The organism is Paenibacillus sp. J22P143, assembly GCF_059692035.1.
The window spans coordinates 1-40,795 of record NZ_JCAUAQ010000035.1 but is presented as its reverse complement, the minus strand read 5'-3'; the positions used below and the strand labels follow the sequence as shown (position 1 = coordinate 40,795).

General features: G+C 37.4%; 41 protein-coding genes and 1 riboswitch. Of the genes, 9 read left to right on the top strand and 32 right to left on the bottom strand.

The genetic code is table 11. From position 1 onward, the window contains the following. Positions 1-688 precede the first annotated feature (688 nt). The 10 genes from AC58PQ_RS27150 to AC58PQ_RS27105 form a co-directional block, all read right to left on the bottom strand. Positions 689-1,045, bottom strand: coding sequence for a VOC family protein (locus AC58PQ_RS27150; RefSeq protein ID WP_497247112.1), 357 nt, complete (start codon positions 1,043-1,045; stop codon positions 689-691). A 14-nt stretch (positions 1,046-1,059) separates the two neighbouring features. Further along, positions 1,060-1,848, bottom strand: a complete 789-nt coding sequence (locus tag AC58PQ_RS27145; RefSeq protein ID WP_497247110.1) for a DUF2705 family protein — start codon at positions 1,846-1,848, stop codon at positions 1,060-1,062. A gap of 25 nt (positions 1,849-1,873) precedes the next feature. Next, complete coding sequence (locus tag AC58PQ_RS27140; RefSeq protein WP_497247108.1) at positions 1,874-2,671, bottom strand: ABC transporter permease subunit; 798 nt, start codon at positions 2,669-2,671, stop codon at positions 1,874-1,876. A 5-nt stretch (positions 2,672-2,676) separates the two neighbouring features. Further along, positions 2,677-3,561: an ABC transporter ATP-binding protein gene (locus tag AC58PQ_RS27135; RefSeq protein ID WP_497247106.1), complete on the bottom strand. Its 885-nt coding sequence runs from the start codon at positions 3,559-3,561 to the stop codon at positions 2,677-2,679. A gap of 113 nt (positions 3,562-3,674) precedes the next feature. Further along, a riboswitch (cyclic di-AMP (ydaO/yuaA leader) is annotated at positions 3,675-3,839 on the bottom strand. A gap of 146 nt (positions 3,840-3,985) precedes the next feature. Next, the gene (locus AC58PQ_RS27130; RefSeq protein WP_497247118.1) at positions 3,986-4,690 is read right to left on the bottom strand and encodes an AraC family transcriptional regulator; all 705 of its coding nucleotides are present in this window, start codon (positions 4,688-4,690) and stop codon (positions 3,986-3,988) included. A gap of 446 nt (positions 4,691-5,136) precedes the next feature. Continuing rightward, positions 5,137-6,231: a GerAB/ArcD/ProY family transporter gene (locus AC58PQ_RS27125; RefSeq protein WP_497247104.1), complete on the bottom strand. Its 1,095-nt coding sequence runs from the start codon at positions 6,229-6,231 to the stop codon at positions 5,137-5,139. 29 nt (positions 6,232-6,260) lie between these two features. Then, the gene (locus AC58PQ_RS27120) at positions 6,261-6,476 is read right to left on the bottom strand and encodes a hypothetical protein (protein WP_497247102.1); all 216 of its coding nucleotides are present in this window, start codon (positions 6,474-6,476) and stop codon (positions 6,261-6,263) included. A gap of 11 nt (positions 6,477-6,487) precedes the next feature. Then, on the bottom strand, positions 6,488-7,657 hold the full coding sequence (locus tag AC58PQ_RS27115) for a Ger(x)C family spore germination protein (RefSeq protein ID WP_497247100.1): 1,170 nt from the start codon (positions 7,655-7,657) through the stop codon (positions 6,488-6,490). Positions 7,658-7,691: 34 nt separating this feature from the next. Continuing rightward, positions 7,692-9,164, bottom strand: coding sequence for a spore germination protein (locus AC58PQ_RS27110; RefSeq protein ID WP_497247098.1), 1,473 nt, complete (start codon positions 9,162-9,164; stop codon positions 7,692-7,694). A gap of 351 nt (positions 9,165-9,515) precedes the next feature. After that, positions 9,516-9,998, bottom strand: a complete 483-nt coding sequence (locus AC58PQ_RS27105; protein WP_497247096.1) for a hypothetical protein — start codon at positions 9,996-9,998, stop codon at positions 9,516-9,518. A gap of 243 nt (positions 9,999-10,241) precedes the next feature. Here AC58PQ_RS27105 and AC58PQ_RS27100 point away from each other — a divergent pair, with 243 nt between their 5' ends. After that, positions 10,242-10,568, top strand: a complete 327-nt coding sequence (locus AC58PQ_RS27100; RefSeq protein WP_497247094.1) for a PadR family transcriptional regulator — start codon at positions 10,242-10,244, stop codon at positions 10,566-10,568. Next, positions 10,565-11,302: a VanZ family protein gene (locus AC58PQ_RS27095; protein ID WP_497247092.1), complete on the top strand. Its 738-nt coding sequence runs from the start codon at positions 10,565-10,567 to the stop codon at positions 11,300-11,302. The genes AC58PQ_RS27100 and AC58PQ_RS27095 overlap by 4 nt, the downstream gene beginning before the upstream one ends. An 83-nt stretch (positions 11,303-11,385) precedes the next feature. On the opposite strand, the gene AC58PQ_RS27090 is transcribed toward AC58PQ_RS27095, so the two are convergent. The 5 genes from AC58PQ_RS27090 to AC58PQ_RS27070 form a co-directional block, all read right to left on the bottom strand. After that, positions 11,386-11,595 (bottom strand): hypothetical protein, encoded by a 210-nt coding sequence (locus AC58PQ_RS27090; protein WP_497247090.1) that lies wholly within the window; start codon positions 11,593-11,595, stop codon positions 11,386-11,388. A 202-nt stretch (positions 11,596-11,797) separates the two neighbouring features. Then, a complete protein-coding gene (locus tag AC58PQ_RS27085) occupies positions 11,798-13,102 on the bottom strand; it encodes a LysM peptidoglycan-binding domain-containing protein (protein ID WP_497247088.1) in 1,305 nt (434 codons plus the stop codon). Between the two features lie 27 nt (positions 13,103-13,129). Then, positions 13,130-13,984: a LysM peptidoglycan-binding domain-containing protein gene (locus AC58PQ_RS27080; RefSeq protein WP_497247086.1), complete on the bottom strand. Its 855-nt coding sequence runs from the start codon at positions 13,982-13,984 to the stop codon at positions 13,130-13,132. Between the two features lie 304 nt (positions 13,985-14,288). After that, complete coding sequence (locus AC58PQ_RS27075) at positions 14,289-14,789, bottom strand: hypothetical protein (RefSeq protein WP_497247084.1); 501 nt, start codon at positions 14,787-14,789, stop codon at positions 14,289-14,291. A gap of 383 nt (positions 14,790-15,172) precedes the next feature. After that, positions 15,173-15,898 (bottom strand): polysaccharide deacetylase family protein, encoded by a 726-nt coding sequence (locus AC58PQ_RS27070; protein ID WP_497247082.1) that lies wholly within the window; start codon positions 15,896-15,898, stop codon positions 15,173-15,175. Positions 15,899-16,084: 186 nt separating this feature from the next. Between AC58PQ_RS27070 and AC58PQ_RS27065 the strand changes: the two genes are divergently transcribed. Together AC58PQ_RS27065 and AC58PQ_RS27060 are read left to right on the top strand one after the other, a co-directional pair. Next, positions 16,085-16,255, top strand: a complete 171-nt coding sequence (locus AC58PQ_RS27065; RefSeq protein WP_497247080.1) for a hypothetical protein — start codon at positions 16,085-16,087, stop codon at positions 16,253-16,255. 209 nt (positions 16,256-16,464) lie between these two features. Then, positions 16,465-16,719 (top strand): transporter, encoded by a 255-nt coding sequence (locus AC58PQ_RS27060; protein WP_497247078.1) that lies wholly within the window; start codon positions 16,465-16,467, stop codon positions 16,717-16,719. 123 nt (positions 16,720-16,842) lie between these two features. Here the strand turns inward: AC58PQ_RS27060 and AC58PQ_RS27055 are convergent, their stop codons facing one another. Further along, positions 16,843-17,292, bottom strand: a complete 450-nt coding sequence (locus tag AC58PQ_RS27055) for a tellurite resistance TerB family protein (RefSeq protein ID WP_497247076.1) — start codon at positions 17,290-17,292, stop codon at positions 16,843-16,845. A 378-nt stretch (positions 17,293-17,670) separates the two neighbouring features. Here AC58PQ_RS27055 and AC58PQ_RS27050 point away from each other — a divergent pair, with 378 nt between their 5' ends. The 3 genes from AC58PQ_RS27050 to AC58PQ_RS27040 are packed head-to-tail and all read left to right on the top strand — an operon-like array spanning position 17,671 to position 19,111. Continuing rightward, positions 17,671-18,309: a GOLPH3/VPS74 family protein gene (locus tag AC58PQ_RS27050; RefSeq protein ID WP_497247074.1), complete on the top strand. Its 639-nt coding sequence runs from the start codon at positions 17,671-17,673 to the stop codon at positions 18,307-18,309. 34 nt (positions 18,310-18,343) lie between these two features. Continuing rightward, positions 18,344-18,601 carry a MerR family transcriptional regulator gene (locus AC58PQ_RS27045; protein ID WP_497247072.1) on the top strand — a complete coding sequence of 86 codons (258 nt, stop codon included), beginning with the start codon at positions 18,344-18,346 and terminating at the stop codon, positions 18,599-18,601. 30 nt (positions 18,602-18,631) lie between these two features. Continuing rightward, entirely contained in the window at positions 18,632-19,111 is a 480-nt protein-coding gene (locus tag AC58PQ_RS27040) for a small multi-drug export protein (RefSeq protein ID WP_497247070.1), read from the top strand. Positions 19,112-19,398: 287 nt separating this feature from the next. Here AC58PQ_RS27040 and AC58PQ_RS27035 read toward each other — a convergent pair whose 3' ends face one another. The 8 genes from AC58PQ_RS27035 to AC58PQ_RS27000 form a co-directional block, all read right to left on the bottom strand. Further along, entirely contained in the window at positions 19,399-20,064 is a 666-nt protein-coding gene (locus tag AC58PQ_RS27035) for an alpha-L-rhamnosidase-related protein (protein ID WP_497247116.1), read from the bottom strand. A gap of 1,106 nt (positions 20,065-21,170) precedes the next feature. Then, positions 21,171-22,166 carry a S8 family serine peptidase gene (locus AC58PQ_RS27030; RefSeq protein ID WP_497247068.1) on the bottom strand — a complete coding sequence of 332 codons (996 nt, stop codon included), beginning with the start codon at positions 22,164-22,166 and terminating at the stop codon, positions 21,171-21,173. After that, positions 22,132-23,970 carry a hypothetical protein gene (locus AC58PQ_RS27025; protein WP_497247066.1) on the bottom strand — a complete coding sequence of 613 codons (1,839 nt, stop codon included), beginning with the start codon at positions 23,968-23,970 and terminating at the stop codon, positions 22,132-22,134. The genes AC58PQ_RS27030 and AC58PQ_RS27025 overlap by 35 nt, the downstream gene beginning before the upstream one ends. Before the next feature lie 52 nt (positions 23,971-24,022). After that, on the bottom strand, positions 24,023-24,742 hold the full coding sequence (locus tag AC58PQ_RS27020; protein WP_497247064.1) for a hypothetical protein: 720 nt from the start codon (positions 24,740-24,742) through the stop codon (positions 24,023-24,025). Between the two features lie 484 nt (positions 24,743-25,226). Beyond that, positions 25,227-25,508 carry a hypothetical protein gene (locus AC58PQ_RS27015; protein ID WP_497247062.1) on the bottom strand — a complete coding sequence of 94 codons (282 nt, stop codon included), beginning with the start codon at positions 25,506-25,508 and terminating at the stop codon, positions 25,227-25,229. Positions 25,509-25,931: 423 nt separating this feature from the next. Further along, complete coding sequence (locus AC58PQ_RS27010; RefSeq protein WP_497247060.1) at positions 25,932-26,666, bottom strand: DNA cytosine methyltransferase; 735 nt, start codon at positions 26,664-26,666, stop codon at positions 25,932-25,934. A 234-nt stretch (positions 26,667-26,900) separates the two neighbouring features. Further along, the gene (locus tag AC58PQ_RS27005) at positions 26,901-27,209 is read right to left on the bottom strand and encodes a zeta toxin family protein (protein WP_497247058.1); all 309 of its coding nucleotides are present in this window, start codon (positions 27,207-27,209) and stop codon (positions 26,901-26,903) included. Beyond that, complete coding sequence (locus AC58PQ_RS27000; RefSeq protein ID WP_497247056.1) at positions 27,163-27,366, bottom strand: hypothetical protein; 204 nt, start codon at positions 27,364-27,366, stop codon at positions 27,163-27,165. The genes AC58PQ_RS27005 and AC58PQ_RS27000 overlap by 47 nt, the downstream gene beginning before the upstream one ends. A gap of 251 nt (positions 27,367-27,617) precedes the next feature. Here AC58PQ_RS27000 and AC58PQ_RS26995 point away from each other — a divergent pair, with 251 nt between their 5' ends. Continuing rightward, the gene (locus AC58PQ_RS26995; protein ID WP_497247054.1) at positions 27,618-27,905 is read left to right on the top strand and encodes a transposase; all 288 of its coding nucleotides are present in this window, start codon (positions 27,618-27,620) and stop codon (positions 27,903-27,905) included. Between the two features lie 89 nt (positions 27,906-27,994). Here the strand turns inward: AC58PQ_RS26995 and AC58PQ_RS26990 are convergent, their stop codons facing one another. Further along, positions 27,995-31,147, bottom strand: coding sequence for a metallophosphoesterase (locus AC58PQ_RS26990; protein ID WP_497247052.1), 3,153 nt, complete (start codon positions 31,145-31,147; stop codon positions 27,995-27,997). Between the two features lie 464 nt (positions 31,148-31,611). On the opposite strand from AC58PQ_RS26990, the gene AC58PQ_RS26985 reads away from it, so the two are divergent. After that, positions 31,612-32,082 carry a toxin-antitoxin system YwqK family antitoxin gene (locus AC58PQ_RS26985; protein WP_497247050.1) on the top strand — a complete coding sequence of 157 codons (471 nt, stop codon included), beginning with the start codon at positions 31,612-31,614 and terminating at the stop codon, positions 32,080-32,082. A 361-nt stretch (positions 32,083-32,443) separates the two neighbouring features. On the opposite strand, the gene AC58PQ_RS26980 is transcribed toward AC58PQ_RS26985, so the two are convergent. The 7 genes from AC58PQ_RS26980 to AC58PQ_RS26950 form a co-directional block, all read right to left on the bottom strand. Continuing rightward, positions 32,444-32,566 (bottom strand): PC4/YdbC family ssDNA-binding protein, encoded by a 123-nt coding sequence (locus tag AC58PQ_RS26980; RefSeq protein WP_497247114.1) that lies wholly within the window; start codon positions 32,564-32,566, stop codon positions 32,444-32,446. A 111-nt stretch (positions 32,567-32,677) separates the two neighbouring features. After that, positions 32,678-35,776 (bottom strand): type I restriction endonuclease subunit R, encoded by a 3,099-nt coding sequence (locus tag AC58PQ_RS26975; RefSeq protein WP_497247048.1) that lies wholly within the window; start codon positions 35,774-35,776, stop codon positions 32,678-32,680. Positions 35,777-35,778: 2 nt separating this feature from the next. Next, positions 35,779-36,891, bottom strand: a complete 1,113-nt coding sequence (locus tag AC58PQ_RS26970; protein WP_497247046.1) for an AAA family ATPase — start codon at positions 36,889-36,891, stop codon at positions 35,779-35,781. 1 nt (position 36,892) lies between these two features. Further along, the gene (locus AC58PQ_RS26965) at positions 36,893-38,083 is read right to left on the bottom strand and encodes a restriction endonuclease subunit S (protein WP_497247044.1); all 1,191 of its coding nucleotides are present in this window, start codon (positions 38,081-38,083) and stop codon (positions 36,893-36,895) included. Then, positions 38,080-39,627: a type I restriction-modification system subunit M gene (locus tag AC58PQ_RS26960; RefSeq protein WP_497247042.1), complete on the bottom strand. Its 1,548-nt coding sequence runs from the start codon at positions 39,625-39,627 to the stop codon at positions 38,080-38,082. The genes AC58PQ_RS26965 and AC58PQ_RS26960 overlap by 4 nt, the downstream gene beginning before the upstream one ends. Positions 39,628-40,085: 458 nt before the next feature. Then, positions 40,086-40,229: a GmrSD restriction endonuclease domain-containing protein gene (locus AC58PQ_RS26955; protein ID WP_497247040.1), complete on the bottom strand. Its 144-nt coding sequence runs from the start codon at positions 40,227-40,229 to the stop codon at positions 40,086-40,088. 215 nt (positions 40,230-40,444) lie between these two features. Next, entirely contained in the window at positions 40,445-40,573 is a 129-nt protein-coding gene (locus AC58PQ_RS26950) for a hypothetical protein (RefSeq protein WP_497247038.1), read from the bottom strand. Between the last annotated feature and the right edge of the window lie 222 nt (positions 40,574-40,795).

The following is a 40,795-nucleotide window of genomic DNA, read 5'->3' as shown; positions in this document are numbered from 1 at the left end:
TAATTGTTTGTTAGAAGGTAACATGAAATTTCGGCACCGCTTTTCCTTTTCTTCCAGTATACAACAAACCCAGTACCTATGCGGCACTGGGTCTGTTTTTACAAATTCTGCTTGCGTTTTGCAGTGCTCTCCATTAGGGTGCTTTTTCTCTTTCTTTTATAAGTTTCTAGTACCATAAGCCACCACGCGTTTAGCTGATCTAGCACGCTGTAGCTGGATTTTCCAGCTTCAATGCCGCGCGTTTAGCTGATCTAACACGCTGTAGCTGGATTTTCCAGCTTCAATGCCGCGCGTTTAGCTGATCTAACACGCTGTAGCTGGATTTTCCAGCTTTAATGCCGCGCGTTTTGCTGATCTGGCACGCTGTAGCTGGATTTTCCAGCTTCAATGCCGCGCGTTTTGCTGATCTGGCACGCTGTAGCTGGACTTTCCAGCTTCAATGCCGCGCGTTTAGCTGATCTGGCACGCTGTAGCTGGATTTTCCAGCTTCAATGCCGAGCGTTTAGCTGATCAGACGCGCTGTAGCTGGATTTTCCAGCTTCAATGCCCCGTGGCTAGCTGATCTGGCACGCTGTAGCTGGATTTTCCAGCTTCAATGCCGAGCGTTTAGCTTATCTGGCACACTGTAGCTGGATTTTCCAGCTTCAATGCCGCGCGTTTAGCTGATCTGGCACGCTGTAGCTGGGTTCTAACACTTACAAATCATCAACATATTTCCATCCGGATCTTTGAAATTAAACCAATGGCCATGCTCGATATCGGTAACGAGCTCAACATTACGGTCTTTCATGAATTGGTAAGCTTTATGTATATCGTCCGTATTAAAATGGAAGGCAGGCTTTCTAAAATAGGAATCACCATCGTAAATTTTGCTGTCTAACACGAGATTTAATCCGTTATTATCCAATGGTAGGCAACAAAGATGCCCATGAATAATCTCAAACGTAGGTTCCAGCCCAAGAATGGAGCAATACCATTGCCTTGCTTCTCTAATATCACTTACGGGAATAAAAATGCCGCCTACTTTACTTAATATCACACTCACGTTGGGACACTCCTTCACAAATCTCGTTTTTTATATGAAACATACGTGACAACCGTTAGCAGGGCGATAACGACTGCCGAAATGAGGACATACACGGCATCAAATCCACCGCCATACATGATATTTTTCGCTTCATAATATTTAAACGGGGTCACATATTTCAAGAATTCCAGCTTTTCGTTAAAGTCGATCGCAATCGATAAAATGAACGTAAAGAGCATGATGCCTGTTGCAAGCGAGGCTGCCTTTTTGGCGTTTTTATAAACGGCTGCAATGGATGTGCCAATGACCAGAAAGAGCAGCTGTAAAATAAACATACCCAGCATGACGATTGTGATATCCCCATTCACGGCCTCACCTTTGCTGTAAGCCCCAACAATGAACATACTCGAAATCCATGACACGAGGTTAAAAATAAGAATGTTCACTAAAGCGCTTAGCAGCTTCCAAGTGATGATTCTATGTCTGGACAAAGGCTTCACGAATAAAAACTCCGCCGTCTTGTCCCGCTCCTCTTTCGCAATGATATTAGCACCAAGCATAGTCGCATGTATCGTTGCCATCAAAAGGAAATATAGCACTAGGATACCGAAATAGCCGCTAGCCTTCGATAAATCCAAAGCGCCTGCACCCATAATCACTTGAAGCGATTTCGGCATTTCCGCCATCAGATCATTAATCTGTCCATTCGCTGCCGTTGCTTGATACTTGTTCATGCCGCTTGTTACTAGAAAAATGAGCCCTAAGCTCCAAAAAATCATCGATTTCCGAAATGTTTTCATTTCTCTCCAAAAAATATTCAATGGCTGTTCCTCCTCTCACCCGCATTCAAACGGCATGAACATCCTTTTTCGTGTAGATGAAATAGCCGGCCGCAATCGAAACCACGATCATCGCGATAGCTGCAATGACATAAGGTGCCTCATAGCTGGCATGCTCAAGCATGTATGTCCCGTTAAAGTATTTAAATGGCGAGAAATAACGCTTAGCTCCCTCCCCATCTACGGCAACGACCATTCCGATCACGAAAAAGGCAAACACCGTACCCAGACTGACGGATAAGACGGCTTTTATTTTAGAAAAAACGACGGAAATGATGAACCCTATGGCTAGAAACATGAGCTGGATGAACAGTAACGTGAATGAAATCAATAGAAATATGTTCACATCGAAATCAACCGTTTTTACTTGAAGCGCCATCAAATAGGCTGCAACGATATAGATCACACACGTAATCACTAATGAAGCAATAGCCGCTAATAGCTTGGATGTCAATATTTTAGTACGTGTTACGGGCTTCGTAAGAAGAAAGTCTGCTGTTTTCTCACGAACTTCCTTCGAGACGATCGACGTTCCCAAAACCATGGCTTGAATGGCTCCGCAAAGCGTAATGTACATAAAGATATACATATAGAATCCAAGTAGGGTACCAAAGGTCTCGATTTCAATACCAAGCGCTTTCCTGACCCCTTCTGGATACCCTTCTAATACGGAATAAAATTCAGAAAAATCCTTAGAGACCGAAGGAAAAAGGGATAAGAATAGGACGATGACAGCAATTAAGGAGCACGTCCACGTGATCGTGGATTTCCGATAAGCTCTCAATTCATGAAGGAAAATATTCATTCCTTTTAAGCCTCCTTCTCGTAGTAGTGCATAAAAATCTCCTCTAAATCAGGCTCTTCGATCCACAGATTATCGATTTCAATTTCAGCAATTTTTCTCATTACTTGATTGATGTTACCTTTAAATAAGAAGCTCGTTGTCCGGCCATGGACATCTATGTTATTGACCCCGGTCATCTTGAAAAAATGAGGGTCGAGCGCTTGCGCTGTGTCAATTTTAAATCTTTTGAAATTGTTTTCTTTTAACGTACTGATCTTCTCAACCGTCACAATCCTACCTTCCTTAATAATCGCAACTCGATCGCACAGTCTCTGAACTTCACTCAATATGTGAGAGGAAAAAAGAATCGTAGCTCCCCTTTTATTCTGTTGTTCGAGTAATTCGAAAAACTTCATCTGCATGAGCGGATCCAGTCCACTTGTCGGTTCATCCAGGATAATGAGCTTAGGATCGTGCAGTAGCCCTTGAACGATGCCCACTTTCTTTTTATTTCCCAGAGATAGATCATCGATTTTCTTCGTAACATCCAGATCCATCATTTCAGCAAGTTCTTTTATTCTCTTGGTACAATCCTTCTTGTAAAAGCTGGCTGAATACTTGAGTAGGTCAATGACCTTCATGTTGTCATAATAAAATACCTCGGAAGGTAAATAGCCGATGTCTTTCTTAATTTCAGGCGCAAACTGGATGCAGTCTTTCCCGAAAATTTTGGCGCTGCCACTGGTTGGAAAAATCAGAGACAGCAGCGTTCGAATCGTGGTTGATTTTCCTGCACCATTCGGCCCAATAAAACCAAAAATCTCTCCTTCTTCGATCGAAAAACTAACATCTGTAATGCCTCGTGAATTCCCATAGGTTTTGGTCAGATTATTAATTTCAATGGCATGCATGGTGTAGCCTCCTTATGAATTCCCTGTGATTTATTGAGTTTAGCAAGCAAAAAGAAGCCCTAAGCATAGAGAATCTCTACGCTCGGGCTTCTTCACAGAAGAAGGCGAGTGTGCGGTTCTCTCTCAAAGCACTACGAGGTTAGCTGTCGGATTCGGACTTGAGAGCGTCCTACCTAATGCTTGCGCGCATCAGGATTCACCCCATGAAGCCATGTGTTGCTTGTACGGCTTCGATTGGTTCCCCCGTTTCCCTACTGGGAATTAAGTGGTATATTTTAGAAAAAAAACAACTTGTCGTAATGAATCTTACGCCGTTCTCTATAGAATGTAAAACTTAGATTCGCCTTTAATTATTGCTTATTTGACTTTGGCAACTCATGAAAGCGTATTCATTCGTAGGTGACGTTGATTATCCCCTGCTTTGCTACATTTTAGTACTCCTTGCGTTATACAACCGCCGGTACTCCTGCGGAGTCTGTCCAGTGTGCTCCCGAAAGCGCGCGATGAAGTAACTGCTCTGCGAAAACCCTGTGTTCTCTGCCACTTGCTTGATCGTCCATTCTGTCGACATGAGCAGTTGCTTCGCTACGACGAGACGACATTCAAACAGCCCTTCCATCGGGGGCCGCCCCTTCACTTCGTGAAACATTCGACTAAAATAATACGTGCTGAAGCCTGCCTGCTCGGCCATCTGCAGCAGTGTCAACGGCTCCGTACAATGGGCCCGAATATATTCCGCAACCTCTCTCATCCGCGCACGCTTATCCAGCATGGTTGCTGTTCCAAGCGTCTCCGCACTTACGGCAAGCTCAGCAAGCAGTTCATAGAGCTTTACGGCCAATTGCACCTCGTTCCGATCATTAGGGGAAGCTAATTCAAGTAAGCCCCCTGCCCGTTGTTTGAGCTTCGGCACATCACTGGAGGTAAACAACCATACGGATGAAGTTCCTTGACCGTTCAATAACCTGCTTAGTCCCTCGCCCGCTAGGTGGACCCAGAATACCTCCCAAGGCTCCTTCGGATCGGTTCGATACTCCTGCTCGAGACCAGGCCCGTAATAAAAACCCTGCCCTGCTTCCAAGCAGATTTCCTTTCCGTTTGCTTTCACATAGCCTTTACCGCTTAACACGATATGCAAATTGGCTTGCTACAGCTGTTCCGATTCTATAATTGAGGCCTAAAGGGCGAATGACGTACATATTAAATGGATAAGAGAGCATCTTGCAGTGAAGGGATCGACTGAAAGTACTTACAGGATGGAAAAGAGGCGGCCAGCTCCGCCCCTTGCTTATGTTGGGTTTCCGGTTCTATCCTAGAACCGAGTCGATAAATCGATAGTGCTTCTCTCTGTTAAATCCCTACTGTTGATTTTGACATTGAACTAGCGAAAAACGCGTTACTAAAATAGGGATCGCCGGCTGCAGCGCAGTTTGCGATCCCTATTTCTGCAGACTAAAGAGCAGAATAATTTGATTAGAGGAAATTTCCAAAAAAATATATTAATGATGGGTTATTTGGAATAATAAGGGATTAATCGTAAAAAGGATTTCAAAAATCCTTGGTAGCGATTTATTACTATCCCCACCATTTCCATTTTTTCCTGCGAAAACCGGCCACGATAAGGAGAAGCAGCGGAATAATCAGCATATTTATCGTTATATCGAATGGCGCTACCAATCTTGAATGACTTCCTATACTAAAATAATTCGGAAACCCCCACAAACTAAATACAACAACCAGCAATCCAACCGGAAATACGATTGGCCGATAATCCGAAAGATTCAAACATAGTGCGATCGTAAGGGTGCTCGCATAATAATACACTGCAATTTTCAAGAAATTTCCAGCTACCCACATAGCCAGGAGCAAGGACTCTAAATTTTCGAAGAAATTGGCAAAGCTGATATAACGAAAAGCAATCAATACCGGATAGACTTTATTGTCCACATCCGGCCCTAACAAAAGTAAGATAATCAGGTTGATAAATACCATACTAAAAACGACAGTACTTAGTGAAATTAACAACTTTTTCTTTCCTTTTTGTGGATCTGTTAAGCAGGGCAGAAAAAAAGACATCAAAAAAACTTGAGTTACCCACGCCTGTATTCCTATCGCTCCTTTGATTACAGGGGTAATTCCATGGCTTAGGATGGGAAATATATATTTTATGTGCATTTCAGGGATAAGTAAAAGCAGAATGAATAGTGGCAAAATAAAGAAGGGAGTAAAAATCATTGCGCTCCTTACAATCATCTCCGCTCCGCCCCGGACGGCAAGCCCCGCGAGCAATACCATCAAGGCGACGATTAACTGCGGGGGAGTCTCGAACAGAAAGTTGCTCTTTACAAACTCAGCATATTGCCTAGAGATAATACCTATTGAAGGTAGCAGATGAAAAATCATTACAATCGTTATAAGTTTTCCAGGAATTTTCCCAAGTATTTGCTCACTGTACTCAGCGAAGGATTGTTTTGGATACAGTTCATGTAACCGAATTAGTGTATAAACTGTTAAATAGCCGGATAGAAGGGTAAATAGTCCCGTCATCCAATTATCATTTTTGGCATAATGTGCCGAAAAGGATGGCAAAAGTATAAAGCCAGTAGCTAGTATGGTCGGATACAGTAATACCGCTAATTGGAATGATGATATTTTTCCTTTATCCAGCAACAGTCTTCCCCCTCCCAGTTACAATTGTTCTATTTCAGCAGTGCCGAAAGCGGTTTATATATGGTCTTAAGCAAGTCTGTGGGACCAGCAATGTGAGGCAGATCGAAAAATAACATAATCCAACCCGCAAGAAGCAGCGATATGAATGCAGCTTTATCCCGAATTGGTTTTTGTTTCAATTTCGGCCATTCTAAATATGAGATCAGAATCACTGCTGCAGTAGCCGCCCAAAAAGTCCAATTCATTTATCTCTCCTCTATTCATTGGGTTCTTCCACCGAGAAATTAGTAAGGCCAGGTTTCGATATTGATGCTTCAACTTCAATACGAACTTCAACCTCTGGAAACACATCTTCCCATTGGTTCTTCACTTTTTCCCATTCCTCAGGATATTTCTTCCGAAATTCCATGGCGAAGTCAAATATGTCCACCTTAATCTTGTGCTGCACTTCTTGTAGTGCAAGCTGAATTCGTTGCCTGACATCATTCGCGAATGCCTGTTCTAGCATGTTTAATGATTCTGGTTTCATAATATCCAGCGGGGTACTGTTTTGAACGATGTTTCCTTCTGTCTTCACTCTCATGTTTATTATCCAATGATTCCCTTCAATTTTGGGAATCAGCTTTACGCTTGCTTTAATCGGATTTAAAGACACCGTTCCCTTTACTTCATCAAGTTCAAAGGTACTTGTGTAATCCTCAACTTCATTCTTGATCCACATAACACCCCGGGTCACTTTCATCGAGATTTTCGCAACCATTTTATCTTCCTTTAAAATGGCGGTTCCGTTTATATAAGGAATCGTTTTGGTTTCAACTGACTTCGTCGTTTCTTCTGGCGGTAGAATTTCGATCATCGGAATGACGGCTGAGTTGGAAACTCCACGTAACATAATACTTAATTGCTCCATCGTCACACCAAACGCTTTCTTATTTTGGGCTAATTCTCTCAGCGAATCAGCCGAGTTGCGTTCAAGAGTAGGAACTACCATCAGTGCATCTGATGCATTTCCTTTACTGACAAACATAAAGGCACGTTCTCTTGGTTGGGGGTGGCGAAGTAAAAAGTCGAATTGTTCCCGGATACCTTTCTCTGCGAGGGTTTCTCCGAATATGAATACCTTGCATTGTCCCCAAAATAATTTCCGAGAAATTTTCCCTTGAAGTTTAGACAGAGCATCCGCCGTATTTTCTCCAACTTGCATACGTGTGAATGTTTGCGCTCCACCGCCACCACTACCAGAGGAAGCAGATTTACTACTCTTTGGAATAAAGATTTGTGCAGTTATTCGAATTTGATTATTTTCCGTATTATCGAATGCGATCGCTGACACTAAAGCCAAATCGTTAAGTTCCGTTCGGTCCCAGCAACCGCTAATCAAAAAACAAGTGAGGAGTAAAATAATTAAGTTCAGAATTGTTTTCATTAGATCTGTCTTCCTTTTTTTTGCTTTTCACCATTCAGTGTCCCTTATCTTCCCTTCTTGGTTTCGGCTTTTGGTTGGGATCCTGACGATAATTATTATCCCCCCCCGTGAGATGAGGACGTTCATCCATCATCCACAAAGGAGACCTAATAATGACGTCTCTCAGTTCCCGCATTCTAGGGGCATTCATCGAGGAGAGATAAGGAACGCCGAAGGAGTGTATGTGGCATAGATGAAGAACAATGGCGATCACACCCATCATTATACCAATCAGCCCTAGCGATCCCGCGAGCAATATCATAGGAAACCGCAGAATCCGTATGGCAATCCCGATGTTATATCTAGGAATCATTAAGGATGAGATGCCTCCAAGTGCAACCACGATCACAATCGGCGCTGATATGAGACCAGCCTGTACGGCCGATTCTCCGATTACGAGCGCACCAACAATGCTGACGGCAGCGCCAATTTGTTTCGGTAATCGTACTCCTGCCTCACGAAGTGCTTCAAAGAAAACCTCCATGATTAATACTTCAATCATAGCCGGAAAGGGTATGTCCTCCCTTGAACTTGCCATACTGAAGAGCAGAGAACCCGGGAGCATTTCTTGATGAAAAGTTAGAATCGCAACATACAGCGACGGAAGCAAAAGAGAGATAGCGGTAAAAATGTATCGCAGCCAACGCGTGAAAGTAGAGATCAAAAAACCCTGATAATAATCCTCTTGACTCTGCATTAAGGATGCAAAGGTAATAGGAACTATTAATACGAAAGGAGTACCCTCCGTTAGGATAGCTATCCTTCCTTCCAACAAATTGCCGCATGTTACATCAGGACGTTCTGTGTTAAGTACTAGCGGAAAAGGAGTAAAGGGGAATTGCACAATCATTTCCTCAATATATCCGCTCTCCAGAATTCCATCTATTTTTATGTTCTGAAGCCGATTCTTTATTTGTTCTACCAAGTTTATATCCACGATCCCGTCGATATAAGCAATCGCTATATTTGTTTGAGTATATTCCCCGATAACGATTGTTTCTATTTTCAAATGGGGACTCTTGATGATACGACGTAGTTGGGATGTATTGATTCGAAGGGTTTCAGTAAATCCTTCTCGCGGCCCTCTAATCCCCGATTCTGCTGAAGGTTCTTCGATAGCACGTTTCTCCCATTTGGTTAACCCTAATGCAAGGCCCCTCGCCTCATTATCCAGCAAAAGGATTGGATAGCCGTTTGAAAGATACTCGATACCTTTTAAAAAGGTGTTAAATTGTTTCACTTGAGTGACTGTTAGCTTATTCTCAATGTTACTTAGAATATCGCAGCTTTCGACTACTCCCTCCCGTAAGAGAGGAGAATACACATACTTCTCAATTCCTTCCGAATCGGATAACCCTTCTATATATATGAAAAGTGCTTTCGTTCTCTCCCCAATGACAAAAGAACGGAATATTACATCCGAACAATTGGCATAAATTGAGTGAAATACGTTCAGATTTTGCTCCAAATTTGGATACATCTCTTGTTGAAATGGATTATTGCTATGTGGCTGCTGTCCGAGATTTTCAGTTAGTTTCGTTTTTTTTTTAGTAGGTGACTGATAAGATCGAATTTTGACACTAGGGTAAATCTCCTTCAGAGAAATATTCTTAAACTAATTATTTCCAGTTTTGATAGTAATCAAACCTGACTTTCACTTTCATGGTAATAGGGTTACTTTAAATGAAAAAATCACCTATCATATTGAATAGGTGATTTTTTTCGTCATGAATCACTCAGCAATCTCTTGTTTCGGAAGTTTCTTGTATTTTTCCAAAATCTCATTTTTTTCAGATTTAAACTTCTCAATGTTTAAACCTTATCTGTCATTTGTAAAATCAGATGAATTACCTTTATCTTTAAATTTCCCTTGAATCATTCCTGTTAACACATAGTAATTATCATTTCCATCTGCTACATCAGAATCATCCCTACTTAAAAATAGCACTGTTTTTTCTCCCTTAGTAAAATCAGGATCAGCATCTGAAATTACCTTTGTTTCATCAATTGTTCCTTTATCTATACGAACACGTATATGATTGGAATCGTAAGGAACGCCTTTTATGGTGTCTTCTATTTTTATAACAACATCAGATTGTATGATATTCCGCGCATCTTTACCTTTAATACCGTTTGGATTACTCCATTTAGAAGGCAGTTGTTCTTCCACGATGCCAACCACAATTAAATCAGATTCACCTGTTAGTTGTGTAAGTTTTTTCTCAGGTATAATGCTGTGTATTTCCATTTTACTTTGGTTAGAATTGTAGTAAGTAGTTCCAGCTACTCCTATTAATAACAACGTTGCAAATGCTACTGTTAATAAAATTTTTATATTGTAGTCCTCCTACTATGATAATGCTACTACAACAACCATCTCCCATAATTTTCAATACAATCATCAGACACCTATAAGCTTTAAAAAGTTGCTCATGCGCGTATCGAATTGACTGTAGCAGGAAAACAACGGGATAGTTTAACACTGTACCTTGCAATACGATGTACCATGCAATACAATTAAACCGACTAACTGGAGGTGAGTGCCATGGACAAGGAAATGATGAAAGGCAGTATTGATATTTTGCTGTTAGCAGAATTAAACAGAGGCGATTCTTATGGATACGAAATCGTTAAAAATTTAAAACAAAGAAGCAACAACTTTTATGATATGAGCGAAGGAACGTTATACCCCGCTTTAAGGCGTTTGGAGAATAAGGCTTTTGTGGAATCGTATTGGGGAGAATCAAATGATGGGGGCAGAAGAAAGTATTACCGCATTGCGGAAAGCGGCAAAACCGAACTTGCTCGGAAGCTAAGACAATGGAATGCGCTTCATATGATGATATTAAATGTTACGGAGGGAGCACTATGAGTCATATCCAACGTTATTTACAACAACTATCTTCCAATCTTGATTGTAATACAAGGACAAAAGAAGAACTTATTGAAGAGTTTCAAGACCATTTGATGCTATTAAAGAAAGAATACATAGAGAAAGGAATGCCAGCGGATATTTCTGAAAAATGTGCTGTTTTTGACTTTGGAGAGTACAAATTATTACACAAAAATTTAGATCAAGCATTAAATCCTTTTAAAAAAATCATGAAGGTAACGCAATGGTTATTTTTTGTTATCTACGTATGGTTCGTATCCATGGCTCTATTTATAGGCAAATTCGATAATTTATCGTATATCAACAATGCAGATAGAGGAGTTACTTTAAGGCTTGATTGGGGGATTTATTCAGGATATAACGTGATACCGTTTAAAAACATAGACCACGAAATCATTAAATCTATATTTTGGGTTGCGCGTAGAAATGCCTTCGACATCACCTTTTTCACAACGGCACTGGGTGTTGCTTTGCTATTCATTCCTTTAGGTTTTCTTCTTCCGATTTTATTTAAGGTCAATACCTGGAGGAAAGTCATGCTTTATTCTTTGGTAGTGGGGGGATCCATTGAATTGATTCAATTCATTACAAATACTGGTGTCTTAAATGTGAATGATATCTTATTATATGTACTCGGTTCAGTTTCTGGATGGTCAGTTTACTCTTCTATAAGAAAAATAAAGGTACCACGATTAGGAAAAATCAAAGTTTGATAGCGGCAAGAAAAGCGCTATAGTTTCGGACACGCCTGCTAGAGCGTGAACCGAAACTATAGCGCTTTATTTATAACGATCTTCTATGAAAAAAAGTGCTCCAAATCGTTTAACACACGCTCGGTTAAAGGGAAAACAAGCTGCTCTTCCCACTCTGCATGATGTTCCAGCTCCTGCATGAATTGATCGGTCATGACACGGAGTGTCCGGATCTGCTGAATCCCCTTCTCCGAATCCTCTACAAGAATCAATTCCTTGGCGCCAGCTTCGAGGTTTCTCAGCTTCTCTCTCAATTCGCAATGTTCTACAAAAGAATTGTATACTCGGTCTGTACCTGCCTCGTAAGTGTTTTTCCAAGTTACCTTCGGGTGCTTTTAATGATCAACACAATAACAATCCCCGTAAGATTTGCAAAGACCGTAACAGGCTCCGGAGGAGTTAATCAACCGTTGAGGTTACTCCTTCATATTTATAAAAGGAAATTAACCGATTGAACTAACCGATGGTTTTATAGCTAAGTGGAAATTTATCAAACAGGGTTTCAACCTGTTTCATTCCCCCCCAATGTTCAAATAACTTTTCACCCTGTTCTGTAATCTGATGAGGCGTTTTGTGTGTACATGCGTTATCTCCGCTCTGTGCAAAGATGATATATAAAATTCCGTCCTCAACCCCTCCTGTTTTAGGACTCGAGGGAATTCCAAGGTTCTCGGCAAGCGCGATGGAACCGATTCCTATAGAATCATCCGGTTCAACGTCACCTACAATGGCGTAGCAGATTTTTTTATTCAATGTATTAATGACTAAGCACAAATCCCCAATCTTAGCTTCCATCAAATGGCGTGCAGGAAGTGCTATATAGGGGATTACAGTGGCATCCAAATATCTCGTTTGGTCATTAACATGCTTCCTGCAATCCGATAGTGCAGTCTTGGAGATATAGTAGCCTGGGGCAGGATCATTCGCCCCCTGCACGATTGGAGTTCCCGATGAGTCCGTTACCAGACCCCACCAATATCCCTCAATACCCGCTTTTTTCAAAAATTCATAGGCCAGTTCGCTATTCTGATGAAAGGCTTTGGGGGTACCCGCAGCAACCACGTCCAGTTTACTAACAAAAAAAAAGGCATTCGGCTCTTTTTTACTAACTGCTTTCCAAACTTTAATAGTTGCTTTCAAGCCGTCATCGAGAAGAGACGTAAACAATACTTTATAAGGAGAGATCGTAGGCGGGGATGAAGGTCTCTGATCAACAGGATGCTGTGTGTTACTTGCTCTTGTATTTATAGTCAGGGTCATTCCTTTTTTTATTTCCTCACTAGCCAGTTTATTTTCCTGCATAATGGCTTGTTTGGTCGTGCTGAATTTATCGGCAATGGAATCTAGAGAATCTCCAATGTCCACGACATATTTTTGAACGGGTCTCATTGTATTGTCAATTGGCGGGTTTTGAACTGATGAGCCAGTCTCGGGCAGGTTATCGTATGGTATCGTATTATTATTGTTCCGATTTTCAATTTCCAATTTCTTTCCTGGAACGATAAGATCATCCGTCAATTGATTCAGCTGCATGATCGCTTGCTTGGTCGTATTGAATTGTTGTGCTATGGAGTCTAATGTATCCCCGGCCTTCACAATATAGGACACAGTGGCCCTTGAATCTAAGGGGATAAAAAGCTGCTGACCAATATAGATCACACCATTGGATATCGAATTTGCCTTCACTAGTGACTGTAACGGCACGGCAAATCTTTGAGAAATCAGCGATACGGAATCTCTTGGTTGGACGATATACCACATCTGCCTTCCTCCTTTATCAAAACAGCGCTAAATCATGATATTATAGTGTTCTTTCAGCACGAACTTGACCTGGTCCCAACCACCCCATTTACTAAAAGCGTGATGTGCATCTTTGTTTATTTCCTCCACACTCTTAATCGTTCTAACACCGTTAGCGGAACCGGGAAAGATGATATATATCATCCCAAAAGGCTCGAACGCTTGGGTTGGGTTTGGCGCAATGTCTTTAATAGCGAGCTGCTTACCAAGATGAATGGATCCTTCGCCTATTTTACCTGCAAACCTCGTACCCTCTGCAAGTGAGATGGACTCATGTGTTGGGCCCCAATCTGCGCAAATTGCATATGAGGCTTTTTTAGTCCTTGTATTGATGACCACTCCGTAGTCTCCAAGACTTACCCAGTTTGTATTATGAGGCATGACATAGAAGGGAGTCGATTCACTCTTAAAACATTTGCCACATGGGCGGACCGAGTGGTCGCAAATTGAATAGCACCCCGTTGTTTCTACTGCCATTTTGCTCATAAAGAAGTATGCCGCTCTTGAATTGTATATGGGTATCTCTTTCCCTATATCTTTCGCTTTAAATACGGCAATTTTATGACCTTTCTTCCAGTCTGGCTTACTTGGCCAATTACCTTCTAGCGGTTTTGTTTCTTGGGGACTTGGGACTTGCCGCCAATCATCGCTTTCGTTCAGTTCTACCTCACCTGCCTCCGTATTATGGCTCTCTTTTACTGAATGGAACGGGATGAAAAGTGAGCGACCTGGAGTTACCGTAGGAGCTAGCATTTGGTTTGCAGCCATTAGCTCCTCTTGTTTAACTTGGAATCTGTGGCAGATCTGATGAAAAGATTCCCCTTCTTTTACTGTATAAAACATGGTTCATTCACCTCCTTTTCCATATATAGTAATTTATATAGAAAATATAACTTTCAAATGGATATACTGGTAAATAATTGTATATTCCGCCCAAAAGCAAAAAAGGCCTCTGAGATTTATCGAATCCGTGAAAAGTGTATTTGATGAGTCAACAATCAACGATTCTCCCACTAGTACGAGTTTCTTCTTATTATATGTAATCGGTTAAAATCAAAGTTTGATCGCGGCAAGAAAAGCGCCATACTTTCGGACACGCCTGCTAGAGCGTGAACCGAAACTATGGCGCTTTATTTATAACGATCTTCTATGAAAAAAAGTGCTCCAAATCGGTTAACACCCACTCGGTTAAAGGGAAAACAAGCTGCTCTTCCATGGTAAAGTGGTCATTTAAGATCAGACATGCTTGCACTAGATGCGCTGCGGCATCCGCTAATTGCTTCTTCACAACTTGGGGAGTGACATCAATAACAGCCTCTTGAAACGACGCTATAAACGAAACGCCAAGTTGATGATCCTTCTCCAATACCCAGAAAGAGGGCATCATGGAAACAAATCCTGCTCCTCCCACTCTGCATGATGCTCCAGCTCCTGCATGAATTGATCGGTCATGACACGGAGTGTCCGGATCTGCTGAATCCCCTTCTCCGAATCCTCTACAAGAATCAATTCCTTGGCGCCAGCTTCGAGGTTTCACAGCCTCTCTCAATTCGCAATGTTCGTCCTTTAAACGATCTATCGCATAAGCAAGCTCCGCGGGGTTGGAAGAAGCAAGCCCCGACATGTAGCCATTAGATTGAATCGTCATACAGAGTCCTCCCAAGGTTCATTTACATTCTGCCTCTAGTTTAGCATCGTGTAAAAGTTATTGCTGTGCGTTACATCACACTAGCTGCCCATTTGTGATGCATGCCAAAGATGCACACCTGCGTGAATGATCACATAGATGCGCACAACAAAAATCAATTATCCAAGCATCCCCGTCTCGATAAGAGCGAACATTAGCCTCAATTAACATCGCTCGATCGTTCGCCATAACTGATTCCTCCTTTAGTTGCCTTAATCCTAGTGTAAACCTTTGTTTCAATTTAATATGTGAAATAAATCACAAGATAAAACAGATTCGAGAGCTGTAGCGAAATTATGAAATCAACAAAGGCATGCCGCAACAGCAGCATGCCTCTTGATCGTTCACGGATTCTTAGCAGGGACTGCCTTCCGAAAGGTTAACAACTCAGAGACGGTAACAAACCGATACCCCCTCTTTTCCAATTCCGGTAAGATCATTTTTAGAGCCTCGACGGCCTGATTAGGTCCTTCCACGTAATCGTGGAACAGTACAATATCCCCGCTGCTCGAATTGTTTAAAACTTTATTTACAATTTTATTGACCCCTGGCTTACTCCAATCCCTCGTATCCAAATGCCATGACCACATGATCATTTTATATCCTTCTTGCTTGACAATACTGACTAAACCCTCGTTATAAAAACCCCCAGGCGGACGAAATAACTGACATCGAATCCCAGCGGTGGAGGAAATGATTTCCTCTGCTTTATTAATTTCATTTTTCATATTTGTCCGTTTAGAAAGAAACGCATGGCTATATGTATGATTGGCTATCTCATGTCCTTCGTCTACTTCTCGTTTGAGCACGTCAGGATAGAGCTTTACTTTATTCCCAACCACAAAAAAAGTGGCTTTTGCATGATACTGCTTGAGTAAGTCCAGGATCTGCGGTGTTTGACTCGGATGAGGACCGTCATCGAATGTTAAGGCGATTACTTTCTCATCGGTTGATACTTCCCAGACGACTTCTCCACGCGTTTCATAATAAGACCGGTCTTTTGGGTGAGCAGCGTATCCAACAGACTGAAATAATAAAAAACAAATACCAAAAGTTAGGATCGTTCTCATTGTTGCCTCCCGATTATATTTTCAACATATATGCCATTATTTCTACTCTTCTCCTCCCATCTAGGGAATTAATAGCAAACATAGTGTACTCATTTAAGGAGTAATATACTCAACTAGTTTCATACAACTGGGATAAAATACAAGTCACCTTCTCATACTAACTACGAGATGATGGAGGTGAAATCAATGCCCAAAAATGACGCCGATCCCAAATATGATCGCGCAGATAACCGAGCAGATAGTAAAAACAATCAACAGAATCACGCCAATTTCCTTGAGGAAGCACAAACCTTAACGAGCGAGAAGGCCGCTGATTATGTACCAAGTTTAAATGGTATCCCCAAAGATCAAGTTTGAGTAACTGGCTGCTCTTCTCATCATATTTCGATGAGAGAGCAGCCTTTTAAGTTGGTGTAGTTTAGTTTCATTTCGCCATTTTCCGTATAGTTCAGAAATCACTCTACAAAATCGTAACAATAGGCTGCAGCACAGACAAATAGTCACTCACCTACATAACATGAAGAAGGAATGATAAACACCTACTTGTGAAGGAGTGGAATGAAACAATGAGTTTGCAACAACTGCCGCCGCCGCCTGCTTATCCCCCTGCAAAAACTTCTTCTGGTTATATGATCGACTGTATGAATCAATACACCTATGTATGGCTAAAGACTGGCCAAAGTTTCTGGTTTTATCCGATTCGTGTAGAGTCCTTTGGCACATCAGGTTTTAGATGGACGGGATCTTTCTGGTTGTTTGATGGCATAGATTCAAGGTTTATTGATTCCGTATCGTGTCCTCCGATTCCTACGCTTTATTAAATATTAGGGGGATAAATAAGTTTTGGGGTGTGAACGTAAAGCTTTGTACGCTAATTCTCACATAGCATAAAATAAACAAAAAAAAGAGCTCTTAGGGATAACCTAAGCGCTCTTTCTAGTTACTTATAAGCTGAATTCACTAGGATTTAATCCAAGCGAATTGCATATGTCACGAACCGCAGCTTTCTCTTTATCATCGAAGTCACCATCTGCAGCTCCGATTGCACTACATACACCAACGATTACTCGCCCCATCTCAGGCTTACCACTAAACTTGGCAATTGACTTTAGTGCTTCTTGTTTGCCGATCATGGCATCAAACTCAAGGTTTCCAACATAGTGATTGAAACGAGCAATGACGTCGCTCATATCAAAAACCTTTAGTTCTTCACTCCGGCTCATGTATCCAGCCATTTTTTGCTTTTCATTGGCATCAATGGTTCCGTCAGCGGCAGCTACAATCGCACATCCGGCAACTACGGCATCCATAAAGTCTTTATTTTTGAATTTTTTGACCTGTTCGGTCAAGCCTTGTTTGGAATTTTGCAACCACGATTTGAATCCAATACTCATATAGGAAGCCTCCATTATTTTAATTTACGCGCTCCCTATATTTTAGATACAATTATCAACTTTAGCAAATTTTGTAGAAATCTCACACTAATTAAGGCACCACTACACCTTTCAAAGCCAGCGCTATGCAAACAAATAGCAGATGACTTCCCCATTGGTTCGATCGATTCACATTATTAACCATATCCGAATCATAACTCGAAATCGCTTTCATTAAAATGTGATTAATTCTGTTATTTTTAGAATATCTTCGGATTTCTTTGCATCATAAACCCTTTGACTTATTTTGTTTGGCATAATATTATAAGTAGTAAGTAGTAAGTAGTAAGTAATAAGTAATAATTAGTAAGTAAGAATTTCCGAAAGGATGATACTCCCATGTTAAAAAATTTATCAATTCCCCAAGAGTTTGTCTTACTTGCATTAGATCGCGACACCAATAAACTAAAGTCTATTTTTCGTATGCATGTTGCCTTGTATACCGTAATGGCTTGTATAGTGGAGCTTTCTATCAATGGCAATGTTACATTTGATGACGATGATACTGTCAGAATTTCTAACTCAGCATCCACAGGTGAAAAATATCTTGATCGATTACTCGAAATTATAACTGCTGAGAAACCAAAGAAACTAAACAAGTGGGTTTCTTACTTTTACTATAGCCAAAGAGGAATTTATCAAATGGTTGTAGAAAGCCTTGTAGATAAAGGAGTTCTAGAGATTGAAAATACGGAATTTTTATTCTTTGTGCCAGTGAAAAAATATTCAGATGTAGCCAATACACGGAACCGTATCGTAGAGAAAATTCGAGCAGAGTTATTAGAACATGGAAATGTAGAAGAACATACAGTAGCTTTAGTGTCAATTTTAACTACGAAAAGTATGCTTAACGATTATTTTTCTGATTATGAACAAAAAACATTAAAGCAAAAGCTAGAGATATTGCGTAAAGAGGATATATTCAAAAAATTTAAAACGGTTGATACCGCTCTCCAAAATCTAGATTCTGGCATGTAACTTCAAGTATTGCAGCAACATAGGGGTGAAAAATATGGGGAGAAAACGAAGTTTAGATACAATTTTATCATCAGCGTATGTGAGTATCAGTGAGTTGGTTGAACTTTCTGGCGTTCGATACAGTACCATTAAATATTACACGGAAGAGGATATGATCTCTTTTGAGCAAGAGGATACAAGACTGACAAGAAGATACCCACGTGAATTAGCACTAAAGCGACTTGAGGAAATTCGTGTAATGAAAGAAGAAGAAGGATTGACTATTAAACAAATTAAAGAAAAATTAGGCTAGAAATTATATTATGATACCAGGGGTGTTCAAATGGTTGAATGGGTTCAACAAGTAGATGGAATTTGGCAATACATCGCATTATTTTTAATATCCATATTACCATTTCTGGATGTTTTTTACATTATTCCATTAGGTATTGTATTGGAGATGTCACCTGTAGCCGTTGGGATTGTTGCTTTTGCAGGAAATTTTATTATGGTTTTAGTCTTTGCCATGTTTTTTAGACAAATTTCTGAATGGCGTAACAAACGGAGAGAAAAAAAGGGGAAATCAAAGCCTTCAAAAAGTGAGACTAGAGCCAGACATATTTGGGAGAAATACGGTCTTCCGGTGTTTGCTTTGCTTTCTCCCTCAATACTTGGAACAGATTTAGCTGCTTTAACAGCTCTATTGCTTGGTTCATCTAAAGTTAGAGTGATCACTTGGATGGGGATTAGTTTAGTCGTTTGGTCGATTCTTATGACAGTTGGCTCTGTATATGGCCTCCAATACATGAATTGGATAAAATAATAAACACATACGGCCAATGAAGCAATAGTCCGACAAAAAGCCCATCAGGATCATCCCCTGAGGGCTTATGTTTGGATATAATCGATCCTCCAAGTCCTGCGGTTTCTTCGGATCTTTCTTTGTCGTTTCGCGGAATTCCGAGCACATACAGAACAACTAGCATAACGTACGTAATGAGTCTACCCCCAACGACCAGCGACGCTTGTTGTTGGGTGACAAATAAGTCTTGAAGTGCAAGAAGCGAATTCATTCATATTTTTCAACTTACATCTGAAAATCCGTTGGATTTAGGCCCGTATCACAGGGATACCAGGCGGGAAGCTTTCGGTCCACACCCCGTTCTCATAACGGAGTCGAATCGTGCCAGTTGGAACATTCAGCTGCAGCGAAAATGACGTCCAGGTTGCAGGAAGCTTCGGACAAAAAGCGATTTCTTGCCACCCTGGCTTCGCAGGCTTTAAACCTATAATATCCTCGATCAATACTGGAACTGGTCCGCTTGCCCATGGATGGCATAGGCTGGTGTTCCATTTCTGGTCCTTCCCCCATGCTTCGAAGCAGGTCGTTGCTCCTTCTTTGAGCATATTCCCCCACGAATGTTCATCATCAGCTGAGACCAAGTCATAGATCAACTCATACTCTGCGACCTCCGCTAGAGCTTTCATGACAAAGTAAGAGAAATATACCCCGCATGCGAATCGCTTGGTACGGATCATGTCGACAATGGCACTGACAGATCCCTTCGGAGCGATATGGAACAGCAGAGGGAGTACATTGGCATGTAGTGCATGATGCGTACTCTGCTCCGAATCTCTAAATAAGGCTTCCTTCTCATCGTAGAAAGTCTCTAAGAAGCTCTTTTTAAATTTCGGCAGCCGATCCTCATAGGCAACACAGAGCAATTCCCTTATCTCATTTGCGCTGCTTACGCAACCGATATATAGTGCATTGATGACGTTTCTGTACGTCTCTACTACCGAGCCTAGCTAGCCTTGGTAGACTTATTTAATATATGAAGTTCTTTATCAGTTATTTTACAACTTAAACCTTAATTTAAGGTATCTGCCATGTATGACGGTGATTTTATTCACATTTCATTATTACTTGTTCACATTTTTGATGTGGATAATGTGGGTAACCTCGATCTTTATTATCCCTCTTTCCAGATGCCACTCATCTATATATAGAAACAGCAGCGAGCCCAGACTTTAAAACTAAAGTCCTAGACTGCTGCTGGTTTCAATTGAACTAACGTTTCCCGTTAGCCGTTCATGCAGCGCAGAGGATGCACATGAAAAAAAGATTAAAACCGTCAATACCGCTACTACAGCTGGGTGAGGCAGGTCGATCGGCTCCTACCATTAAACTGCAGCTAGCACGCTAATGATGCGCTTATTGCTTGTGAGAATTCTTTAACGATCATCACTTACTAACATTATTTTACAATTTATTATATATCCAATTTCGCATTTTCGTTGAAAGGCAAAACCCGATATATGGTCTGACTTTGTTTTCCCTTGGCTAATATTATTTCAACTTCAATTTCTCTTATTTCGTTTTCAAGCTCGGACCTGTTGGGTGACAAATAAGTTTTGAAGTGCAAGAAGCCAGCAAACATAAGGGTTTGCTGGCTTTTGTTATAAAAATGATTTACAAATTAAGTTTTGAAGTGGTTTTTTAGAGTAGAATACCTGAAATACAAATAAGTTTTGAAGTACTTTTAACAAAACTTTTATTGCTCAATACTGATGATATATGTGCAACGCCCTATCTATACAAGTGTGCTTAGCTGCTCAGCTGCTAAACTCTCTAGCCCAAATATATTCAAAGGCAGCGCCCCGCGGCGCTGGCAACCATGGCGGTAACAGACACTCAATCTGGGCCCAGTGATAAAAGGTTTGCCCACGACTCTTAAACTCCTGTAGTCTGACCAAAATTATGTTGAGCTTATTCAAGGAATTGGATTGGGCGGTGGAATAAGTTTGGATCTAATTCCACTGGACGGCTCATTTGAAAATGCTACTGCTCTCACAAAGATTACATATTTCGGCATGTGCCTTTATTGAGCATTTAAAAACGATAATTCTTTAAAATCTTTACTTAAGGGACTACTAGTATTTTTAATTAAGAAGTTTCTTGTGTCAATAAGCGAATTTTGTGGATAGGCTTGGCTTATTAGTGTACAAGCTCCAGTTACTATTGCTGCCGAATATGAGGTTCCTGAATCCATTTTAATGCGATCACTAAGGTCAAGGGACGTTATGTCTATCCCTAGTGTAAAAACATCTGGCTTTACTAGGTCATTCCCTCTACTTGTAAAATCAGTTATATGGTCGTCACTTATTTTAAAAGTCCCATTTCCGTTAACTGAACCTACTGTAATAACATCATTATTCATTCCAGGAAATAGAATTGTCCCCTTATTAGGCCCCATATTTCCAGCAGAAACTATAGTGACTATATTCTTCTTTGAGATGTCATTCAGTAGATTGTTTATTCTATTTTTATATTCACCACTAATTTCTGGAATGCCAATAGATAAATTGAGAACTTTAATATTGTATTTATCGATGTTATCCCTCAACCACATTAGTGATTTCATAAAAGTTTCTTGACTACACTCTCCATTCTCGTCTAACGCTTTTACTATCACTAGTTTGCTTTCAGGTGCAATCCCACGTAGTTTTCCATTCGCCCCCAAAATTCCAGCAACAAACGTCCCGTGACCATTATCATCATATGGCTCTGATTGATTATTTACAAGATCAACAAATGTAAGGATTCTTGTCATACTGAATGATGAGCTTATTTTTAATCCTGAGTCTACAATTGCTACAGTAACGTTTTCTCCATTTAAGTTTCTGAATTCCCTCTTATCCAAACCAACATACTTTTTAATATCTAGACCCTCTGATTGAACATTATTTTGATTCATTTTCACTTCAATACGTAGCATCTGTACAAAATAAAATGATCCCAATAATAATGAGACTGCCAGTATCATGGAAAATATTTTAAATTTAGTAGAGCAAAGACTGTAACTTAAAAGTTTCATATAAAGACCTCAGATCATCTAGCGATTTACTGTTATTATTGGAGACTGACTCGGTTTTTAAATATTGTAAAACCCGTCCCCTTTCTTTTTCTTCCAATTTTCCGGATGTATTTAAATAAGATATTATTTGAGATGTTGCATATAAACTTATAAAACCCTTGTCACCAAATTTTGGTTTATAGGCATTATCCATTTTAAGATCTAATACGAAATTGTAAATATTTTGTTCCAATCCTTCATTTTTGTATTTAATGAATGCCATTACATCAAAAAGTTTTACTATGTTGTAATCAATATTACTTTTATTTGCGAAAGCTTCATTTACCGATAATATAAAATTTTCTATTTTTACCTTGTTTGGGGTAGAAACTTTTCCATTACATATCTTTAAAATCTCAGTAGAGTAATAAAGATCCGATGCATTAGATATAATTTTATTTGGATTACTTACTTCAAGGTTATTGATATAATCATTTACAGCTTGGACTACCCTTTTTTTATTTGTTAATGTTAAATCTAATATTTGATAACTTTTTAATAAATAATATATCGATGCTAACTTTTTTTGATCATTTATATTCGGGGATTCAACTATAAGTGAATTGTATATTCCCTTTAACAAAACTATCTCTTTTTCATGATTAAAATTAAATCCTAAAGAGTCTGCAAGACTTAATCCATAATAGTTTTCTTGTATATCAGTTTTTGGTTCTGAGGTCTTACTAAAATTCGTGCTTATTTGATCTTGAAGATAATCCTTTAATTCTTCAATGTTTTCATACGGTATTTCATTTTCATGTAGAATTTGAAGCATCAAATACATTATTAATGGTTGTTTTACAAAATTCGAATTAATATTTCCATTTCTATAAAAATTTACATTTTGTTTAAGAGTGGTTTGAATTACATCTTTCTGAATATTTAAATTCACACCATAAAAAGAATCTATTTTATACAATGAATATAGCGTTATAATGGTTAACCAATCATTATTCACATCTGTTTTAACTTTAGTATTCCAATATTGTAACCAATCACTTCTATTCACTAGATCCATATGTCCTAATTTTAATTGGAATTCAGAAAGTCCTAATTCAGATAGAATTTGAACTATTAACCCACCATTATTAAGCAGATTTTCACTTTCAGAAGTTTTACCGAATAAATTATTATCATTATAGTATTTAATTAATCGATCTACTAATTCAGGCTTTTGGGGTATTTCAACATTCATAGATTTAAAGATGTCAATAACATTATATGTAGCCGATAATTTACTCGACAATTCCTCATTTTTATCCTTAGAAAAAAACAGACCAGAATCTGAATCATAATTTAACATAGCTTGATTAACAATATAATTCTTATTGTAGTCAATTCTTAGTTTTTCTTTAATATATGTATTCATTTTAAGAATGTCTAAATTACTAGCCCCGACTGAAGGTTTTAATCGAGAATATACATCGGATTTAAGATTATCATATATATTTAGATCGATGTTTGCGAACTCAGTCAATTTCATTGTCCAATAGAAAAAGTTTAAATCGATTGAAGCATCTTTTATATTTGTGCTAAAAAACATATCGTAAGATACTCCATTAAAGTAATCACTTTTTAGTAATTGCATAACTTGTTTTTTATCCAATAGACCAAAAAAATTTTTCTGATTAATTTCTATTTGGCTATTACTATGATTTGCTTTATCTAAAAAACTTGAGATTTGTAATGAAAGTAAAGTGAAGAAAATTAAAGTAATCAAAATCAAAATAATTAATTTATTCTTTTGTACGATTAAATATTTCATATCTGTTCCTTTCTATAAAAAAAGGAGGGAATAATCCCTCCTTTAATTCCATTTAGAAATGAGTATAATCTGATGAGCTTACAGAAACAGAGTACAATGAGGTGAAATCGAATACAGAAGTGCTGGTATGTGCCATATTCAAAATATCATATGCCTCAGCACGTACATTGGTATAAGATCCAATTTTCGCATATCCATTTGTAGAGGGTGTCCAAGTCATTGTTCCAGAATTCGTTCCTGGCGTGAACGTACCACCACCAGCTGAGGAAGTTAATGATACTACAGGTCCGACACTTGAATAACTAAAATTATCAGATAATGTAATTTTTGTAGGTGCATGTCCGCTCCCATGATATTGTCCTGAAGATTGTCCAGTCCAATAGCCAATATCATTGTTTAATACTCCATTATTATTTAGTGTTACATTATCAGTAAAAGATGATTGAATATCATTTGTACTATATGCAGAAGCTTCGCCGTAACCATTAATAGTCGCAGTCTGTGTTGATTGTACGTTAAACTGATTAAGTTTAGCTAATGTTTCCTTTTTATCCTCATCGCCGAAAACGGAAATGGAATAGTTACCATCTCCATTGTCAAAATCAACCTTGAAGTGTTTAGGGTCGTTCTTTGCAACATTAACTAGTTTGTTTGCTTTAGCAACAAACGCTTCATTGGACAAATATTGTTTATTTGCTGCGGAAGCTGGTATAGAAAATCCAATTAATGCTAGAGAAACAGCCGAAAATAGTAAAATTTTCTTTTTTAACATATAGTTCCCTCCACCGGAAAAATTTTATGTCTGTCGACAAGACATTTCAAATATTACCATATTATTCTAATGTTGTGAATACCTTTATCTAAAATTATATTCTTACAAATAAATCGAAGCTTAATATTTATTATTTAATTTGACATATAATAACATTTTTGTTATCATTGTCTTTATATTGTGTTTATACTTTCATTTTGGCATTCAGGGAGGTATTATATTTGGGAGTTAGTCCGTTGTATCCTTTTACTATTATTGGCCTACCAATTATTATTATTATTTTCCTTGTTAATCTTGTAGTAATAGTAAAGAAACATAAAGATAAAAAGGACTTGACAATTAATACTGTAATAGGAGCTTTTTCCTTAGTTCTAATTGCGGTGATACTTTCTTTGATTATTTTCCTTTTTTAATAATTTTTAATACTTTATTAGATTAATTATTTCTAAAAATGGCGCCAAAACGTTTTTCGGTCAAAGTAATTTCACAAAATAAAAAGACGGACTACTTCTCTTTCATTCGCTGAGAAGAAACCCGTCTCTTTTTTATTTTTTTCTTTACATAGTAGATTTGCACCGGCGTCGAAATAATTTGGTAGTAGACCGTTTATGCATTTCCCATAAAACCAATATCGCTTTAGGAGGTCATAGAGAACGTTATACCCTACTCCTGTTTTATCTTTTATATTCTGGAATAGTTTCATTCGTTCAGTTGAAAAGTATATATCCGGTTCAATAGATACTATATCCCTTAAATTAAAGTCCATTTATCATTTAAGCTTTTTGCATACCAAGAACCCGGGTCTAGGCCATATTTATTATCCGCAAGTAAACAAAAAACTGAATTACAATACACTCCTCTGATACATACATTTGAAACCGCCAATAGGCTGTAATCAAACTTTGTACTTCTTTCTGCCTAGGCAACTGAAGAAGGAATATTAAACTAAACAACACTTATTGGATAGTTAGCAGAGGAGAGATCGCCAAACCAACTCAACCGACAACTACTACAAAATAAAATATGCGTTCACCCAATGGATGAACGCAACAACTGCTGACTAAGGACAATTTCATATTGTCCACCAAACTCGCCAAACGTAAAATTTTTTCTATACTATACAAATACTTCAAAACTATGTTTGTTACTTCAAAACTTTAATTGTCATTTCAAAACTATATTGGCAATTTCAATACCAATTGTAGTAGTAGTAGTGCTTCCATAATTTCATCGCCAAATCGGGGCTAAGCACGTTCCAACACTTTCCTTCCGGAATTTGACTCATGATTTCCTTCTGGAAATCGTTAAAAGATGCATATTCGGAAGGTGGAACGTTTTCTAGCTGCTCACGTAAAGTTGCTGGTCCTGCAACCGGTTTTAGAAATTGAAAGGGATTTACCTTTGCCTCTCTTGAACCACCAATCAAAATGACCCTTTCGCGAAGCTGGGCTTGGCCATAATTTATTGCGTTGAGCACCTGATACTCCAAATGTAACCCGGATCTGCGATGCATCTCTGTTTTAAACTTCATAAATGAAGGGAGATGCTTATCACTGACCAAGTAGGATACATTTTCAAATAGAGTAAACCGTGGCTTTAACTCTTCGACAACTCGCAAATACTCGTAAATCAGCTGACCACGCGGATCCTCTAGCCCTTGTTTGCCCCCGATATCCTCCTGCATTTCGCTCCAGGACTGGCAGGGGCTCCCACCGGCTAAGATAATATCTGCATTGCCTACAATTTCACGAATCATGGATCCTGTAACTTCTTTAATATCTTTGCACCAGACCACCGTATTAGGATGGTTTAATTGGTACGTTTCACAAGCTATCGGATCATTGTCGATTGCAAGAGCTACATTAAATCCAGTAGTTGTTTCTGTCGGGTGACAAATAAGTTTTGAAGTACAAGAAGCCAGCAAACAAGGGTTTGCTGGCTTCTTTTATAGAATTGATTTACAAATTAAGTTTTGAAGTACTTCTTACAAATTTCATATCACAACATCATTAGAAAGCTGCAATAGGCTCGCTCGGCGGCAGCATTTGCAAAACGGAATAAAGTGGCCTCCTTCTTCCACAAGCTGGGCAACACGTTCATTATGGTAATTAACATTTTTAAGTCCAACATATTACATGGTGATTTCAAAACCAGCAGCTTAAGCACGTTCCATTTGACGCAATACGTTCCCACCAGCCAAAGTTGTCTCGATGGAAAAGTCGCGGCCTTGATCAATACAAATTGAACACGCTTTAATGCTTCTCGACCAGCTGCTGACAGCAGCAGATTCTGGACGTTCGGGATTCATCTGTTTGGCAATGGCATCTGTGTCGATGACTTCACCAACTTGATGAGCAAGGATATCCGTAATGGTACTTTTACCCGCACCATTTGTTCCAGCGAAAATAGTCATATGCGGTTTATCTATCAGCGTATTCAATTTCGCTTCGTTTTCCATGCTCATCATGAAGAATCTGCGTCTTTCTCCCATCGGGGTATTCGCGAATCATTTTGTCGTTTTCCTCATAAATCAGCGATGTTCCTGCAGCTTTTGCTTTATTTCGGGCGTGCCTCGTAGCTGCCTGTAAAATACGATCTAGCTCTTGATCACTCATTTCCTTCATGAATGTATCCCTCCCAGACTTTCCGTTAGTGCTGTTTTAAAAATGTTAAATTGGCGAAAAGGGTGCGGTATAAGCGCAGCGGCAACCACTCCTGCAGCCGCGATTATTAGTGAGTAGTTACTTAAATAAAAAGCCCCAAAAAAAGAGATCACTGCAAAACGCATGCAGAATTTGTAAAAACAGACCCAGTGCCGCATAGGTACTGGGTTTGTTGTATACTGGAAGAAAAGGAAAAGCGGTGCCGAAATTTCATGTTACCTTCTAACAAACAATTATCCGCATCATTTCATGCGGAACTATATAAACTCATTCCTAAAGATCACCTGCTTTGTAAAATTAATGGGGCAGTCAGTTTCGGCTTTATTCACGAATTAGTAAAAGACTCGTATTGCGTATACTATGGCAGACCAGCTAATGAGTGGACTGCTTTTTTTCTTTATCTCATACTTTTTCCATTTCGAAGATCCAATTCAGACAAAAGTAAGGCTTTTGCAGTGGTCTCCATAAAGAGAACCCTGAATAATTTATACTATTTTTAGAAGAGTATCATCCAATGTTTAATCGAAAACACTAAAGAATAATAAAAAGACCATTTAAGCCATAATTTCTGAAGTACTTTCAGAATCAGCTACGCATCGCGAGAAAGATCACTTTTTTCCTGTGATTTAGCTAACTTTTTTACTCTATATTTTTCTATGTAATCAAACTTCTGAGTCTTACTTATACCTTTAGAGCGAGTAATAATATTTCCAATAAGATTTTCATAGAATATATCAGTTTCCTTTGTTTGAGACCTTAAAAAATAATAAGAAACAACTTTAAATAAAATCATATCTTGAATGTAATCACTTTTAGTTTGTCTTACAAGTTTAGATATATATTGATTGTAATCTTTTTCTTTTAAATCAGCATAAATGAATACTGACATGAATTTCTCCAAATCAGTTACATCTTCTTTGGCAAGTATCTCTTCAATATGCTCCTTCATTACAACTCGTAATTTTGCTGTTCCAATTAATGAAAACGTCACTACTTGATGTATAAGAGGCATAAATCGTTTTAACATATTATGCCTTTCTTTATTGGGATCTTCGTTATTTTTTTCTTTATTCGTAATTTCGGATAATAAAGTTTTATATAAACCAGCAAAAGACATTGAACAAGTAAGTATACTACGATACGAATAACTCTTTAAATCTTCAACTTTTGTTTCCTCCGTATTTTTCAGTACTTTGGCTGCAAGTGACCAGCTTCTAAACAACTGTTCAAATGGACTTATTTCATCTTCAATTTTTGATATTCCTTTTTCAGGCTTATTACTTTCGAGCATTGTATCATTCATTTGATCTAACTCATCTTCTGTCGGTTTATTTCGTGCAACTACCTTTTTTACTTCTGTTGCATCTAGAGTACTTGCAATTGAACGTTTTGTCTCGAATATAGTATCATATGTGTTTGAAATTGCTTGAATTTTTGATTGCAGATCCTTAAAATGCTCATTCATTCTACTTACAACTAGTTCAAGTATTTCTGACTCATCTCTATTAAGTCCAGTGTAATATTCTATTTCATCTTCAAAGTATAAATATTTTTCTTCTTGTAACACATACTTTTTAAACTCTTGATCAAAATTCATATTCTTCATCAAAAAATACTTAAAAAAACAAGTGAACCTAAAACGGGTATATACTTCATTCGACTCATATTCTCGTAACAAAATACCGTTATCTAAAAATTCTTTAATAACGTCTTCTTCTTGAAAATCGAATTTTCGACTTCGTAGGTAAGAATAAACAAAATTACGTAACTCATTATAGGTCAATCGATAATTTAATTGATTTGAATCATACATTTTCTTTGCAATTTCTGCGAGTAAACGTTCCTTATTACGATAATCAAATCTTTCTGAATATATTTCCCTTCTCGATTGTTTCTTAAATAATCTCTCAACAAAATTCTCAAGCATAGTTGCATTATTAATTGGTTTATAATTCTCTTGTTGCTCTATTATCCAAAGAAACATTGAAACTGCAAGAGGGGTCCTCGGTATATTTAGTGTACTGAAAACATTAACAAGCTTTTCCAATTTATCCGGATCATATTTTTCATTTTTAGCAAACCATTTCTGAATTAAGAGTTTTATCTCTTTGGTTTTAAAACTTTTTAACTGCAGTTGCTTTAGAGAAGCTAATCCAGGATACTCTAAAATATCAAATGGAATTTCTCCTTCTAAGTTGCCTGTTGTTGATGCAATTACTACAACATTTAAATTTTCACTTAGAAATTTTTCAACGTTATTTAAAGAATATTTTTTTGATTCTGAAAATGTAATATCATCAACCAAGAGCACTAATTTATGAGAACTTATAAACTCTTTAACTTCCATTATTCCCACACCAAGGAAACGACTAATTAATGTTTCAATTCTTGTGTATTTTATGTCATTAAAATTAATATAAACAGGAATTCGGGCGTGTTCTTTAATGTTATTTGTTAATTCAATTAATATTTTATCTAGAAGAATTGTTTTACCGGACTCTTTGCCACCAATTATTATTAAACTATCATCACTAGAACAAAGTTCTTCCAGGCTATACTGAACCTCATCTTCATCAGAATCAGTATCATACTGGGAATTTTCAACTATTCTTGGAAGAACAAACATATCGTCAATACATTTTGGTGCTTGACACTCAGTGTTGGAAGAAAGCAAGTGCCCATTAATTTGAGGGAACTGCTCCAATTTTATTTTTTCTGCTAATTCAAATTCATATTTTTTTTTTAACAACTCTTCATCATCCGGAAGTTTAAAATAACATTTCCCTTCTGAATCACCTTGATCCGTATTAGGATCAAATTGTTCTTTTAGGTATGCATATCTTCTATTATGTGTAACAATTCTCCGATCTTCTAATTCATAATCTACTATTGAATACCCATTCGAAAACCTTCTGTCTGTCCCCCTGATGTTCATCGTCCAGTTTGCAGGTGCAATTGAAAAAAATAAATTTCCATATAAAGTAGTCGTAGACCAGCTAGTACCTTCATGTACATGACCACTAAACAGCATATCATAGTCACGGGTTATCATACTTTCTACTGTTTTTCTCTCAAACTCAGACAACCAATCAATTGGGTGGTGCATTATAGCAATTTTAACATCACAATCCTTGATAATCTTCCTACTATTAATAATTTGTCTTTCGCCAAGAATGATCCTCCCTTTATCATTTTCGTCATAACATCTCCAAGATGAATTAAAACAAGTGATTCCAACATTCAAATTATTTATTTGCACCTTAAATACAGATTGATAATCAGTTAATTCATATTGCTCTTTATAACCATTATAATATTGTCTCTCAAAGTCTTTAAATGATAGTATTCTCTTTCTTCCTTCTATATCCTTACTATCGATATATGCATTTACTTTTTCAGTACTATTTAAGTTTTGTTCTAATCCACTTTCAATTAGTTTACTATCTGCTTTTCTATAAATATCATGATTCCCAGGAACAAAAAAGAATTTGTCTTTAGATAATCCTAGTTCTCCAACAATAGGATCAATTACTTTAAATACGAAATGAAAAAAAGCGTCTTCTATATTATCGAAAGTGTCTCCGGCCTTATCTATTAGGTCTCCAGAAAAAATAATTAAATCAATTTTTTTTTGTGCGTTAAAACTCTTAAGATCCTTTATCAAGGCTTTAAGTATAAACTCTTCCATATCCAAAAGCGTCCCCTGAGAAAGATGAAAATCAGAAAGATGTACGAACCTCAATGTTCTCGCGCTCCTTATTAGGTATTCTATACTACTAAAGTCATAATATTAGTAATATTTTACCACAATACTCTACATTCTGTAACTAAAACTAACAATTCTCAACACTTCCTCATACTATGGTCCTAAAATAGTTATCTAGTTCCAAATTATGATAAATTCATACCATTAGCATCTCGATGGATTTAGATGAAACAAGCTTTCAATTGCCAAAATCTCTTGAATTCGAAATACTCATATATCTCCATTGCTTCCACGAATACATACAGGCCTACGACTAATTGACTGTTCGAATTTACCGCAAGGTTTCGGAAGCGAGTCTGAAATTGTCTCTCCAACCACGAGGTCTCCTTTGGGTCGCAGTTTGAATACATTAATTGGAGTGAATTTTACGAACCCCATCAATAATCCCCTTAAATTTGGAAATCCTATAAATATTCAAATTGAAAAGGAAGTGTAATTACATGTTTCGGTGTTTACTGGTTTTCATGGTATCGTTGAGTCTAACTGCTTGTTCGCTTGGTTCCACAGATAGTAACGAAATTGTAGAACGAAACGATATTTATTACAGAGTTAATGAGACATCTCCATATTCTGGTCGTGTAGTGAAGGCTTATGACAATGAGAAAAAAACGAAGCAGCAGCAATATAAACTCAAAGATGGCAAAATTGTTGGTGAATACAATCAATGGTTTGACAATGGTCAGAAACAACTATCAGCCTTGTTTAAAGACGGTAAAAAAGACGGGAAATACACCTCATACTTTAATAATGGACAAAAAGAGGCTGAGGGAACTTACAAGGACGACAAGCGCTCAGGCGAGTGGAAAGAATGGAATTCAGATACACAACTTCTCTTTGATGGTGAGTATAAAAATGAATTACGCAATGGTTTCGGTAAAGAATATGCAAATGGAAAAATGATATATCCCTAACTCCACATGGCTTGAGTGTTGATCACAGACATTGATGTGTTGGTGTTTACCTTACGACTTATAAAAGATAAAGCGCTATCTCTAAAATGTTTGCCTTAAGCTGCCCGACATTTACTTAATGATGTTTCAGTGGTGGAGCTTGACCAGAACACAGAATTTTAAATAATATTGTTTTAGATGAGCGAGAGTCTTGTGTATATTGGCTTAAAGTAGATAAGCAAACCTAACGCTGTGGTTCCATTATGGCACCACAGCGTTTTATGAAATGCACTTCTTACTAATGATTACTAGACCTGACTAATTTGCAAATCACAGCTTCTTGATCTGCAACCTATATGCGGTGGAGAAGCAATGTTTATTCCTAAATGTCCAGCGTGTGTATGAATATCTCTTCCTTAGACAACGTGGCACCTTTGCCCATTTTTTCATGATCTGGCGACCATTCACGGATATCATACTTAGCTTCTTTATCATTCCAGCTTATACTTCTCAGTTCCTTTGTCCCTTGAAGATTCTGACAATCTGCCGTGTATTTGAGTTACTTTATATTTGAATTCTGCCATTTCTCCACATTGTACTTTCTATTTTAGATTTATTAAATCCTTCCACCTACTCCCTTAAACTTATCTACAAAGGCAGAGATTTTCTGAAAAACGCTCTGCTTTTTTGTTAAATACTGAGGATTAAGAGGACTCATTTTAGGAAGAATTTCATTAAGCTCCGTTCCATTTTCACTGGCAAATTCTCTTTTTAATGAAGTTAAAATATATCTTTTTGCAGCCTCTTCATTAAGATTTTCAGTATTAATCAATTCTTCTGCTTCACGTTTTTGCTCAGTTTGAGCAAATGAGAAGAAAGCATCAATAATACTTGCTTTATCTTGAATATTGTCTAAATCTGTTTGATTGATAAAATCGACTACTAAACTTTCTTTAGCACGGTTCCCCACACTAGAACGAATTAAACGACGTACCTCTTCAACCAATAAACCCTTATCTTTTACTTTTTTGTTATTTTCAAATATAAGTTCAAGAATGTAATCTAAATTGATCTCTTGGGATTTTAAAAGATCTACTTCAAAGACAACATCATCCCAATCAATAGAGGAATTATCTTTTTCTTTTCCAGTTTTTTCACGACGAAGCCAATCACGAATATCATTATATGATGAACGATAATCCTGAATCGCTCTTTCTTCTAGTACTTTAATCTCTTGCATAGCAGCTATATTCTCATCACTTACATAGTGAGTAGATTTAAAATTTCCCAAAGCCTCAGGGTCATTGGTATCTACTGTTTGTAAAGCTTTTAGACTTGAAAATTCATCATAATTCTGTAAGATATTTTCAATACGCAAATATTCACCAAAGAGTTTCGCAAACGCTTTTTTATCCTTTTCAGTAGCAATATCTTCAACATTAGGAAAACGCTCTTGTAGCTCTTTTACCACGTCTACATAACCACGACGGGCTTCACCCGTTGCCACATCAGTGAATCCTTTCATATACTCTTTGTAGCTTTTTTCCAGCACCACATTTTTAGTATTTTCATCCCCAAAACATTTAATCGCATCAATAGTAGCTTGTTCTAAATCCCGGAAAGTAACAATATTTCCAAAGGTTTTAGTTGAATCATAAATACGATTTGTTCTCGAAAAAGCTTGCATTAAACCATGATACCTAAGATTTTTATCAACAAATAAGGTATTTAATGTAGGTGCATCAAAACCAGTTAAGAACATTCCTACAACAATCAACAAATCAATCTCTTTGTCTTTTACTCGTTTAGCAAGGTCACGATAATAATTTTGAAATTCCTTACTTTCCACGCCATAATTGGTTTTAAACATAGCATTATAGTCTTTAATGGCTAAACTTAAAAACTCTTTTGCACTACTATCCATTGCTGAAGGTTCAAAAGTTTCATCAAGAATTTCGCCTATAGCATTTTGCTCTTCATTAGCAGCAAAGGAGAAGATTGTCGCAATCTTAAGGGGTTTGCTGCTTCCCTTTTGTAAGTTATTTAATGATTCATAGTAGAGTTTGGCTGCGTCAACACTGCTCACAGCAAACATGGCATTAAATCCTTTTGCATTCGCGTTTAGACGATGGGTTTTTACTTTAAAATTATTAAGAATATATTGAGAAATTTCTTTAATCCGTTCAGGATGTAATAATGCTTCTTTATTTTCTGCTGCCGATAGCTTTTTCTCGTCCTGTTCTTTTTCAATCGTTTTGAACTTGGGACGTACATCGTTATAATCTACTTTGAACTTTAAAACTTTTTCATCTCTAATGGCATCCGTAATTACATAAGTGTGTAACTCTCGACCAAAGATAGAAGCAGTCGTTTCAGAACCTAACGCATTTTCTGGGAAAATAGGCGTACCTGTAAATCCAAATTGATAGAACTTCTTAAACTTTTTATTGATATTTTTTTGAGCTTCGCCAAATTGTGAACGGTGGGCTTCATCAAAAATAAATACCACTTGCTTATTATATATAGGTAGCTCTGTTTCGCTTTTAATTAGGTTATTCAGTTTTTGAATCGTCGTCACAATAATTTTATTATCATCTTTTTCAATGTTACGCTTTAATCCTGCGGTACTTTCTGAACCATTAACACTATCAGGAGAAAAACGCTGATACTCTTTCATTGTCTGAAAATCTAGGTCTTTCCTATCTACTACAAAAAATACTTTATCTATAAAATCCAGTTCAGTAGCCATACGAGCTGCTTTAAAACTCGTAAGCGTTTTCCCTGAACCTGTTGTATGCCAAATATATCCACCACTTTCAGTGGTTCTCCATTTTTTAGCTAGGTATGAACTTTCAATTTTCCATAAAATTCTTTCTGTGGCAGCAATTTGATAAGGACGCATAATCAGCAGGTTATCGCTCACATCAAAAACTGAATATTTCAGTAGTATATTCAACAAAGTATCTTTCTGAAAAAATGTAGCCGTGAAATCTTTTAAATCTTTAATCAGGGTATTATCCGATTTTGCCCAATTCATAGTAAAATCAAAACTGTTTTTATCACGTTTAGTCGTATTGGCAAAATAACGGCTATCTGTCCCATTAGAAATCACGAAAATCTGTAAATATTTAAACAGAGAGTTTTCTGAATTAAAGCTCTCTTTACTATATCGATGAACCTGATTAAAGGCTTCACGAATGGCAATCCCACGCTTTTTAAGCTCTACTTGTACTAAAGGTAAGCCATTGACTAAAATGGTAACATCATATCTATTGGCTTGAGTTCCTTTATGTTCAAATTGGGAAATTACCTGTACTTTATTGTTGGCAATATTCTTTTTGTCTACTAGGTAAATGTTTTGAATATGCCCATCATCAAAAACAAAGTCATAAATATAATCGTTATGAATTTTACGGGTTTTATCAATGTGGTTATCACTGGGTTTATCTAAAAACTGCTCACAAAATCTAATCCATTCAGCTTCTAAAAATTGCACATTATTAAGATTTTGCAGTTGCATACGAACATTAGCAAGCATTTTTTCAGGAGTAGTTAAACTTGGTAGATGTTCATAACCTTGATTTACTAAATCTTGAATAAGTTCTCGTTCTAAATCAGCTTCAGTTTGATAACCAACTCCTTGTTGATCTATCTTGCTATATTTGTCTAGAATTATAAAGTTGTTTGATTCTGCAATGGGTTTGTAGTCGCACATCTTTATGCCTCCTTCCAAAAGCTATAGTTACTTGTCAAATGTTCAAGTAATAGCTTAACAGTTTGTTTTTCTTGGGGAGATGGTTCTGCTACACTTTCATTCGCTAGTGTAGAATGACTTGTAAATTGGATAATACGATTATAATAATTTTGTTTGTCATCAGGTAATAATTCTGACCACTTTGGAAATCCAAGAAAACTAGCTGTTTTTTCATATAGATTTCTTAAAAGAGTGAAATGATATTTTTGTACTTGATTATTCTCAATGGCTTCCTCTATAGTCTTCTTCAAATGCAAATGATATGCAAAACTCTTATTTGAGTCTCCTCTTTTTTCTTCTAATTCAAAAGTACCATCTTCTTCACTGTCTAGCATGTAGCAGGTCTTTGCATTGAATTCATTATGGAGCACATTATAAAAAATAGGATTGTGTGTTGTAATAACAAACTTTAGTCCGGATTCACTTCTTTTGATCAATTGAGCCAAGTCTACAGCCAGCTGAATCAGATGGTTATCATCTAATGAAGTTACAGGATCATCAATAAACACATATTCCAATTGATTAAGTTTATCTGTCTCTCGTTCACTTGGCTCAAGTGTATTAAGCACGTAAATTACTTGATCAAGCAAGCTATAAAAAACACTCCAAACAAAACTACTTTCTTCACCTTTCGAAATCTTGATATTTTGTGAAGGTGCGTCATTTCCTTGTTCATAAGAAAATGTAACCTCAGTAAAATTCGGATTAAATCTAGGTGTTAATGCTTGATTGGTATAATTCTGAAAATGACTAATAACATTTTGATCTTGCCCTTGTTCATTAAGTACCCATTCAGTAAAAGAGTTCAGATGAATTCTAAGTTTTAAATCAACATCATTTTCTAAATCATTATCCCAATAGAATAAATCTTCCGTAAAAGCATTATAATAAAGGATTTTTTTACTAACTACTTCTAATTCCTCTAACTCCGTATCACCTTCTACTCTCGGTGCCACTAACAATTTAAATTCCCGTGAAAGTCTTGTTTTGCCATTTCCATTAAAGGCATAAATTAATTGAACTTTTTTATCATTATCTTTTAATTGTTGTGCAATTTCATTTAAACTCTTTCCCATACTATGCTTCTACCTCACTTTTCGGAAATGAAAGTAGCATATTACGGTAATATTCGTATTGTTTTTGACGCAACTCTTTTTCACGAGGCAAACCCTCAGTAATTGATGAGTTCAAAGCATCGAATTTGTCTAAAATAGATACTATACGTTTTTTTTGTAAAGGCAAAGGATCTGGAACCATGATGCCATTCAAATTTTTCTGATTTAATTTGGGTTGAGCCGCCCCCGATATATAGGGAGTTAAATCAATATGATTTAAATAAAATTCAACAAATCTACGTTCTTCATAAGTCTTAAATTTAAGTACATGAGCATGATTGTTTACCCATATTTTTCCACTTGCACTAAATGCAATTGGTGTATTTCTAGCAAGTAGGTTTGCCCCATCTTCCGAAATAAGTAAAAAATCCCCTTCAAAAATATAATCTTTTACATAATCAACAATACCAGATGCGCCATAATATGGAATATCCCCAACCTCTCTTACACCACTAGTAACCGGTTTACGGATTGAGTCAAGATTCTCGGCAAGTTCCCCCAACGTCTTCCACTCAACTTCACCCTCGTCAAAAGTCAACAATTTATCACTGTAATAGGTATATTGCTTTTTACGAGCTGTAAGCTCTGCTGTAAGCTCTGCTGTAAGCTCTGCTGTAAGCTCTGTAAAGGTGTCCAAAATACGAACTATTTCAGCTTGGATGTGAAGGGGTGGAATGGGGATTTGAAACTTTGCAAATTCTTCTTTGGTAATAGTTTTTATCGTACTGCCGCGGGCATTTTCTTTTTCAAACTCAAATTTGGCTTGTAGTTGATATGCAAAATATTTTTTGTTAATTTTGACCTGAAAACTCTCGAAAATAGCAAGCGTTCTATCTACATAGCAGTCGTATTGTGTAATAGCAACTCGACCTATACTGCCTTGTAATGTTACAATGACGGTATCTTCTTGTACAAACACACTTTTAGGTTGTGCTAATTTTGAGATTTTATTTTTTGTATTTTGCACAAGTCTCATATCTTTCCCAACATCGACTACTTGAACAAAAGGCATTGCACCTTCACCGTCGTACCATTCGTCTTTACCATAAGGTTGAGGGAATGAACCACGACGAAATTTCGCCACCTCTCCCAATGCCTTCCACTCAACCTCAACTCCATCAAGCAATTTATCCATATGATTCGGCTTAATCATGATTCAATCACCTCAATAATGTCATCAATTTCAGCACGAAGTTGGTCTATCTTTGCTACAGTCGTTTTTATCTCTGCATTCAGCTCATTTATATCAGTGACTTCCCTTGTGTCTTTTGCTTCTATATAAGAACTTACAGAAAGATTGTAATCATTTTGAACGATTGCATCGTAATCAACGGATTTTGCAACATGGTCAACATCTTCTTTGATGTCAAACATTTTCATAATTTGCTCAATGTGTTCATCTGTAAGTATGTTATTATTCGTTTCTTTTTTATAGAAATCTACTCCACTTGCATCAATAAATTGAGTTTTATTTTCGGTTTTATGCTTAGAAAGAACCAAGATATTAACCGCTATTGAAGTCCCATAAAAAAGGTTAGGTGCTAATGAAATAACCGTTTCAACAAAGTTATTATCAATCAGATACTTTCTAATTTTTTGCTCTGCACCACCACGGTAAAAAATACCAGGGAAACAAACTATAGCAGCACGACCTTTACTTGAAAGGTAACTAAGCGTATGAAGCACAAAGGCAAAATCGGCTTTAGATTTTGGGGCTAATACGCCTGCAGGAGCAAATCTTTCATCATTAATAAGCGTTGGGTCATCACTACCAATCCAATTTACGGAATAAGGTGGATTAGATACAATGGCATCAAAAGGTTTTTCATCACCAAAGTGAGGATCTAATAGCGTATTTCCTAAAGCAATATTAAACTTATCGTAGTTTATGTTGTGTAAAAACATATTCATACGAGCAAGGTTATAAGTTGTATGGTTAATCTCCTGTCCATAAAAACCATCTTCAATAATATGAGCATCAAACTGTTTTTTTGCTTGTAATAGCAATGAACCTGAACCAGCTGCAGGGTCATAAATCTTATTAATAGTTGTTTGCTTGTGGATTGCTAATTGAGCAATAAGCTTAGACACACGCTGCGGTGTAAAAAATTCTCCTCCAGATTTACCAGCATTGGCAGCATAATTAGAGATTAAAAACTCATAGGCATCACCAAAAAGGTCAATGTGATTATCTTCAAAATCACCAAAATTAAGCCCATCAACGCCTTTAATGACAGCAGCTAAACGACTGTTTTTGTCCTTTACAGTATTTCCCAGTCTATTGCTTGTGGTGTCGAAATCAGCGAATAATCCTTTAATATCCAACTCCGATGGATAACCATTTGCTGAACTTTCAATAGCAGAAAATATAGCAGCTAAATCTGTATTCAAGCATTCATTAGTATTAGCAGTTTTTTCAATTTTAGCGAACAACTGACTCGGATATATGAAATACCCTTTTGTTTTAATGGCATCATCTTTAATTTCTTTCGTTATAATATCATCAGAAAGTTCTGCATACTTGACACTTTCGTCTCCAGCTTCAATATAGCTAGAAAAGTTCTCGCTAATGAAACGATAAAAAAGCGTTCCTAAAACATATTGTTTAAAATCCCATCCATCTACAGAGCCACGGACATCATTGGCTATTTTCCAGATTTGAGATTGTAATTCGGCACGTTGTGCTGCACTTGACATTTGTATACCTCCAATTTTTCTTCTTATACATTGATTATAGAAGCACTTCTAAAAAGGTTTGAAGTTTTCCTTCCACCTCTAGTTTCGTACCATATTCGCTACTCCACTTATTCTACCTAAGTATTGAAACCAATTACTATCTTTACACCGACATAAAACTTCATGCAAAATCACTCCGTAATACCAGCCTAGTAGTCCAATAGACTTATTCCGCAGACAAGCCGAGAATTCCTTTATTCAATACTATTTTACACTAAGGCTTAGACAACATCCTGTCAGCAACCATAAGTTCGCATGAAAAAACCTCCGCCGCGTGATGGGTGGAGGTAAATTATTAGCCTAAGATTAAGTATATGACTCAAGCACTATCTTCAATTACTTCATCATGGTTTTTGCTCAGATCGTTAAAAGTCCAAGTATTATATTGCTTGTAAAGCCTTATTGAATTACTGAATAGTTCAATGTTCTTTTTTAAAATATTTTTCTTCCTTTTTATCGTAATCAAGATTACCCTGAGCTGTATTTTTCCTTCTGGATATCAACACAAGATTGCCTAGTTTATCTGTCCATTCGGATCTTTGATCATATGTAAAGGCTTTCACCCACTGACCTGATTTATCAGGGTTCTAGGGCAATATGTGTTCAATGCTAAGCATAAAAATGCAAAATTAAAACAAAACAAGCCCAAGGGATGCTTTCCCTCAGGCTTGTTCACCAGTGCTTCTGGATTTAAGGACATCTTAACATATTTAACTATTAGTTGTAAATATTTGGTTACATATTCCAATGAGTTTAGTAAATTTGGCCGAAATGAGCATTATTGAATATTATACGGATCAATCCTCTCATCTTCTGTCCATTCTTTACTTAGCTCCGCATTCAGTACATCTTGAAATCTAATCCAATCCCAATCCTCTGCCCCGCTGAACTGATCAACGGTGTCCAAACGAAATTCTCCATGCTTGCTGCGCGTCACTACACCCGAAATTGTACGTGGCTGGTATTTGTCATATACAGTGAGTTGTACAACTCTTTTGTAAATTTGGGATTGGCTAAGTTGTTACTGCTAAACCATACTGTCCGCCAATTGACGGCGTAAGTTGTCCTAACCCTGACGGACAAGCTGTCCAGTCGGTGGTTTGAAAAAAGGGAGAATCAAGAACATTCT

What these genes read in the sequence shown, in the direction of transcription:
- AC58PQ_RS26995 (WP_497247054.1), top strand. Translation starts at nt 27,618, where the DNA reads ATGTTACCTTCTAACAAACAATTATCCGCATCATTTCATGCGGAACTA.
- AC58PQ_RS27100 (WP_497247094.1), top strand. Translation starts at nt 10,242, where the DNA reads ATGGACAAGGAAATGATGAAAGGCAGTATTGATATTTTGCTGTTAGCA.
- AC58PQ_RS27120 (WP_497247102.1), bottom strand. Translation starts at nt 6,476, where the DNA reads ATGAATTGGACTTTTTGGGCGGCTACTGCAGCAGTGATTCTGATCTCA.
- AC58PQ_RS27135 (WP_497247106.1), bottom strand. Translation starts at nt 3,561, where the DNA reads ATGCATGCCATTGAAATTAATAATCTGACCAAAACCTATGGGAATTCA.
- AC58PQ_RS27095 (WP_497247092.1), top strand. Translation starts at nt 10,565, where the DNA reads ATGAGTCATATCCAACGTTATTTACAACAACTATCTTCCAATCTTGAT.
- AC58PQ_RS26985 (WP_497247050.1), top strand. Translation starts at nt 31,612, where the DNA reads ATGTTTCGGTGTTTACTGGTTTTCATGGTATCGTTGAGTCTAACTGCT.
- AC58PQ_RS27060 (WP_497247078.1), top strand. Translation starts at nt 16,465, where the DNA reads ATGAGTTTGCAACAACTGCCGCCGCCGCCTGCTTATCCCCCTGCAAAA.
- AC58PQ_RS27040 (WP_497247070.1), top strand. Translation starts at nt 18,632, where the DNA reads ATGGTTGAATGGGTTCAACAAGTAGATGGAATTTGGCAATACATCGCA.
- AC58PQ_RS26965 (WP_497247044.1), bottom strand. Translation starts at nt 38,083, where the DNA reads ATGATTAAGCCGAATCATATGGATAAATTGCTTGATGGAGTTGAGGTT.
- AC58PQ_RS26960 (WP_497247042.1), bottom strand. Translation starts at nt 39,627, where the DNA reads ATGTCAAGTGCAGCACAACGTGCCGAATTACAATCTCAAATCTGGAAA.
- AC58PQ_RS27045 (WP_497247072.1), top strand. Translation starts at nt 18,344, where the DNA reads ATGGGGAGAAAACGAAGTTTAGATACAATTTTATCATCAGCGTATGTG.
- AC58PQ_RS27015 (WP_497247062.1), bottom strand. Translation starts at nt 25,508, where the DNA reads ATGGACTTTAATTTAAGGGATATAGTATCTATTGAACCGGATATATAC.
- AC58PQ_RS27000 (WP_497247056.1), bottom strand. Translation starts at nt 27,366, where the DNA reads ATGAAGGAAATGAGTGATCAAGAGCTAGATCGTATTTTACAGGCAGCT.
- AC58PQ_RS27075 (WP_497247084.1), bottom strand. Translation starts at nt 14,789, where the DNA reads ATGACGATTCAATCTAATGGCTACATGTCGGGGCTTGCTTCTTCCAAC.
- AC58PQ_RS27030 (WP_497247068.1), bottom strand. Translation starts at nt 22,166, where the DNA reads ATGAAACTTTTAAGTTACAGTCTTTGCTCTACTAAATTTAAAATATTT.
- AC58PQ_RS26975 (WP_497247048.1), bottom strand. Translation starts at nt 35,776, where the DNA reads ATGTGCGACTACAAACCCATTGCAGAATCAAACAACTTTATAATTCTA.
- AC58PQ_RS27085 (WP_497247088.1), bottom strand. Translation starts at nt 13,102, where the DNA reads ATGTGGTATATCGTCCAACCAAGAGATTCCGTATCGCTGATTTCTCAA.
- AC58PQ_RS27055 (WP_497247076.1), bottom strand. Translation starts at nt 17,292, where the DNA reads ATGAGTATTGGATTCAAATCGTGGTTGCAAAATTCCAAACAAGGCTTG.
- AC58PQ_RS27080 (WP_497247086.1), bottom strand. Translation starts at nt 13,984, where the DNA reads ATGTTTTATACAGTAAAAGAAGGGGAATCTTTTCATCAGATCTGCCAC.
- AC58PQ_RS27025 (WP_497247066.1), bottom strand. Translation starts at nt 23,970, where the DNA reads ATGAAATATTTAATCGTACAAAAGAATAAATTAATTATTTTGATTTTG.
- AC58PQ_RS27140 (WP_497247108.1), bottom strand. Translation starts at nt 2,671, where the DNA reads ATGAATATTTTCCTTCATGAATTGAGAGCTTATCGGAAATCCACGATC.
- AC58PQ_RS27065 (WP_497247080.1), top strand. Translation starts at nt 16,085, where the DNA reads ATGCCCAAAAATGACGCCGATCCCAAATATGATCGCGCAGATAACCGA.
- AC58PQ_RS27020 (WP_497247064.1), bottom strand. Translation starts at nt 24,742, where the DNA reads ATGTTAAAAAAGAAAATTTTACTATTTTCGGCTGTTTCTCTAGCATTA.
- AC58PQ_RS27050 (WP_497247074.1), top strand. Translation starts at nt 17,671, where the DNA reads ATGTTAAAAAATTTATCAATTCCCCAAGAGTTTGTCTTACTTGCATTA.
- AC58PQ_RS26970 (WP_497247046.1), bottom strand. Translation starts at nt 36,891, where the DNA reads ATGGGAAAGAGTTTAAATGAAATTGCACAACAATTAAAAGATAATGAT.
- AC58PQ_RS27005 (WP_497247058.1), bottom strand. Translation starts at nt 27,209, where the DNA reads ATGATGAGCATGGAAAACGAAGCGAAATTGAATACGCTGATAGATAAA.
- AC58PQ_RS27115 (WP_497247100.1), bottom strand. Translation starts at nt 7,657, where the DNA reads ATGAAAACAATTCTGAACTTAATTATTTTACTCCTCACTTGTTTTTTG.
- AC58PQ_RS27070 (WP_497247082.1), bottom strand. Translation starts at nt 15,898, where the DNA reads ATGAGAACGATCCTAACTTTTGGTATTTGTTTTTTATTATTTCAGTCT.